Annotated in this window: 50 protein-coding genes and 1 pseudogene (2 of these 51 cut by a window edge); 34 read left to right on the forward strand and 17 right to left on the reverse strand. The window is 29.3% G+C overall.

The genetic code is table 11. The annotated features are described in order from the left end of the window. From K8354_RS03340 to K8354_RS03355, 4 genes are all read left to right on the forward strand, one after another. Positions 1-894, forward strand: partial view of an alpha/beta hydrolase-fold protein gene (locus K8354_RS03340; protein WP_223445363.1) — the 3' portion only. The gene continues 348 nt to the left of window position 1, outside the view; the window shows 894 of its 1,242 coding nt (coding positions 349-1,242); its start codon lies beyond the left edge, outside the window; its stop codon occupies positions 892-894. 68 nt (positions 895-962) lie between these two features. Next, a complete protein-coding gene (locus K8354_RS03345; protein ID WP_223445364.1) occupies positions 963-1,322 on the forward strand; it encodes a cupin domain-containing protein in 360 nt (119 codons plus the stop codon). Positions 1,323-1,471: 149 nt separating this feature from the next. Further along, complete coding sequence (locus K8354_RS03350) at positions 1,472-2,512, forward strand: helix-turn-helix domain-containing protein (protein WP_223445366.1); 1,041 nt, start codon at positions 1,472-1,474, stop codon at positions 2,510-2,512. A 118-nt stretch (positions 2,513-2,630) separates the two neighbouring features. Beyond that, positions 2,631-3,743 carry a nuclear transport factor 2 family protein gene (locus K8354_RS03355; protein ID WP_223445368.1) on the forward strand — a complete coding sequence of 371 codons (1,113 nt, stop codon included), beginning with the start codon at positions 2,631-2,633 and terminating at the stop codon, positions 3,741-3,743. Between the two features lie 133 nt (positions 3,744-3,876). Here the strand turns inward: K8354_RS03355 and K8354_RS03360 are convergent, their stop codons facing one another. Next, positions 3,877-5,145, reverse strand: a complete 1,269-nt coding sequence (locus K8354_RS03360) for a nuclear transport factor 2 family protein (protein WP_223445370.1) — start codon at positions 5,143-5,145, stop codon at positions 3,877-3,879. A gap of 1 nt (position 5,146) precedes the next feature. Then, positions 5,147-6,139: a DUF6624 domain-containing protein gene (locus K8354_RS03365; RefSeq protein ID WP_223445372.1), complete on the reverse strand. Its 993-nt coding sequence runs from the start codon at positions 6,137-6,139 to the stop codon at positions 5,147-5,149. 503 nt (positions 6,140-6,642) lie between these two features. Between K8354_RS03365 and K8354_RS03370 the strand changes: the two genes are divergently transcribed. The 6 genes from K8354_RS03370 to K8354_RS03395 all read left to right on the forward strand — a co-directional run bounded on the left by K8354_RS03370 (position 6,643) and on the right by K8354_RS03395 (position 13,020). Beyond that, positions 6,643-7,449 carry a sensor histidine kinase gene (locus tag K8354_RS03370; protein WP_223445374.1) on the forward strand — a complete coding sequence of 269 codons (807 nt, stop codon included), beginning with the start codon at positions 6,643-6,645 and terminating at the stop codon, positions 7,447-7,449. Continuing rightward, positions 7,436-8,131, forward strand: coding sequence for a LytR/AlgR family response regulator transcription factor (locus K8354_RS03375; RefSeq protein ID WP_223445376.1), 696 nt, complete (start codon positions 7,436-7,438; stop codon positions 8,129-8,131). Before K8354_RS03370 ends, K8354_RS03375 begins: the two co-directional genes overlap by 14 nt. 113 nt (positions 8,132-8,244) lie before the next feature. Further along, positions 8,245-9,327 (forward strand): sensor histidine kinase, encoded by a 1,083-nt coding sequence (locus K8354_RS03380; RefSeq protein WP_223445378.1) that lies wholly within the window; start codon positions 8,245-8,247, stop codon positions 9,325-9,327. Continuing rightward, the gene (locus K8354_RS03385) at positions 9,314-10,036 is read left to right on the forward strand and encodes a LytR/AlgR family response regulator transcription factor (RefSeq protein WP_223445380.1); all 723 of its coding nucleotides are present in this window, start codon (positions 9,314-9,316) and stop codon (positions 10,034-10,036) included. The genes K8354_RS03380 and K8354_RS03385 overlap by 14 nt, the downstream gene beginning before the upstream one ends. A 113-nt stretch (positions 10,037-10,149) precedes the next feature. After that, complete coding sequence (locus tag K8354_RS03390) at positions 10,150-10,773, forward strand: hypothetical protein (protein WP_223445381.1); 624 nt, start codon at positions 10,150-10,152, stop codon at positions 10,771-10,773. Positions 10,774-10,803: 30 nt separating this feature from the next. Next, positions 10,804-13,020: a CocE/NonD family hydrolase gene (locus K8354_RS03395; RefSeq protein WP_223445383.1), complete on the forward strand. Its 2,217-nt coding sequence runs from the start codon at positions 10,804-10,806 to the stop codon at positions 13,018-13,020. 50 nt (positions 13,021-13,070) lie between these two features. On the opposite strand, the gene K8354_RS03400 is transcribed toward K8354_RS03395, so the two are convergent. Next, positions 13,071-13,811, reverse strand: coding sequence for a LytR/AlgR family response regulator transcription factor (locus K8354_RS03400; protein ID WP_223445384.1), 741 nt, complete (start codon positions 13,809-13,811; stop codon positions 13,071-13,073). Between the two features lie 8 nt (positions 13,812-13,819). Further along, positions 13,820-14,851, reverse strand: coding sequence for a sensor histidine kinase (locus K8354_RS03405; protein ID WP_223445385.1), 1,032 nt, complete (start codon positions 14,849-14,851; stop codon positions 13,820-13,822). 223 nt (positions 14,852-15,074) lie between these two features. Between K8354_RS03405 and K8354_RS03410 the strand changes: the two genes are divergently transcribed. The 4 genes from K8354_RS03410 (at position 15,075) to K8354_RS03425 (ending at position 19,407) form a co-directional block, all read left to right on the forward strand. After that, positions 15,075-16,883: a serine hydrolase gene (locus K8354_RS03410; RefSeq protein ID WP_223445386.1), complete on the forward strand. Its 1,809-nt coding sequence runs from the start codon at positions 15,075-15,077 to the stop codon at positions 16,881-16,883. A 14-nt stretch (positions 16,884-16,897) separates the two neighbouring features. Next, positions 16,898-17,455 (forward strand): hypothetical protein, encoded by a 558-nt coding sequence (locus tag K8354_RS03415; protein WP_223445387.1) that lies wholly within the window; start codon positions 16,898-16,900, stop codon positions 17,453-17,455. 78 nt (positions 17,456-17,533) lie between these two features. Continuing rightward, entirely contained in the window at positions 17,534-18,382 is an 849-nt protein-coding gene (locus K8354_RS03420) for a leucine-rich repeat domain-containing protein (RefSeq protein ID WP_223445388.1), read from the forward strand. Between the two features lie 140 nt (positions 18,383-18,522). Next, entirely contained in the window at positions 18,523-19,407 is an 885-nt protein-coding gene (locus K8354_RS03425) for a hypothetical protein (protein WP_223445389.1), read from the forward strand. A 22-nt stretch (positions 19,408-19,429) separates the two neighbouring features. Here the strand turns inward: K8354_RS03425 and K8354_RS03430 are convergent, their stop codons facing one another. Then, positions 19,430-20,125: a LytR/AlgR family response regulator transcription factor gene (locus K8354_RS03430; RefSeq protein WP_223445390.1), complete on the reverse strand. Its 696-nt coding sequence runs from the start codon at positions 20,123-20,125 to the stop codon at positions 19,430-19,432. Next, positions 20,118-20,984: a sensor histidine kinase gene (locus K8354_RS03435; protein ID WP_223445391.1), complete on the reverse strand. Its 867-nt coding sequence runs from the start codon at positions 20,982-20,984 to the stop codon at positions 20,118-20,120. The genes K8354_RS03430 and K8354_RS03435 overlap by 8 nt, the downstream gene beginning before the upstream one ends. Positions 20,985-21,448: 464 nt before the next feature. Here K8354_RS03435 and K8354_RS03440 point away from each other — a divergent pair, with 464 nt between their 5' ends. The 5 genes from K8354_RS03440 (at position 21,449) to K8354_RS03460 (ending at position 29,651) form a co-directional block, all read left to right on the forward strand. Then, positions 21,449-23,125 (forward strand): serine hydrolase domain-containing protein, encoded by a 1,677-nt coding sequence (locus K8354_RS03440; protein WP_223445392.1) that lies wholly within the window; start codon positions 21,449-21,451, stop codon positions 23,123-23,125. 287 nt (positions 23,126-23,412) lie between these two features. Then, positions 23,413-24,300 (forward strand): ABC transporter ATP-binding protein, encoded by an 888-nt coding sequence (locus tag K8354_RS03445; protein ID WP_223445394.1) that lies wholly within the window; start codon positions 23,413-23,415, stop codon positions 24,298-24,300. A 3-nt stretch (positions 24,301-24,303) separates the two neighbouring features. Further along, positions 24,304-27,861, forward strand: coding sequence for an ABC transporter permease/M1 family aminopeptidase (locus tag K8354_RS03450; protein WP_223445396.1), 3,558 nt, complete (start codon positions 24,304-24,306; stop codon positions 27,859-27,861). Positions 27,862-28,140: 279 nt separating this feature from the next. Beyond that, a complete protein-coding gene (locus K8354_RS03455) occupies positions 28,141-28,698 on the forward strand; it encodes a hypothetical protein (RefSeq protein ID WP_223445398.1) in 558 nt (185 codons plus the stop codon). Between the two features lie 269 nt (positions 28,699-28,967). Then, entirely contained in the window at positions 28,968-29,651 is a 684-nt protein-coding gene (locus tag K8354_RS03460) for a GOLPH3/VPS74 family protein (RefSeq protein ID WP_223445400.1), read from the forward strand. 366 nt (positions 29,652-30,017) lie between these two features. Here K8354_RS03460 and K8354_RS03465 read toward each other — a convergent pair whose 3' ends face one another. The 4 genes from K8354_RS03465 to K8354_RS03480 are packed head-to-tail and all read right to left on the reverse strand — an operon-like array spanning position 30,018 to position 35,757. Continuing rightward, positions 30,018-31,469 (reverse strand): TolC family protein, encoded by a 1,452-nt coding sequence (locus K8354_RS03465; protein WP_223445402.1) that lies wholly within the window; start codon positions 31,467-31,469, stop codon positions 30,018-30,020. Beyond that, positions 31,462-33,801 (reverse strand): ABC transporter permease, encoded by a 2,340-nt coding sequence (locus tag K8354_RS03470; protein WP_223445404.1) that lies wholly within the window; start codon positions 33,799-33,801, stop codon positions 31,462-31,464. Before K8354_RS03470 ends, K8354_RS03465 begins: the two co-directional genes overlap by 8 nt. A gap of 10 nt (positions 33,802-33,811) precedes the next feature. After that, entirely contained in the window at positions 33,812-34,495 is a 684-nt protein-coding gene (locus K8354_RS03475; RefSeq protein WP_223445406.1) for an ABC transporter ATP-binding protein, read from the reverse strand. A gap of 5 nt (positions 34,496-34,500) precedes the next feature. Further along, entirely contained in the window at positions 34,501-35,757 is a 1,257-nt protein-coding gene (locus K8354_RS03480) for an efflux RND transporter periplasmic adaptor subunit (protein ID WP_223445408.1), read from the reverse strand. 202 nt (positions 35,758-35,959) lie between these two features. Between K8354_RS03480 and K8354_RS03485 the strand changes: the two genes are divergently transcribed. Further along, a complete protein-coding gene (locus tag K8354_RS03485; protein ID WP_223445410.1) occupies positions 35,960-37,306 on the forward strand; it encodes a sigma-54-dependent transcriptional regulator in 1,347 nt (448 codons plus the stop codon). Continuing rightward, positions 37,296-38,666, forward strand: coding sequence for a sensor histidine kinase (locus K8354_RS03490; RefSeq protein ID WP_223445412.1), 1,371 nt, complete (start codon positions 37,296-37,298; stop codon positions 38,664-38,666). The genes K8354_RS03485 and K8354_RS03490 overlap by 11 nt, the downstream gene beginning before the upstream one ends. A 316-nt stretch (positions 38,667-38,982) precedes the next feature. Here the strand turns inward: K8354_RS03490 and K8354_RS03495 are convergent, their stop codons facing one another. After that, positions 38,983-40,341 carry a transposase gene (locus K8354_RS03495; RefSeq protein ID WP_223445414.1) on the reverse strand — a complete coding sequence of 453 codons (1,359 nt, stop codon included), beginning with the start codon at positions 40,339-40,341 and terminating at the stop codon, positions 38,983-38,985. Positions 40,342-40,671: 330 nt separating this feature from the next. Between K8354_RS03495 and K8354_RS03500 the strand changes: the two genes are divergently transcribed. Next, complete coding sequence (locus tag K8354_RS03500) at positions 40,672-40,800, forward strand: GPP34 family phosphoprotein (RefSeq protein ID WP_223445416.1); 129 nt, start codon at positions 40,672-40,674, stop codon at positions 40,798-40,800. Positions 40,801-40,885: 85 nt separating this feature from the next. On the opposite strand, the gene K8354_RS03505 is transcribed toward K8354_RS03500, so the two are convergent. Beyond that, positions 40,886-41,515, reverse strand: a complete 630-nt coding sequence (locus K8354_RS03505; RefSeq protein ID WP_223445418.1) for a TetR/AcrR family transcriptional regulator — start codon at positions 41,513-41,515, stop codon at positions 40,886-40,888. 69 nt (positions 41,516-41,584) lie between these two features. On the opposite strand from K8354_RS03505, the gene K8354_RS03510 reads away from it, so the two are divergent. Next, a complete protein-coding gene (locus K8354_RS03510; RefSeq protein WP_223445420.1) occupies positions 41,585-42,298 on the forward strand; it encodes a CPBP family intramembrane glutamic endopeptidase in 714 nt (237 codons plus the stop codon). Between the two features lie 146 nt (positions 42,299-42,444). Here the strand turns inward: K8354_RS03510 and K8354_RS18890 are convergent. Beyond that, a pseudogene (locus K8354_RS18890) lies at positions 42,445-43,261 on the reverse strand (IS110 family transposase); the annotation flags it as partial. Positions 43,262-43,268: 7 nt separating this feature from the next. Between K8354_RS18890 and K8354_RS03520 the strand changes: the two are divergent. Then, on the forward strand, positions 43,269-43,454 hold the full coding sequence (locus tag K8354_RS03520) for a hypothetical protein (RefSeq protein ID WP_223445422.1): 186 nt from the start codon (positions 43,269-43,271) through the stop codon (positions 43,452-43,454). A gap of 30 nt (positions 43,455-43,484) precedes the next feature. On the opposite strand, the gene K8354_RS18790 is transcribed toward K8354_RS03520, so the two are convergent. Further along, positions 43,485-43,994 (reverse strand): LytR/AlgR family response regulator transcription factor, encoded by a 510-nt coding sequence (locus tag K8354_RS18790; protein WP_367890427.1) that lies wholly within the window; start codon positions 43,992-43,994, stop codon positions 43,485-43,487. Between the two features lie 171 nt (positions 43,995-44,165). Between K8354_RS18790 and K8354_RS03530 the strand changes: the two genes are divergently transcribed. The 4 genes from K8354_RS03530 to K8354_RS03545 all read left to right on the forward strand — a co-directional run bounded on the left by K8354_RS03530 (position 44,166) and on the right by K8354_RS03545 (position 46,851). Further along, the gene (locus K8354_RS03530) at positions 44,166-45,545 is read left to right on the forward strand and encodes a serine hydrolase (protein WP_223445425.1); all 1,380 of its coding nucleotides are present in this window, start codon (positions 44,166-44,168) and stop codon (positions 45,543-45,545) included. A gap of 1 nt (position 45,546) precedes the next feature. Beyond that, a complete protein-coding gene (locus tag K8354_RS03535; protein ID WP_223445427.1) occupies positions 45,547-46,008 on the forward strand; it encodes a hypothetical protein in 462 nt (153 codons plus the stop codon). 1 nt (position 46,009) lies between these two features. Continuing rightward, positions 46,010-46,585 (forward strand): helix-turn-helix domain-containing protein, encoded by a 576-nt coding sequence (locus tag K8354_RS03540; RefSeq protein WP_223445428.1) that lies wholly within the window; start codon positions 46,010-46,012, stop codon positions 46,583-46,585. A 65-nt stretch (positions 46,586-46,650) separates the two neighbouring features. Next, on the forward strand, positions 46,651-46,851 hold the full coding sequence (locus tag K8354_RS03545) for a zinc ribbon domain-containing protein (RefSeq protein ID WP_223445429.1): 201 nt from the start codon (positions 46,651-46,653) through the stop codon (positions 46,849-46,851). 44 nt (positions 46,852-46,895) lie between these two features. Here the strand turns inward: K8354_RS03545 and K8354_RS03550 are convergent, their stop codons facing one another. Then, positions 46,896-47,597, reverse strand: a complete 702-nt coding sequence (locus K8354_RS03550; RefSeq protein ID WP_223445430.1) for a LytR/AlgR family response regulator transcription factor — start codon at positions 47,595-47,597, stop codon at positions 46,896-46,898. After that, positions 47,594-48,379 carry a sensor histidine kinase gene (locus K8354_RS03555; RefSeq protein WP_223445431.1) on the reverse strand — a complete coding sequence of 262 codons (786 nt, stop codon included), beginning with the start codon at positions 48,377-48,379 and terminating at the stop codon, positions 47,594-47,596. Before K8354_RS03555 ends, K8354_RS03550 begins: the two co-directional genes overlap by 4 nt. Before the next feature lie 217 nt (positions 48,380-48,596). Between K8354_RS03555 and K8354_RS03560 the strand changes: the two genes are divergently transcribed. From K8354_RS03560 to K8354_RS03570, 3 genes are all read left to right on the forward strand, one after another. Next, a complete protein-coding gene (locus tag K8354_RS03560; RefSeq protein ID WP_223445432.1) occupies positions 48,597-49,484 on the forward strand; it encodes an ABC transporter ATP-binding protein in 888 nt (295 codons plus the stop codon). A gap of 2 nt (positions 49,485-49,486) precedes the next feature. Next, positions 49,487-52,783, forward strand: coding sequence for an ABC transporter permease/M1 family aminopeptidase (locus K8354_RS03565; RefSeq protein ID WP_223445433.1), 3,297 nt, complete (start codon positions 49,487-49,489; stop codon positions 52,781-52,783). A 222-nt stretch (positions 52,784-53,005) separates the two neighbouring features. After that, a complete protein-coding gene (locus K8354_RS03570) occupies positions 53,006-53,524 on the forward strand; it encodes a hypothetical protein (RefSeq protein WP_223445434.1) in 519 nt (172 codons plus the stop codon). A gap of 17 nt (positions 53,525-53,541) precedes the next feature. Here the strand turns inward: K8354_RS03570 and K8354_RS03575 are convergent, their stop codons facing one another. Continuing rightward, entirely contained in the window at positions 53,542-55,665 is a 2,124-nt protein-coding gene (locus K8354_RS03575; RefSeq protein ID WP_223445435.1) for a helix-turn-helix domain-containing protein, read from the reverse strand. A 235-nt stretch (positions 55,666-55,900) separates the two neighbouring features. Here K8354_RS03575 and K8354_RS03580 point away from each other — a divergent pair, with 235 nt between their 5' ends. The 3 genes in view from K8354_RS03580 to K8354_RS03590 are tightly spaced (at most 20 nt apart) and all read left to right on the forward strand, a layout consistent with a single transcriptional unit that may run on beyond the window. Further along, positions 55,901-56,494, forward strand: a complete 594-nt coding sequence (locus K8354_RS03580) for an ankyrin repeat domain-containing protein (protein ID WP_223445436.1) — start codon at positions 55,901-55,903, stop codon at positions 56,492-56,494. A gap of 12 nt (positions 56,495-56,506) precedes the next feature. Next, complete coding sequence (locus K8354_RS03585) at positions 56,507-57,613, forward strand: acyltransferase family protein (protein ID WP_053975135.1); 1,107 nt, start codon at positions 56,507-56,509, stop codon at positions 57,611-57,613. A gap of 20 nt (positions 57,614-57,633) precedes the next feature. After that, a protein-coding gene (locus tag K8354_RS03590; protein WP_053975134.1) for a DUF6090 family protein crosses the window boundary here: on the forward strand, positions 57,634-57,671 show its start. Its footprint extends 670 nt past the window's final position; 38 of the gene's 708 nt are visible here — the first part of the coding sequence; it begins with the start codon at positions 57,634-57,636; its stop codon lies beyond the right edge, outside the window.

The raw sequence follows: 57,671 nt of genomic DNA on the forward strand, positions 1-57,671 counted from the left end.
ATGCCTTTTGAGCAAGAAAACGGTGAGGGAGACAATTTCAGAAAGTTCATTGAGAAAGAACTAATACCTTTTGTAGAAAATAAATATCCGGTTACTAATTACAGAACGCTAATTGGTCATTCTTACGGAGGTTTATTTACTATTTCCACACTACTTAATCAACCCGATTTATTTGCTAATTATTTAGCCATAGACCCAAGCCTGGATTGGGACAACCAAAGACTTATAAAAGAAGCTGAAGAAGTATTTAAAAATCAGAATTATCAGAATACATCTTTATTCATGTCATTAAGTGGTCAATTGCACATGCAGAACTCAGCAATAACGATAGATAATGTAATGCAGGATAGTACAGACTATACCTTATTCGCACGTTCTAATATTACCTTTTCAAATATAGCTAAGCAAAATACTAATAACGGATTGTCTTTTGATTGGAAATTTTATCCAAAAGACATACATGGTACAGTTCCTTTTCCGTCTATTATGGACGGCTTAGTTTCACTTTTTGAGTGGTATCAAATGGAAAATACAGATAAAATAAATTCATTTGAAACTACCAAGGATGAACTTTTTAGTATCATAAAATATAGAGAGCATAAACTCAAGGAACATTTTGGTTATAATGAGCCACCTTACCCAGAAGAACTCTTGAATGTGTCAGGGTATATGAATATGGATATGCAACAGACAGAAAAGGCGAAAATGTACTTTGAACTTGCCATTGAGTTTTATCCAAAAAGTGCAAACGTTTATGCTTCTATGGCAGATTATTATGAAAGAAATAATGATTATAAAAATGCGTTACTTTTTGTTACAAAAGCTTTTGAAATAAGTGGTGAAGAAAATTATAAACAAAGAATTAAGGACCTAAAAAGAAAAAGCAAAGGTTAAAACCAGAAAGTTTTAAAGCAACAAAATAGTGATGATCAAAAATGTAATCTAGCTACAAAATTTTAATTATGAATATAAACGATCAACTTAGTACCATAAAAGACTATTATTCTCCTAAAATAATAGGTGAAGTAAATGATGTTTTTATAAAACTAGTTAAAATTCAAGGAAATAAAGTGCCTTGGCATCATCATAAAAATGAAGATGAATTATTTCTTATCATCAAAGGAGAACTTCTTTTTGAAATAGAAAACCAAGCGCCGTTTGCAATGAAAGAGGGAGATTTGTTTATTGTAAAAAAGGGAATTAATCATAAGGTGAGTTCTAAAAAAGAATGTCACCTTATGCTTATTGAAAATAAATCTGCACTTCATACAGGAAATGTAATTAATGAGATTACAAAACCAATTAAAAATCAAATGGAATGAAATTCTAAGGTATCAATTCGTCTAAAAATAATTTATCTACTTTACAATAATTTTTCATTCAGGTTATATTTGCTAAATTTAGCGATAAATACATTTAATAAACTTAGTATATCAATATAAGTCTAAGTGAAGAATAAAAAACACTGGAATTGAATTTAGATAACCAATTAATATTTTTCTTTAGCGCTCTGGGTGCTTTTAACAGTGTCGTTTTAAGTGTCTATTTTTTATTTTTTGATCAACATAAAAATAAATCTAACTATTATTTAGGAGGATTATTGGCGGTTTTAAGTATACGTGTTTGGAAATCGTTATTCTTTTATTTTAACCCTAACTTATCTAAAATTTATTTACAAATTGGGTTGTCTGCCTGTTTTTTTATTGGTCCTTTTCTATATTTTTATATCAAATCAAAAACTCAAGATATTGAGCAATTAAAGAAGTTCTTTTATATCCAAATTTTAGCATATCTATTGATGGTTTTAGGTATTGGTTTTTTATATCCGTATGAAAAAAACACAGAGCTTTGGGGAACCTATTTTTACAAGATCATTAATTATCAATGGTTATTGTATATCTTAATTTCTGCATTTTTACTGCGAAAATCTTTGCAAAAAATGATAAACAGAAAAGAAAAACTAGGGTATGATGAAGTTTGGTCTTTAAGTGTGTTTTTTGGCGTAAGTATTATTTGGATGGCATATTTTACAGCAGCTTATACCTCTTATATTTCTGGAGCTCTTTCGTTCTCTTTTGTCTTTTACTTATCGATATTACTACTGTTTTATAAGAGAAAAAAGGACTTTGTTGTTGCTGTTAAAAAGGAAAAGTACGCTAATAATCAAATAGAAGAAAATGAGGTGAAACAATTGTTAGAAAAAATTACAGCGACTTTACATGAAGAAAAATTATATAAAAACGCGAATCTAACACTCCCTATTTTCGCTAAAAAACTGAATATTCGTCCACAGTTATTATCACAATTATTAAATCATAATTTAAAGAAAAGTTTTACTCAATACATTAATGAATATAGAATTGAAGAAGCAAAATACCTTTTAGAAACACATCCAAATCTAAAAATTGAGATTATTGCTGAAAAATGTGGATTTAATTCGAATAGTACATTTTACACTGCTTTTAAAAAGATAACGAACACAACACCAGCGAAATATGTTAGAGATAAATAGTGTTGTTAAATTTCCTATTGTATACATCAGGAGTTTTAATGTATAATTTTGTAGCTATTTCAATACACTTTCATAGTACTATTGCTGTTCATTTTAAATAACAACAATACAAATACTTATGAAACATTTACTTTTATTCATCGGATTTCTAATCTTAAACGCTTCAGTTTTTGCTCAATCAGAAGTTTCTAAAATAGAAACTACGCTTTTAAATTATATAAACGGAACTTCTTACAACCAATCTAAACTTATCGAAAAAGCATTTTATGCAAATGCCAATCTTTATTTAGAAAAAAATGACAAATCACTTTGGACGGTTCCTGCCAAAGAATACGCAAGTTGGTATAACAATAAAAATGAAGGACAGTTTACAGGAAGAATAGGAAACATTTTATCGATTGACAACTTTGAAGGTGTTGCTACTGCAAAAGCAGAAATCATTATTCCTAGCAATGGTTCTAGATACATTGATTTATTTCTTTTGAAAAAAATTGAAAACGAATGGAAAATTATTAGCAAAACTGCTAGTAATGAAAAAAGCAATCAAAATGGGAATAAAATATTATTTATAGTATCTAACACCTCTTTTCATGGAACATCTAAACTTGCAACAGGCAATAGTTTCTCTGAAATTGTGAATGCTTATGACACCTTCAAAAAAGCGGGATTTACTGTAGATTTCGTAAGTCCAAAAGGAGGTAGTATTCCATTAGCATATATTAATACATCAGACACACTTCAAAAGAAATTACTTTACAATGAAGATTTTATGTATGCTTTAAAACACACCAAAGAACCTAAAAACATCATTGCAAAAAATTATAAAGCGGTTCATTATATTGGAGGTGGAAGTGCCATGTATGATGTGCCTAAGAACAAAGAAATTCAAAAAATATCAATGACCATTTATGAAGCGTATAATGGTATTATTTCTTCAGTATGTCATGGAACAGCTGGTATTGTACATTTAAAAACAAAAGATGGTAAATATCTGGTAGAAGGAAATATCGTTAGTGGATATCCTGAAGCTTATGAAAAAGAAGGCGCTGAATATTTTAAGCAATTCCCTTTTTTAATTCAAAAGACCATAGAAGAAAGAGGTGGAATATTTAAATATTCTCCTAGAAACTCTGAACATGTGGAAGTAAGTGGGAATTTGATTACAGGTCAGAATTACGTATCTTCTAGAGGAGTTGCTTTAAAAATAATTGAGAAATTAAATCGTAAATAACCTTAAAGTAATTAATAATTTCAGATCTCAAGAATCTAACAAATAACTTAAAAAGAACCTGCAACAATGAAAATACATTGTTACAGGTTTTTTATCTATACAGGCTATCATTTTTTCTATTTTATTAGAAAAATTAAAATGGATACCTATTTACGTTTTTATGTTGCCATAAAAGATTGATAATACTCCATTTACCATCTAATTTTATGAGATGTAAATATTCAACCCAATTATCTGAATATAGTTTTACAGTTGCTATTCTATGATATATATCTAGTATTTTAATTTCATTTTTAGGATTTGGAGGAAATTTAGTATTTGATTTATTCCAGTTTTCTGCATTTTCTATCATACGTTTTTTAGAAATAGCGTTTGTAACTTCTTTTTTTAAAGTCCTACTATATCCAACAGAAACCTTGTTTAAGCTATCATTCATTACTTCTTTCATCAACTTTGGTTTCAAATCTTGTAAAGCAATTAAGTAGCCTAAAGAAATTCTTTTGATTTCTACACTGTCTTTTTGAGATGCTTTTTTGCTTAAAGCAACATTTTGATTATTTGAAATATTTCTGCCTCTAATGAACTTCATGTCTTGATCATAATGCGCCTGTTTAATATAATTTCCTATTGCATCGTATTCTTTAGTTCCTATAGCTAGTCCAATTTGATTCAGAACCAATTTATTGTCTTTATCATGATACGTATATTTTATATGATTTCCATAAGTGTCATAAGTATCTTGATAAGAGGCAACTCCTGCAGTATTATTAATAATTTTATAATCTTTACTTAAATTATAATTTGCAATTGGTGTTCCATCTTTTCTAAAGGTCATACCAGTTATTCCAAATTCAAAATATGTAGAAAGATTTTTTGGCTCATTTTTTAGATTAAATCGCTTTTCTACAATCATTTTTTTATGCTTAAACCAAACATATTTTGATATTTCCCAATTAGACTCCATTGGTTTATCAACAATATCAAAAAACTCTAATTTAGTATAATTTAAATTTCTGCCTTTTGTAAAAACTTCTTTGTAAACCTTTCTATCATTAGTAATTCGTTTCCCATTTTTATTAAAGAAAATTCGTGTTTCTATATCTTTTGTGTGCGTGATAACTGTTTTGTAAGCTCCGATTGATGTCAAAGGATGGCTTCTTTCAGTAAAATAATGATTATTGGTAATTTCAACCAAATCATTACGATCATTGTATGTAAAAATATAATGAGATGTTTCTTTTGCAGTATTAACATCTAAAGGATATGTCCCAGTTAATTTAATGTATGGTGATACATGATTGTATCTTAAATGTCTAAAGTATTTTCGAGTTGAATTTTGAGCCAGAGTAATACTTGTAATCAATAAAACGATGATCGAGATTGTAAAATTTTTAAAATTCATTTTAGTTTTTTTTATTTAATGCTCTTTCTGTAGCTTCAAGTTTTGGCAACATTTTTAAATATGCTTCTACATCCCAAGTTAAATCCCATCTATTTAAATTTTCTTGCATAGTGTTTAGCCCCATTTCAGCTCTTCTTTTATCTACCTTTCTAGCATCATTTAAAGGTAAAACATATGGTTTTTTACGCTCCTTACTCATTGCCAATTGTGTACCATATACTTGTCTTTTTCCTTGCCCTAAAAGTAATCTGTCATAAAACATAGCATACTGTCTTTTAGGTAGCCAGTTGTTTTTTAGAGCCTCATTTATCATTGGTAAATATTTTAGTTTTACGTCTTGATTTCCATGTTGAATCACAAGAAAAATTGTTGATGCGCCTCTTGTACCAATTTTTTCTTTACTTGGCCAACCTTGAGTGTCTAATATTTTACTAACTTTAATTAAGTTGATAGAATCCTTTTTAAGAATACTTCCCCAAAAAGCACGCATTTCTTTAGAATCTCTTCCATATTTTTCTTCTTTACTTCTAATTTGACTTCGTGTACTTTGATCATCAAAATAGATTTTATCTAAAACTGCAACTAACTCTTTATCGTAATGTTTTTCAATCTCTTGCTTGTTTTTTTGCATCACAGAAATCAATTCATTCCATCTTTTGTCTTTTCGTAGGTTTGTTAAATCTGTATCATTTTTTAAATGATTGATGTCATACCACTTCAATTCATTGGCTGCAACAAAAAGGTGTTTGTAGGCTGCATTAAGATTATTATCTAAAGAGTTTATACAGGCAGCATTATATCTGTCATTTAAAGGAACATTCGTATTTATTTTAAAAGCTTGGTCATAAAGTTTTGCAGATTCTTTAAATTTTTTTTCTAAGCATAGTTTCCAACCAGCCCTAATTAATTCTGAGTAACTTTTTTGATTTGATTGTCCATTTGCACTGAAATTTATAATCATTACAAAAAATAAGATTAAATAGCGTTTCATCATTTTTTTTTATTTTAAATTAAAAATCATTGCAATAAAATAAAATCTTGATTTGTATTTTTATTTAGTAGATAGATTCCGATAAATTGCAAACGGAAAGTAGATTTTAGTATTAATTCTGTTTTGTTTGCAAAAAATCTTTGTTAAGCATCTTTAATCAGGAGTTCATCTACATATATGTAATACTATCCATTTTATGAATACATTTGAGTTTAATAGGCTTCATAATAAAAACATCTAAATTGTATATTTTAGCAATGATGAAAAATTTATTTTCAAAACATATAGTTCGTAATTTTCTTTTTTGGATGATTATGTTTCTGTATTTAATAAGTTCGTATTGGAACATAGATCATGATAAGGGCTATGTATTTCTATATATTGGCTTTAAATTTTTTTTACAATTTATTTTAAGTCTTATCATTATAAAATTATTAATACCTCAGTTATTACATAGAAAAAAAGTTATACTATTTATTATTTGCTCTTTAATTTCTATTTATTTAATGCAAACCTTCTACAGTGTTGCTAGGGTATATTATTTCGAAATTCATTATCCAGAAATATATAAAATGCAACCTCCTTATATTTTGTTTGATAGAATGACTTCTTTTGTTCGGTTTTTAAGCAATATCACTTGGTTAGTTTTTCCTACGATAATATTTATAGCAATAAAATATTATAGTGATCAAAAAGATATTATTGAGTTAAAAGAACAAAAAAAATCTACAGAGCTCTCTTTATTAAAAAATCAACTAAATCCGCATTTTTTATTCAATACGTTGAATAACTTATACGCTTTATCACTAAAAAAATCTGATAAAACTCCAGAAGTAATAGCAAAACTTTCAGAAATTTTAGACTATATTTTATACCAATGCAAAGACAACTATGTTTCAATTAATAAGGAAATTGAATTATTAGAAAATTATATAGCTTTAGAAAAACTTAGGTATGGTAAAAGGGTGAACGTCACATTTGAAAAAGATATTCAAAATAATGTAAATATTGCTCCTTTAGTTTTATTAACTTTTGTAGAAAATGCTTTTAAACATGGTGTTAGTCAAGAGTTAACCACTAGTTTTATAGATATAAAAATATCAGCTACAGAAAATGAAATAATATTCAAATTAAAAAATAGTAAACCTAGAGTAGACACTGAACTTATTAAAAGCACTAAAAAATCTATAGGAATGCAAAATACCAAAAAGCAATTAGATTTATTGTACCCAAATAAGTATCAATTAGAGATTGAAAATACAGCTTCTCACTACTCTTTAGAGCTAAAACTTACGTTAAATGGAAAAGTATAAATGTTTAATCGTTGATGATGAGGAATTAGCAAGAGAGTTAATTGCCACGCATCTTAATCAATTACCATATTTTGAAATTATTGCTACCTGTGCTTCAGCAATCGAAGCAAATTCTGTCTTGAAAAATAATACGATTGACTTATTATTTCTAGATATAGAAATGCCAGTTTTAAAAGGAACAGACTTTTTAAAAAATTTAAGGAATCAACCAAAAGTTATATTTACTACAGCTCATAGAGAATATGCAATAGAAAGTTATGAGTTAAATGTGGTAGATTATTTATTAAAGCCTATTATTTTTAATCGTTTTTTTAAAGCGATAGAAAAGTTCTTAGAGACCCAAGTTGTTGTGAAACCTGCAACTAGTAAACCTGAATTGACTCATATTTTTATAAGAAGTAATCAGAAAAATATAAAACTGTATTATGATGATATTTTATATATAGAAAGCCTTAAAGACTATATTAAAATACATAAAAAAGAAGAAAAACTGTTAATAAAGCATGGTATTTCTGCTTTTAAAGAGAAGCTAGATAATCGTTTTATAAGAGTGCATAGATCTTACATAGTTAACAAGCAAAAAGTTACTGCTTACACAAAACAAGATATTGAAATTGGCGAAATTGAAATACCAATTGGAGATTTATACAGAAAAAACACTTTGGAAATACTGAAAGTGTAAATCCTTATATTTTTTATAAAAACATCAATTATTTAACGTTAACTCTTAAATAAATACGCTCATGTATTTATTTTTCCTATTTTAAGGCAAATTACGTTGCTTTGTAGTCTATTATGAGTTTACATCTAAATAAAAAATTATCAAAAATACACTTATACTGGAAATGCCAATTAGTAGGTTGGAGTCTAGTATCTATTTATTGGGCATACACGGTTTATACAAGAGATAATTATGGTTTCTTTTACACGCTATTAAATTATGTATCAGATATTGCTATTGGAATATTCTTAACGCATATGTATAGAGTCTATGCTTTAAAAGCTGAATGGAGTAAATTGCCAATAAAACAATTAATAGTAAGAGTAATTCCTAGTATACTTTTACTAGCAATTTTATATGTATTCCTAAACAATTTAAAATGGATTTTTTTCAGAACCTTTTTTGTGATAAAGAATGTTGATTTTTTAGAGTCAATGATGTATTGGGATCCGATTTTACTCACAGGACTTCGTTTAATGTCAATTTGGGTATTAGCCTATCATTTATATCATTATTATCAAAAAGAAGTAGTTACAGCTAAAGAAAATGCGCAATTATCTTTAATCGCTAAACAAGCACAATTAGATAACTTAGCAGCGCAATTGAATCCTCATTTTTTGTTTAATTCATTAAACTCAATAAAATCTTTAGTCATTGAAAACCCAGATACAGCTAGAAGATCCATTGATTTGTTGTCAGATTTATTACGTTCATCCCTATATGAAAAAGACGAAGGTTTAATTACCATTAAAGAGGAGTTGTCTTTAGTGAAAGATTATATTGAATTGGAAAAAATGCGTTTTGAAGAACGATTGCATTTAGAAATTTCTGTAGATAAAATAGTACACAATTTTAAAATACCTACTTTAAGTATTCAGTTATTGGTTGAAAATGCAATTAAACATGGTATTGATTTAATTGTTAAAGGAGGAACTATAGGCCTTGTTATACAAAAGAAACACGATTTCATTGAAATCATAGTTAAAAACCCTGGAAGTATTGATGATACAAAAAGGGCAGGTTTGGGCTTAAAAAATTTGCAAAAGAGATTAACACTTCAATATAAAAACCAAGCTACTTTTAACTTAACTCAAACAAATACAGAAGAAGTTGAAGCAAAAATAACAATACCTTTTATAGCTGATGAAAATATTTAAAACCATAATTATTGATGATGAACGTTTAGCGAGAGAAGAAGTAAAACGTGCACTACAAAAACATAAAGAGTTTAAAATTATTGGGGAAGCAAGTCATGCAGATGAAGCCATAGAATTAATTGAAGACTTACAACCAGATATTTTGTTTTTAGACATTCATATGCCTGGAAAATCTGGGTTTGATTTGTTAGAAGAATTAACAAATGTACCAGATGTTGTTTTTACAACGGCTTATGATCAATATGCTGTAAAAGCTTTTGAGATGAATGCGTTAGATTATTTAGTGAAACCTTTAAGAGACGAACGTTTTTCTAAAACTATAGAAAAAGTAAAAGTAGAATTGTCTAAAAGAGTACAATTAGAGTCTACAATTTTACCCATGCATCAAAAAATCTTTATCAAAGATGGCGAAAAATGTTATTTTATTCCGCTAACAGAGATACATTTTATTGAGTCTTTAGAAAATTATGCACGTTTGTATTTTGGTTCAGATAAAGCTATGATTAAACGCTCATTAAATTTATTAGCAGAGAAATTAGATCCTAAAGTCTTTTTTAGGGTGAATAGAAGTCAAATAATCAACATACATTACATTAAAGAGATTCATCCCTACTTTAATAATAAACTCCAAATTATATTAACTACTGGAGAAAAAGTAGAAGTGTCTAGCAGGCAATCTGTTAAGTTTAAAAACTGGAATAGTTTATAAAAAATATCACTTATTTTAACGTTCATTTACATTTATTTACGCTCCTGTACTTTCTCTTTAATATTGGTTACAAACATCTTTAATTTGTATTGTAATTAATTAAAACACACATCATGAATTATCTTAGAAAAAAACAAATCATACTTAAATTTTTATACTTAATCGTATTTATTGGATTGTATTCTTGCAATAAAGAGACAGCAACGGAAGCAAAACAACCAACCCTAAAAGACTATACAGTTGGAGAAAAATGGGTTTGGAAATATAAAGGAGTAACAGACAAAGGTGAAGTACGTTCAGATGGTGAAGATGTAAGAAAAACAGTTAAAATGCCTTATGGTTTAGGTATGACAATTGGAAAAGATACAGTTCCAGTTTCAGATATCGTAAAGCCTGATGAAAGTGAAACTCCAAGATACAAATGGCCTTTAAAAGTTGGCAAAAAGTGGAAATACGAGAAGAACTGGACAAGTCAAGATGGAACAACAGGAAAACAAAGTCAAGATGTAGAAGTTTTATCTTACAAAGAAGAAAAAGTAGGAGCAGGAACATTCATGGCATATACAATTGAATACAAAGGAACAATTTCCAATTCCAGAGGATATAGTGCAAGAACAGATGAAGTATGGTTATATGCACCAAAAGTGAAAAACTTTATAAAGCTAACACAAACTCAAGATGACTTTGTGTATAATGAAGAGTTAATTGAATATACAAACTCGAATAAGAAACAATAAGATTTGTTCTCATTTTTTAAAATAAAACTAATGAAAAAATCAGTTCTAATATTAATTCTAACCTTAAATAGTATTTGTTTTTTTGGGCAAGAAATATTATTTCAGAAAGTTACTTTAACAGATTCAGTTGCTATTGCAAAACAAATGAAAAAAATAGCAGAATTTTGTGATACAGAAAACATGTCTGAATTAGATGTGTTTAAGTTTCAATTAATAAGAGGTAATTATAAAGAGGCATTAATTACCATCAAAAACAGAATTCAAGAAACACCAGCAAATCAAAGACAGTATTTAGATGTTTACCTGCATTATGTGGAAGCAAAGTTGTCTAAAAACTTTAAAGATGCGTTTAAAAAATCATATAGAAAATATGTAAAGAACTCTGATGATATTCAAGTGATTAATTTAGATAAAGCCTTAATCATTAGAGATCCTACTGATTATTATGTGAGCAATTTTAAAAATACGTATAACAATATTAAATCAGAAAAGATATCACAAGAAATAGCTATAGATTTAGTAAAAAAATATTTTTTAAGTACGGTATTTTCATCAACGAGAGCTATTTATTTTGAAGCAATAAAACAAGATCATAAACGTAGGTATGCCATAAATGATAGTATTGTAATCCCTATGAAAGATGGTGCAGAGGTATCAATGGTGGTTGTAAAACGAAAAGGAAAATCGTCAAGTAAAAAATCGGCAATATTCGTTTCATCCATATATGCAGGAACCAATGAGGTTAGTGCTATGTTATCAGCATCTAAAGGTTATGTTGGAGTGATTGCAAATACAAGAGGAAAAAGATTAAGCAAAAGCGAAATAAAACCACTAGAATATGAACATACAGATGTGTATGAAGTAATTGATTGGATTAGTAAACAATCGTGGTCTAATCAAAAAGTAGCCATGTTTGGTGGGAGTTACAATGGCTTTACACAATGGGCTTCCATGAAACACAAAGTGCATCCTGCTTTAAAAACAATGGTACCTATGGTTGCTATTGCTCCAGGAATTGATTACCCAATGGAAAATAATGTATTACACAATTATTCGTATTCTTGGAATTTCTATGTCACCAACAACAAGTTTTTAGATTTTAAAGCATCTAATGATTTTAATCGCTGGAATTCATTAAAAAACACCTGGTACAAAACAGGAGTGGCATTTAACAAATTGGATAGTTTGGATGGTCAAGTAAACAAATTATGGAATACGTATATGCAACACCCAAGCTATGATGATTTTTGGAAAAAAATGATCCCATACAAACAAGAATTTGCAAAAATTGACATTCCTATTTTAACCATTACTGGGTATTATGATGACTCACAAAGAGGAGCAATGTATTATTTTAACGAGCATCATAAATATACTAAAAATGCAAATCATTATTTGTTAGTTGGTCCTTATGATCACTGGACTGCGCAAACCAAGCCAGAAGAAAGTCTAAGAAATCACAAACTAGACAAAGTTGCTTTACTGAATATTGAAGAAGATCTTCTTTATCAATGGTTTGATTATATTTTAAAAGGAAAAGAAAAACCTAATGTTTTAAAAGATAAAGTCAACTTTCAAGTAATGGGCACCAATACCTGGATGCATAAACCGAGTTTAAATGCTATGACAAATGACACTTTGCAGTTTCATTTAAGTGATCATATAACTAACGATTTTTACGCTTTAAAACCAAAATCAAATAATTCAGAGATTTCCATGTCTGTAGATTTTAAAGACAGAAAAACTATGAATAACACAGACTATTATCCATGGCCTCTAGAACGTAATCAAATCAATGTAAATGATGGGTTGATTTTTAAATCTGAAACCTTAAAAGAAGATGTTATCATCAATGGTTCATTTTCAGGGAATCTTGAGTTTTCAATCAATAAAAAAGATGTTGATTATTCTGTTATTCTTTATCAATTAACTCCAGAAGGCAACTACTTTCATTTAAGCTATTATATTGGTAGAGCTAGTTATGCTAAAGATCGAGAACAAAGAAATTTATTGATACCAAATCAAAAAACGCAAGTTTCTTTCAATAATTCGAAACTAATCAGTAAAAAATTAGAGAAAGGAAGTCGCATTGTAGTTGTGGTTAATGTTAATAAAAACAATAATGCTCAAATCAATTATGGTACTGGAAAGGATGTGAATATTGAAAGTATGAAAGATGCTGAAATTCCTTTGAACATCACTTTTACAGGAAATAGTTCTATTTCTTTACCTGTGTTTAAAATTTAGTATTAACTAGAAAAAAGCTTAAGTCTAAAATCGTTACATAAAAAAAAGTCTTAAGCTTTATTACCTTTATTGTTGCTCATATTTTCGATCACATTCAAAAATTCCTCTCTATAATTACTACTTATTGGAATTTCTTTTCCATCAATAATTACAGCATGTTTTTTTACAGTTTCTATATGTTTTAAAGCTATGATATAAGATCGATGAATTCTCATAAAATATTTTTTTGGAAGCAATTCTAGTACTTCAGATATTTTATAACGAGCCAAAATAGATCTATTTGTAGTTTTAAACGTCACATAATTACCATCGCTTTCAATATATTTAATATTATCAATAGACAATTGATGAAAATCTGACCCACTTTTTATAAAAACAGATTGGTTAGAAATAGTTTTAGAAATATTGGTAGTATCTATAATTTTGTTTTCAGAGCTGTTAATCAGCATCTCTTTTACTTTCATTACTGCTTGAATTAATCGATCAAATTCTATAGGTTTCAGTAAGTAATCAATAGCATTTAATTCGTAGCTTTTTAAAGCATATTCAGAGTAAGCAGTTGTAAAAATAATTAGAGGCGGTTTTTTTAGAAACTTTGGAAAACTAATGCCTGATAATTTGGGCATATTAATATCTAATAAAATAAAATCAATCGGATTTTTTTGCAAATAATCGAGGGCTTCTAATGGGTCTCTAAAAGAATTCTTCACGTCAACAAAAGGGATGTTACTTAAATGAAATTTAAGAACATCAATAGCTGCGGGCTCATCATCTATTATTACACAATTCATATAATTTGCTAATCGAGTTGTAGATTGAGTAAAGATATAAAATATCCTTTTTCTTCTTTGGTTTCTAGAGTATACGCCTTAGGATAAAGAATAGAAAGCCTTTTTTTTAGATTATCTAGTCCAAATCCAGATGATTCATCATTCAAACCATAAGTCCCTTGTCTGATAGTATTACCTACCTTAAACGTTAACCTATTATGCGTAACTTTTAATGAGATATCTATGATTGATTTTGATTTGGGATCAATTCCATGTTTTATTGCATTTTCAACAAACGGAATGAGTAACATTGGACTTATTTTAGGTGTACTAACTTCCCCTTGAATATCAAAATTTATATACACTTCATCTTCTTCTGCTATTCGTAATTGATACACCTGAATGAAGTTTTTAAGGTGGTGAATTTCTTTTTCGAGAGATACTTTATCCGAATTGGTTTCATAGACCATATAACGCATTAATTCTGCTAATTTAGCAATGCCATCAGCTAATTCCGGAACATTATGCTTTAAAGATTTGGCATAGAAACTATTTAAAACATTAAATAAAAAATGAGGATTAATTTTTGATTTTAAAAAAGCCATTTCTGTAGAAAGCTTTTCTTCTAATAATACCCTTTTCAGTTTCTCATTATGAATCCAATATTTAATTAATGAATAGGATAAAGCAACTAAAAGTATAAAAAAACTAATTACGGCGTTGTATATTAAATGTACAGTAAAAGACTCATTTTCAGAGGAAAAAAAAGAGGCTAAATAGCTAAAATCAATGCTGCTTTCTAAAAAGTTAATGAAAATAAATCCACCTAATACGGAAAGAACTAATAACTTTATTTTTTTTAAACGTAAAAACTTTGGAACTAAATAAAAGGCAGTCCCATAAAATATAATTTGATTGATTATGGTACCAAAACCAATAGCAACCCAATATGGGCCTTGGTCTTTTCTAAAATCACCAATAGTAGATGTGTAATTTAAAATTAAAAAGTAACCAATTGCCCAAAGGAATATATGAATTATTGGTTCTATAAATTTTTTCATTTCATATGTTTAAGATTCAAAAATAACGTTTTATTCTTTTTCTAAATTTAAAAGTGATGAATTGATTATATGATGTGACCAAAATTGATGTTACTGTTAAGTATCAGCTGTTTCACATGTTTTAAAGGTTTTGAAACATTTAAAAGGCGGCTCATCACATTCATTTTTGTATACAATTTTTACGATTTATTATTGCCTAATATTAATCGTAAGATATTTAAAAATGAAAAAATCAATCGTAGTTTTAGTTACATTAATCCTTAGTTTTAGTGGATTTAGTCAAGAGAATTCTAACTTTAAATTAGAAGATAAAATCAACGAAGTGTTTCAAAGTTATGCGCACTATAATCGTTTTATAGGAAATGTACTCATAAGTAAAGAGAACAAAATTATTTACAATAAAAGTTTTGGGTTTGCTGATGTAGAAAAGAACAAAAAGAATTCTAAAAAATCGATTTTTAGTATTGCTTCTGTAACCAAACCATTAACAGCAGTAGGGATTATGAAGTTGGTTGAAGAAGGTAAGCTTTCATTGGAAACGCCTATTAGTACTTTTTATCCAAATTTTATTCCAGAGTATTCAAAAAAAATCACAATTCGTCATTTACTAAATCATAGTTCAGGAATGCAGGCAAATATTGGGAGGATAGATGATCAAGGTAATGGTTTAATGCCTGGAGAAAATGCAATTACTATAGATGAACTTTTGGAAAAATTTAAAGATTCAAAATTAAAATTTGAACCAGGAAAAGGATATGAGTACAATAACTTTGGTTATACACTTTTAGCTAATATAATTGAAAAAGTAACTGGTAAATCTTATGCTGATTATATGGAAGAAACCATATTTGAGCCAGCCAGTATGAAAAACACTGCTGTAAATACGTATAAAAAACTAAGATATAAAGCGTATTCACATATAGGTTTGGGTATGCAATCATTTAAAAAATTAGATTATCCTATTCATACCTCCTGGATTAAAGGTGCAGGAAATATTAATGCTACCGCTAAAGATTTATACAATTTTATGACAGCTTTGGAAAATGGAACTTTATTAAAACCTTTATATACAGATAAAATATATAGCAATACACAGCCTACTGGATATAATGACACGAGATACGGATTTGGGTGGAGAATTGAAAACAAAGGAGGAGAAAAATGGATTAATCATACAGGTTTACTTCCTGGAACAGCTTCTATTATTGGATTTTTGCCAGAGAAAAATATTAAAATAATTATTTTATCAAATGCAACTACAACAGACCTTATTTCTGAAAGTACTTTTCAAGGAAAAAATCAATTTGTTGATGGAGCTATAATCGATAATCTAATTAAAATAATACAAAACAAAGCCCCAGAATTACTACCTATAGCTGTTAAATCTAAAAACAAAAAAGTAAAAAACTCTAAAAAGACCTACAGCCTTGATAATGAGCACTCATTAATGATTACGAAAGAAGATGATAGCTATTTATTAAAAACAATAGGAGAAGAACCTTGGTCAATTTTTACGTATCAATTTTCAAGAAATGCAGCAAAAAATAATAAAGCAAGTGAAGCCGCTTTATTTTTTGCAAATGCAATGAGCACTCAAAATTTTGAAGGTCTTGCCAAGTATGGAAATGATGAGATGAAAGGGTTTTTAGGTTCTGATCAAGGCGTAAATCAGTTAAAAGGAATGTGGGATTACTTTATCAAACAAGCAGGTACTTTTAAATCGTATAATATTTATAAAATTATAGGAGAAAAGAATAAAAATGTACATGTAAGATTTCATTTTGAAAAAGAAGATGTTGGTTTTGTTTTAGGTCTTAACGCTTCAAATAAAATACAAGGAATGTTTATGGATGATGCTATCAAAACAAGCACCATTGCATCGGTAAAACTAATTCCTATACATGAAAATGAATTTTTTATCAATGGACATCAAAATGAGGGTATGCAAGATTTGAGAATAAAGGTATCTGAAAAAGGAATGATCCTAATAGATGGAAACATAGAGTTCAATGCTCAGATTTTAAAATACTAAAAGAAAATACGACAATGAAAAATTATAACAATATTATCTCCCAGCTTTTATCATTTTTTTTACTTCTATCACTTTTAAGTTGTAATTCATATGATGATACTTTTGATGGAGGAAACATTCCTTTATTTACAGAATCAGATATGTCTAAGATTCATGGAAACTCTGAAAAATCATGGCAAATTACAAAAATTATTAATGATTATTACGACCCTATTTATCATTTAGAAATTGAACTTTCTTGTTTAGTTGACGATGTGTATACTTTTTCAAGCACTACAAACGAATTTTCTGTGAATTTAGGTGACGATAAATGTTTTGGCACCAACGAAGATGGAATTTTTACTGCTGATGTTGAAATTTTTGATGGTGAATTGGTATTTATGGATGCTTCAAATGGAGAAACAATTTACTTGCGTTACTCAAGAGGATACATGAATGCTGATGGCACTGCACAAGGAATTTCTATTCGATATTATAAATTGGCAGAATTATCAGAAACTAGAATGGTATTCTATAGAGAAAAAATAAAATTTGGGGAGTATACACAGGCAATTATATTTGACGCAATTTAAAAGTAAATTATAAATATGAAAAAATCAAACCAAATTTCACTAATATACTTCTGCATACTAGTACTAATAAGTATAATTGTGTCATGTTCTAACGAAGTTAATAATACAGATTTAAATCGAGATTATTTAAGTATACCTGATACAAGTTTTGAATCGATACTTATACATACAGGTATAGATTCTGATGGTATTGTAAATCAGCAAATGTTAAAAAGTGATGCTGAGGGAATAACTATCCTTGACTTAAGTAATCTAGAATATGGAGCTATTAGTGATTTAACAGGAATAGAAGCATTTACTAGCTTAAGAAAATTAAATGCCACTCAGCATGATATTGAACAAATTGACTTAAATTATAATATAAATTTAGATACGTTAAATCTCGCAGGAAATAGGTTATCTAATATTAATCTTAGTAATAACAAAAATCTAGTTTTTGTTGATTTAAAAGCTAATGAAATGAATTCAATAACTGGATTGTTAGAATTAAGCGAATTAAAAAACTTGGATTTGTCTTGGAATTATTTTGAAACCTTAAATATTTCTAGTGAATCGTTAGAAGTTTTGCATATGAGTAATAATGATTTGTATTCACTAGATATAAGTGCAGTTCCAAATCTTAAAAACTTACTAGTAACATCGAATAAACTTCAAAGTTTAGAGGTGTGTTCAAATAGATTGTTAGAAACTTTACTGGTTTCTGATAACGTGTTGCAAACTATTAATCTTACAGAGAACCATAGTTTAACACACCTTTACATTACAAGTAATTCTCTCATTAATTTAGATGTAAGTTCTAATCAAAATCTTATTGATTTAAAAGTAGATAGAAATCAAAATTTGTATTGTATTAAAATCCTTGATGGACAAAATATACTAATAGTTTCAAAGTCAGATAATCAAGAACTAAATGCTGATTGCAATTAAAAATCTTACAAAACTGTGAGATACGGTTTGGGTTTGAATTTGAAAAAGAGTATAATATTGTAAAGGAGATGGTTTTTAATATTTCTATTACATTTTGAGTTTAATGTTAAGGTTTTAAATTATTTAAAGAAAATACAACAATGAAAAAATATACAATTCTGTTTTCAGTACTATCATGTGTAGTCTTTATAAATGCTTGTAACAAGAGAGTAAAAAAAAGCGATACGATTTCAAAAAAAGAAGAGTTATACCAAGGTTTAAAACCACCAGGTTTAATTCCAGAACGCTTTGCACCTGGTATAGTTTCAACAGATAATTTAGAATTTATGGCTGCAATTTCGCCTAATTTAGATGAGTTTTATTTTTCAAGACAGAAAAAAGGGGAAGCTTCTAAAAATTTGGGCATCCGATTTGAAAATGGGAATTGGAAAAAATTTATGGAAGAACCAAACACAGGGGAAATGTTTATTTCTACAGATAATACAACCCTATTCTTGGGCAATACCTACAAAGAAAGAACAGCAACTGGTTGGTCAAAAGAAAAGAGTCTGGGTTTACCTTTTGAGCGAATTTCTATTATGCGATTGACATCTTCTGATTTAGGTTCATATGTTTTTGATGAAAGAGATTCTATTGGAACACTAAGAATGTCTGTTGTACATAACGGTATTCGTCAACAGCCCATAGAAATGGGAAATGTATTTCAATCAGGTACATATATCTCACATCCTTTTATTGCTCCCGATGAAAGTTATATTATTTGGGATTGTGAAAAAGAAGAAGGTTATGGAAGTTCTGACTTGTACATTAGTTTTCGTAAAAAAGATGGATCATGGAGTTCAGCCATAAATATGGGGGAAAATATCAATTCAGATAAGGAAGATGGTTATGCAAGTGTTACCTCAGATGGTAAATATCTAATTTTTCATCGTGTAAAATTAGGAAGCACTTTCGAAGAAAGTTATGCTAATATCTTTTGGGTTGATGCCCAAGTTATTGAAAACCTTAGACCTGAAAATAACTAGTATTCATTTAAGATAATTAAACCTATAATAGTTCACTAACATTTCTTTTATAGGTTTGCCCTATAGGGATTTTATGATCTTCTATTATAATTCGATTTCCTTCAATAAGTTTAATTTTATCAATACTAACGATAAACGATTTGTGAACCCGTAAAAATTGAGAAACTTCTAAAATTTCTTCATAATAAGATATTTTTTCATGACTGATAATCATTTCTTCTTTTAAGAACAACTTCGTATAGTTTCCATAAGCTTCAATAAACAAAAGATCGGTTAAAGTAATTTGATGGTATTTTTTATCACCTTTTACAAAAAAACGACTCTTATCATTTGTGTTAGCAACTTCTTTAATGATAGTTTTAGAACTGTCCATCTCTGAAACTTTATTGATGGCTTTTACCAAACGATCAAAACTAAAAGGCTTTAAAAGATAATCTACAACATTCAATTCAAAACCTTCTAAGGCATATTCTTTATAAGCAGTAGTAACAATAGTTTTTGGTGGATTGGACATCGTTTTTAAAAAATCTAGTCCTTTTAATTTTGGCATATTGATATCTAAAAACATAAAATCAACAGTGTTTTTATTAAGATATTCCATGGCTTCCATGGCATTGTAACAATGATGTTTTAACGCAATATGAGGAATCATACTACAAAATTCTTCTATAATCTCATGCGCTAAAGGCTCGTCATCAATAATAATAAAATTAAGCATGTTTTAAAATTTTTAAAGTTGTTTTATACGTATTTATAGTTTTATCAATGACAAGAGTATGTTTTTTGGGATACAATAAGGATAATCTCTTTTTTAAATTTTGTAATCCTATCCCAGCAGAATTTGACACTTCTTTGGGATCAAAATTATTTTCAATTTCAAAATAAATAGATGCTTCCTCTTCTTTTAAACTCATATGAATATATGCATTTTCTGTCAAGGTTTCTATGCCGTGTTTAAAAGTATTTTCTAATAAAATGATAAATAAAAGTGGAGCTATTTGTAAACTAGTATCTATATCTTTTTCAAATTGAATATCGACTGATTTTTTGTACCTTATCTTATGTAATTCGATATAGTTTTCTAAATATTGAATTTCATCTTTAAGTGTTACCCATTCTTTTTCTCCTTCATAAATGGTATAGCGCATCATATCCGATAGCTTTAAGATAACTTCTGGCGCTTTTTCAGATTGCTTTATGGTTAAAGCATATAAATTATTCAACGTATTAAAGAAAAAATGAGGGTTAATTTGTGACCTCAGTAAAGACAATTCAGCCTGAGATTTTTCTGATTTTAAATTTTGAATCCATCTCCATTGTTCAAAAACCCAGACGATAATTAAAATAGGAATGGGTATAAAGAATATAATAATTGGAAAGTCTTCCTTAATGATTAAATAGGATTCTACACCTCCTGAAAATAATCTTAAATAAATGAAATATACAAATAGTGGTATGTAAAAAAAGGCAATAAGCTTCCAATACTTTTTTATAAACTCTGGGAGTAATAAATATGCAAACCCACACCAAAAAGTCATTAAAAGCATTATGGTAATTGGATTATCTGGTATACTCATTTTAGAATCAATGAATAAGATGACAAAAAACATTATGAATAAGCATAAAACTTTAATTGTCGCTTTTCTTTTTTTATTGAAAAAATATATTGATAAAGAAATGATAAACCCCCAAAAAAGAGCGAAAAAAAGGGTTTCATTCGTTTTTTGTGCTGAAAGAATAATGAACCCCAGATAATCTAATAGATAGAATATTGGCACCACAATGCTAAACCCAATTAGAAATGCTTTGTATTTTTTTAAAAACTGATTCATAGTCCAAAATTACCATTGTTCAATCGTTTTTGCAACATTATTGATAGACACTATTATTTTAATGATGAACAAGACTTTTTTATTGATAAACACAATTGAGCTTGTTTTTTTATAGATATAACTTTATAAAAATAGCGTATATCATATAAATTTTATGGTTTTTTTCTTCCGTTTTATGTTTGCCTTATGTTAATCATAAATCAATAAAAATGAAAAAAATAATAGCAACACTACTAATTACATTAAGCATTTTCTCAATGAATGCTCAAGAGTCAATTCCGCAACAAACAAAAATTGATAAGATCTTCTCAAGATGGAATGCTCCAAATTCTCCAGGTGGAACTGTAGGAATCATAAAAGATGGAAAATTGATTTTTACCAAAGGCTACGGAATGGCCAACTTAGATTATAATATCCCAAATGATCCTAAAACTGTTTTTAGTATCGCTTCAACTTCAAAACAATTTACAGCGGCATCTATCATTTTTTTATCAGAACAAGGTAAGTTATCATTGGAAGATACATTGATGAAATTTTTTCCAAATTTTCCAGATTATGCCAACGAAGTTACCGTTCAACACTTATTAAACCATACGAGCGGAATAAGAGATTATATTATCTTGGCAAGACTTTCTGGTTTAACAGTGGATGATTATTATACGAATGAAATCGTAGAGAAATTATTAACAAATCAACAAGAATTAAACTTTACTCCTGGCGATGAATATTTGTATAGTAATTCTGGATATTGGCTACTTGGCCAAATTGTTGAAAAAGTAAGCGGGTTTACATTGGCGGAATTTGCAAAGAAAAATATTTTTGATCCTTTAGAAATGAAGGATACTCATTTTCATGATAATCAGAATCAAATTGTTAAAAACAGAGCAACTGGATATAGACCTGATAGAAAAGGTGGATATTACATATACAATACAAAACTAAATATGATTGGTGATGGAGGTGTAATTACCAATGTAAATGATCTTGCCAAATGGGATGCTACATTCTATCATTCGAATTTATTCAATAAAGGTTTTTGGGATAAAATGACAGAAAATGGAATCTTGAATGATGGCAGTAAGATTAATTACGCAAAAGGCTTAAATATAAATACTTACAAAGGACTTAAAACGATTACTCATAGTGGTGGGTATGTTGGGTACAGAACTGAATTTATACGATTTCCTGAAGCACAATTTTCAGTAATAATTTTAGCAAATAGAACAGACACTAACCCTACAAGAATGGTCTATATGATTGCTGATCTTTTTCTTGAAGATGAATACAAGAAAGAAAATAGCACTCAAACAAAAAAATCTTCTCCCGAAATAAAAGATTTTAAATCCATTACATTAACAAAAAAAGAACTGAATGCCTTTGAAGGATTTTATTGGGATGGTAAGAGTAAAATGAGTCGTGAGCTTAAAGTCCGAAACGATACTCTAAATTATGTAAGAAATGATGGAAGTGCTACTATGATGGTACCAATTTCCAAAAACAAGTTTAAATTGATTGGACCTCGCGTTCCCGTTATTTGTGAAATGAGTTCCAATGGAAACACCAAAGAATTTACACTAAACCTACCCAATGCAGCACCAATAACTTATGTTGCCTATAAACCAATAACTGCATTTAGCGAAACCGACTTAGAAAGTTATTCTGGCGATTACTATAGCAAAGAATTAGATGCTGTGTACACCCTTAAAACTAAAAAAGATCGTATGCTTCTTATTGTGAAAGGCAATCCAATTGGTGAAGTGAAACCAATAATGAAAGATGTAATTAATATTAGATCTAGACAAACATTCGAATTTAATAAAGAGAGAACAGCATTTAGGTTATCAATGTTAGGCAGAGTTAAGAATATAAAGTTTGTGAAAAGATAATCGCGATTATCATTTAAAATTTATTTAATCAATGCATTCAAAAGTTCCTATAACAGGAACTTTTGTTTTTTTATAAATCTTAGTTTAATTAATAGTTTTTGAGGTAGATCATCAGAAACATAGTTGAACAACATCCTTTTTAATACAAACACTTCTCTTTTTTAGTTCAATACAAGTAGAGTGAAATAATAGGTTTTCTAAGTTGAAAAAGGCCAAGTTTATCATCTTTAATTTAAAGAAAATTTAAAAGCCTTCATATTTGTAGTGTACTTTAAAACCCAACACAAATGAATACATTAAAAATAAATAATTTAACAAAAACATATCCAAACGGTGTTAAGGCATTAAACGGAATTAACTTAGAAATCACAAATGGCATGTTTGGTTTGTTAGGTGCAAATGGCGCAGGAAAATCTTCTTTAATGAGAACCATTGCATCTTTACAAGAACCTACTTCTGGGAGTATAGAATTTAATAGTGTTGACATTGTAAAACAACCCAATGAAGTTAGAAAAAGTTTAGGTTATTTACCACAAGAATTTGGAGTATACCCAAAAATATCTGCTGAGAAATTGTTAGACCATTTAGCTATTTTAAAAGGGGTTTTAAATACAAAAGATCGCAAAGAACAAGTTTCTGCATTATTACAGCAAGTAAATTTATATCAGCATAGAAAAAAATCTGTCTATACTTTTTCTGGCGGAATGCGTCAACGTTTTGGAATTGCACAAGCATTGTTAGGAAATCCACAAATAATAATTGTAGATGAACCCACTGCAGGTTTAGATCCAGAAGAAAGTAATCGTTTTTTGAACCTACTAAGTGAAATAGGGGAAAACGTCATCGTTATCTTATCTACTCACATCGTGGAAGATGTAAGAAACTTGTGCACAAAAATGGCGATTCTGTCAAGTGGTAAAATAATTTCTCACGGTAATCCAAAGGATTTAGTTGCCTCGATTAATGGGAAGGTTTGGACTAAAATTATTCCGAAAAGTGAAATTGAAATTTTCAAGAAAGCTTTTGATGTCATTTCTACCAAGTTAGTAGCAGGAGAGACGCAAATTAGAGTATTGTCAAACAATAAACCTGAAGTTGGATTTGAAAAGATCACTCCAAATTTAGAGGATTTTTATTTTGCTACTTTATTTTATCAAACTAATAATAAAGCCTAAGTTATGTTTAAGAAATTATTACAATTCGAAATTTTTTATCAAGTAAAGCAACGTGCGTTTCCTTTATTTGCCTTATTGTTTTTAGCTTTGGGAATAACCATTGGAGGACAAGGGTTTGCACCTAAAGGAGTCAATTTTAACTCAGCATATCAAATATATTTTTATACAAATATATTTACTATAGGGAGTGTTTTTATCATCATGTTTTTCGCCATTAGCGCAATGCTGAGAGATAAACAACACAATATGGAAGGGTTAATTTACAGCTCTTCTATTAAAAAAGCACAATACTTCTGGAGTCGATTTTTAGGTACATTTATATTTAGTGTATTGGCTTTTTCACCATTTCTATTCGGGAATATATTGGGAAATTATTTTTCTGGTTTAAATCCTGAGCGTATTGCTGACTTTCAAGTAATGACCTACTTACAGCCTTGGCTATACATTGTATTACCAAATATTTTTATATGTACTACAATCGTATTTTCTGTAAGTACGCTAACCAAAAATAATACAGCGACTTATGTAAGTGCTGTATTTGTGTATATGCTATACCTTGTAAGTTCTATCTTTTTAAACTCCCCTTTAATGGCGCAAGCGGTTCCTGCATCACCAGAAAGCATGGCCATTGCAGCGCTCGCAGATCCTTTTGGAATTGCAGCATTTTTTGAACAAACACAATTTTGGACGCCTTTTCAAAAAAACACACAACTATTGTCTTTTTCTGGATTGTTTTTATGGAATAGACTTGTTTGGATATTTGTGTCATTAGGAATTTTATTAACCACATATAGTCTCTTTTCATTTAGAAAAGTTTCAAACAAAGTAAAAAAGGAGCTTAAAGAGAAAAAGGTAAATACTCAATTCATAGCTTATAAACCTATGCAAACACTACATAATTTTAAAGCGCAGTGTTTAGCATTTTTCTCATTATTAAAAATAGAGTTAACGGGTGTTTTTAAAAGTCTTCCGTTTATAGCTGTTATGATCATGTGGTTGTTTTTTGTGTTTTCTAGTGTTTATGCTACAGCAGTGAGTGGTCAAGAATATGGTGTAAGCGTGTATCCATTTACAAATCAACTTATAGAGTTAATTGTAAATCCATTAAAATTATTTAGTTTACTCTTAATTGTTTTTTATAGTTCAGAAATCGTATGGAGAGAACGTAGTGCCAATTTCAATACTATTTTAGATGCAACTCCAGCGAAAAATTGGGTCTTTTTTACGTCTAAATTAACGGCATTAATAATACTACCACTGCTGTTGATTACATCTGCTATAATAATCTGTATTCTGTTTCAATTAAGTTTAAATTTTAAAAACTTTCAGTTAGACTTGTACGCTTCCGTATATTATCATTATGGATTGCAATTGGTTATATTTTGTGTGATTGCCTTATTCGTCAATACTTTGGTGAAAAGCAAATATTTAGGAATGGGGATTTTTGGGGTAATCGTTCTTTTAACGTTAAATTCTGGTATTCTTGGGCTTGAGCATCCGTTAACAAGCCTTGATTATTTACCTAGTCCACAATACAGCAATATGAATGGGTTTGGTGGAGTTTCAAATCTATTTGATCACTTGGCTTTATACTGGTTTGCTTTCGGTTTACTATTAGCTATATTATCTTTTAAAATATGGAATAGGGGATTAGTCCCTAGTTTTTCTGTCAAACTAAAGCAATTCGCTTTGTATTGGACAAAAGCTCAAAAATTCGCTACTGCTACAGTATTTGTTTTGTTTTTAAGTGCAGGTAGTTTGGTGTATTACAATATGGTTTCAGATTATGAAACTATGAATGAGAAATTAGAATTTAGAAAAAACTATGAACTGAAATTCAAAAAATATAGCAGCATTGATAGATTAATTCCGACTTCAAAAAAGACTATGGTCGATATCTATCCAAATGAAAGAAGGTATGCTGTTGAAGCTGATTATATGCTGAAAAATAAAAGTGAGCAACCAGTATCTGAATTTTTCATTACAGAGAGAATACCATTAGAATATATCTCAATAGAAAATGCACAGTTAGTTGCTCATGATTCTATTTATGGAACATATGTATTCAAGTATAATCAGCCTTTACAGCCAAACGATTCTGTAAGGTTTACTTATAAATTAAAGAAAGAAGTAAATGGCTATGAACAAGATAATTCACTCGTTAATAACGGTACTTATTTGAATAAATTTGTCAATTTCGAACCTTTTGTAGGGTATACATCAACATTAGAAATTTCTAATGGAGCTGAACGTAAAAAAAGAAATTTACCAGAGCGCATTGAACAGAATAATTCAGACGCACATATTGTTTTAGGAGATAGTAAATATGAGAAAGTAAAATTCGAAACTATTATCTCTACTTCTATAGATCAAACGGCAATTAGTTCTGGTCGTTTAATAAGTAATTGGTCGGAAAACAATAGGAATTACTTTCATTATAAATCTGCCGAAAAAATAATACCTGAAATCGGTTATTTTTCTGCAAATTATGAGTCTAAAAAAACGGACTATAAAGGCATTTTAATAGAGCAATATTATGATGTAACTCATGATTTTAATATTGAAAACATTGAAAACAGTGTGAAAGAAACACTAGACTATTGTCAAGAAAATTTTGGAGCCTATGCTTTTGATCATGTAAGAATAGCTGAAGTACCATCTTATTGGCCTTTTGGTGGCTTTGCACATCCAGGAGTTATTAGTATGGTTGAAGACCGATTGTATTTAGCAGATGTTAGAAACGATGAGACCTTCAATTTAGTTGGAAAAAGAACCATTCACGAAGTTTCACATCAGTATTGGGGACATACACTAACTGCAAAACCAGTGGCTGGAGCATCCTTATTTGTGGAAGGTTTTGCAAAATATACAGAAGCTGTTGTACTGCAGAAAATGTATGGAAAAAGCATATTGTTTACCTTGACTGAAAATGCAAGAAGTCGATATTTTTCAGGAAGAACTTTTGAAGGAGGCATTGAACCACCCGTTTATAAAGTTGCAGGACAAGGCTACATTTCTTATGGAAAAGCACTAACAGTTATGCTAGGTTTACGAGATTTAATAGGTGAAAAACAAGTCAATAAAGTATTAAAAATAATTACAGATAGACATCGATCAATAAACAAATTTGAAGCGACCACGATCGAATTATTAGATGAAATTTATAAAGTAACTAGTCCAGAACAAAGAGACTTGGTAGATGATTGGTTTAAAAAAGTAATTACGTACGATTTGAAAGTTGATGAGGCTTCCTATAAAAAATTAGCAGATGGCACTTTTGAAGTTTCAGCCACCATAAATGCGAATCGTTTTGAAACACTGGATAGTGGTGAAATTAAGGAAATTGAAATGAATGAGCCCATTAAAATAGGTGTATTTACCAAACATCCATCAAAAGTTGCTAAAGATGAGCAGTCAATATTATATTACAAATCACATGAGATTTCTAACGAATTGACAAAAATTAAAATCATAGTAACTAAGAAGCCTGTTTTTATTTCTGTAGATCCTTATGGTACAAGATTAGATGAGAATTTAGTGGATAATATAATGAGTTTGTAATTTGTTTTTTGGATATGTGAAATAACAACCTAGAGAAACTAATTCAATACTAATATTTACTACTATCCTTGATATAAATTAAATTCTAAAACATACCCAATAATTTAAACTACACAGCAATTTCAATTTTAATCACATAATATATACAACTCATCACTTTTTAATTTAGAAGTCTTTTTAAAAGCTATTTTTGAGGCTTCAACAATATAATAATCTAGAGTAACAAATTACTCTTTAATAGATTTTTAAATGAATTTAATTAAAAATAAAACTAAAAAAATGAAAAATTACAACAGTATTATCCCCCAACTTTTATCACTTTTTTTACTCATTTCGCTTTTAAGCTGTAATTCAGATGATGATTCTTTTGATGGAGGAAACATTCCATTATTTACAGAATCAGATATGCCTATGATTCACGGAAACTCAGAAAAAACATGGCGAATTACAGAACTTATTAATGATTATTATAACCCTTCTGATCCTTTAGAAATTGAGTTTTCTTGTTTGGCTGATGATGAATATACATTTTCAAGTGTAACGAATCAATTTTCAGTGAATCTAGGTGATGACAAATGTTTTGGAAAAAATGATGATGGAATATTTACTGCTGATGTTGAAATTTTTGATGGTGAATTGGTGTTTATGGATGCTTCTGATGGAGAAACAATATATCTACGCTATTCCAGAGGATATATGAATGCTGATGGCACTGCGCAAGGAATTTCTATTCGATATTATACGTTGGCAGAATTATCAGAGAGTAGAATGGTATTTTATAGAGGGAACATAAAGTTTGGTGAATATAAAGAAGCGATTGTATTTGAGGCTATTTAAGGATTAATTCTAAGAATTCAAACAAGATTATAAAAGCTAGAGTAGTTGGACTTCTATTTCTTTCAGCATATTTATTGTATGGTTTTGTTTTTGCTTTCTGGCTAATTTTAAAGCAAGATAGTAATAGAGTAGTGGCTTAGCCCATTTAGAAATCCAAGATTTAATGAAAAAGATTTCTTTCATTGATCACAAAGTCCAAAATTTAAATATGCAGTTTAATTGTAACAATTTTAACTTTATAACTACTAATATAGAAAGCAACTTACGTTATGACTGATTTAAATTTGATAGATAAATACCTATTACTAGCATTAGATGATGAAAAAGGAAGCTTTAATTCTGGTCCTTTTGCATTGACCTACGGATTTGCTGGAGCAATATTTTTAGAACTTTCCTTAAGAGAGTGTGTCTCTATAGTTGACAAAAAAGTCGTTGTAAATAACTTCAAAAGAATTGATGATACTTTTCTTAAGAAGTATGTAGATCTAATCAAAAACTCAAACAGAGAACGTTCTCTAAAATATTGGATTCAAAAGTTTGGAAACAAAGAACGTGATATTAAAAAGGAAACGCTGGATAAATTAATATCAAAAGGAATTCTAGTTAAAAGAGAACAGAAGTTTTTATGGGTATTTAACAATGATAAATTTCCAACCGTAAATACAAAACCAGAAAATACCTTAAGAAAAAGATTATATGAAATCGTAGAACTTCATAAAAAACCTACGCTAGAGGAACTGATGTTGGTAAGTCTTATAAATACTTGCAAAATGGATAGAATTGTTTACGGAAAAGAACGTTACAAGAAGTGCAAAAAGAATATTAAAGCTATTGTTTCTGATACTGAAAACAATATGTTAAGTACTACTATGAAAGAAATTCATACACAAATAACAGCGATGATTGTGGTAATGATTTCAGCATCAATAGCAGCAACCACAGCGGCTAGTTAGAATTTAATTTATAATTAGTAAAAAACCAGTACTCAAGTCTCGGTTTTTTGCTAAAATAAAATCACCTTTTTTAAGGTTTTGCAATTATAGTTTTCTGATTTAAGACCTTAATAAGGTTTGCTTTATATAATTTGCCAATAGTTATGCACAATAGGAATTATTTCTCTTATATATAATTATGAATAAAATAATATCTGTTGTTTTTACTTTTGTAACTCCCTTGTATTATCAAGCAAATTATTGTCTGATCTTGTGCCATAAAGATCTATTGAAACATAACTAGGTTTTTTGTTTACAATAATCATATTTTAACATGACTTTTAGAAATAAAAGTTTTGAATTAACTTTGATAGTCAAAATCTATTTTTAAATACCTCTATAGTAATCTAATATTTTTACTCTGAATAAATACTCATATTTGGTGATGCTGAGATTCAATTTAGAGGAGTCCAAATTATTTTTGCTATTGATATATTCTACAACATTAGAAACACCGTTATTAAATCGCACTTCGTTAACACGAAAAGACTCTTCATATGCTTCTACTTGCTTTTTTAAAACTTGAAATCTTTTAAAGGAAGCTACCATATTATTATGAGCTTCTTGAATAGATTGTTTAAAGATAAACTTGGTTTGTTTTAAATTAATTTGTGATTCTTCATGTTGAATTTCTTCAATCTTCACTTTATTTCTAGCCATAAATCCATTAAATAAAGGAACTCTAATCGCTACTCCAACCGCAGAGTTCAGGTTGTTTTCAAATTGGTTTTTATAATTGATTTTTGAACTTTCAAATTGCTCTTGCCTACTAAAAACAGCATAATCTTGCCCGCTTATCGAAACAAAGTCTCTGGTTTCAATTGTAGAGGTTCCTGTTTGGGTAAATAGTTCTGCTGCACTTGAATAGTTAGTGTTTAATTGACCAAAAAAGGATACTTCTGGTAAGTAATTAGATTTAGCAACTTTCATCCCGGTTTTTGCAGCTTCAATTCGTAATTGCTTAGATTTAAAAGTTGCTAAATTTTCTAGAGCATCATTATAAATATCACTGGCTGAAAAATGATACTTCTCTGTATTGATCAGTTCAAAATTATTTTCAAAATTATTTTCAGAATCAACATCTAATCCCAACAGCATTGCTAAATTTAAAATTGTTGATTTAAAATTATTATTAGCGGTAATTATTTCTGATTGTTCTCTTGTATATTGTCCTTGCATATCTGTAAAATCTGCAGGATTCCCTAATCCATTATCATACTGTGATTGCAACCTTTTAAGTTGTTTTTCAGTAGTTTTAAGTCTTGCTTTTGAAATTTTTAGCAGATCTCTGTTGTTCAATATTTGAATATATAAGAGTGTAACTTCAAGAATCAAATTTTGTTTGGCTTCTTCAATTTCCATTTCAGATGCCTGCAAATTAAACTTACTTTGTTTAATTTCATTTTTAATTTTAAATCCGTTAAAAATAACGACATCTAAACTTAATCCTGCATTAGAAAAGGTAACCTCTTGATTGATATAGCTGTTGGTAAACGGATCAATACTGCGTCCATTATTAATTCCAAGATTATAATTCATATTTAAGCTTGGTAGCACTTTATTTTTATTCTCTTTAAAATTTACATCTGAAGTTTTGGCTCTCAATTTTTTAACGTTCAAATCAAGATTATTTTTAATAGCAATGTTGATGCATGCTTCTAATGTGTGCATGGGTCTTAGCTGGTTTTGGGAAAATCCAAAACCAGCTAAACCTATCCAAAAACTTATGAATAATAATATCTTTTTGTTTATCAGTATTAATTTATACGAATTACTCATTTCTTAAGCTTTTTACAGGATTGGCCAATGCAGCTTTAATAGATTCATAACTTATTGTTAGTAATGAGATGCTAATTATGAGAACTCCAGTTGCTATAAATATCCACCAAGGCATATCTATTCTGTATTCATAATCCGTTAACCATGTATTCATAAAATACCACGCTATCGGAACGCCAATTACAATACCTACTAAAATTAATTTTATAAAATCTTTAGTTATAAGTGAAGTAATTTCAAATACAGAGGCTCCTACAACTTTCCTCATCCCTATCTCTTTCGTTCTTTGTTCTGCAGTAAAAATGACCAAACCAAATAATCCTAAACACGAAATTAAAATTGCAAGAATTGAAAAGAATGTTGATAATGTATAAAACATAGATTCACTTTTATAGAGCTTATCATACTCACTATCCATAAACTTATATTCAAATGGAAATGCAGGATTTAAACGCGAGTGCAGCGACTCAAGAGAGGCCAACGTTTGCTCAACATTATCGGTAGTATATTTAATAAAGGCTGTATTAAATTCAGCATATCCTTCACTTCTAATGATTAAGGGAAAAATAGATTCTTTCATAGAGCTAAAATGAAAATCTTTAACGACGCCAACAATGGTCCCAGAATTTCCCCAAAAAGATAAAGATTGTCCTATCGGATCTTCCATATTCATTTGCTTCATGGCACTTTCATTAATCAAATATTCAATGTTGTCAGGGTTATTATGAATAAGGTCTCTGCCCATAAGCAGCCTTGCCCCATAGGTTTTTATAAAGTCTGTACTTCCAGCCATTCCTGTAAATAAAGAACCGTCATCGTCAGATTTTCCATTCCATATTACTTCTGGAGAGGTGCCATACTCACCTAATAAAACATGTGAAGTTTTCGTAACTGAATTCACTCCTGAAATTTGTAAAGCATCCGTTTTAAAAGCGTCGAAGTTTTTCTGTAGATCTTTTGAAAGCGTTATTGCCAATAAATTTTCTCGTTCAAAACCAATATCCTTAGTCTGAACATAATCTAATTGTTTTGAAATGATGAGCATCGAACTTATAAAAATTACAGAGATGGTAAATTGAAAAACAACTAAGGCTTTTCTGATCCATTTAGTCCTAGAACTGGTTTCTATTTTCTTTTTAAAAATATCCGTCACCTTAAAAGAGGAAAGTAAAAATGCTGGGTAACTTCCAGATAATAACCCCGTAAGGAATGTGATAAGTATTAGCATGATCCAAGTAGTTGCGGGTAAACTTTCTAGGCCGATATTTTTATCTGTAATTTGATTAAAAACAGGGAGAACAAGTGCAATAAAAAGTAACGCAAAAAATAAACTTGAAAAAGATAAGAGTATCGCTTCTCCTAAAAACTGACCTATTAAACTGCTTTTTTCAGCACCAAGTACCTTTCTTACTCCAATTTCTTTTGCACGTTTTACAGAGCCGGCAGAAGCCAAATTCATAAAATTAATACTTGCAATCAACATGATTAAAAAAGCAATAATTCCAAATAAACGGACATACTCAATTTTTCCACTACCATTTTCAAGATCAGCATATAAATAAGTATCTGCATATGGCTGAAGTTGTATGGCCAATTCTCCTAATTGATATTCTTGCAAAAAAGGTTTTAACTTTTGCTCTACTTGTTTCGCATCTGTACCTTTTGTTAGTTGAACAAAGGTATTGGTTCCTAAGTTTTTCCAATCAGACATCCAAGGACTTTCAGCAAAAAGCGAATCAAAGGATAGATAAAAATCACTATTCTCTGTAGTATTTATATTAGCGACTTCAAATACTAAAGTAACTTCTAATATTTTAGTGTTTTCATAATTTAAGGTTTTTCCAATGGCACTTTTTGCATCTTCAAAAAATAATTCTGCCATGTTTTTTGAAATTGCAATAGTATTTGGAGTTCCTAATGGATTCGATACATTTCCTTCTATAATCTTGAAAGAAAACATATTAAAATAATCATTACTCACAAACTTTCCCTTCTGTTTTAGAATCTTTTGTCCATTAGAAAACGTGTAATTCCTATTGTTGTTTGACATCGCTGTTGCACCCTGAATTTCGGGAACTTTTTCTTTTAATTCTTTATAAAGAAGGGACGGTGTGCCGTATCCATAATTTGCTCCTTCAGAAGTCGTTAAGTAAACTGCATAAAGATCGTCATTGTTATCGTGATATTTGTTAATACTATTTTCGCTAGATATCCATAAATAAATTAGTAAAAAACAGAATAAACCAGACGTTAACCCTAAAATATTGAGAAATGACAAGGCTTTATTTGCCTTTATATTTCTCCATGTTAATTTGAAATAACTTTCTATCATGATTTGTTTTTTAAAAATTAGATAAAATATTTTCTGTTACTTTTTCACCGTCAAGCATACGGATAATGCGATTACCGTATTTTGCATCGTGTTCACTATGGGTAACCATAATAATTGTAGCACCTTGATTATTAAGTTCGGTAAGTAATTCCATAACTTCGTTACCTGTTTTACTATCTAAGTTTCCTGTTGGCTCATCTGCCAGAATAAGTTTTGGGTCGTTTACTAAAGCTCTTGCAACAGCCACACGTTGTTGCTGACCTCCAGAAAGTTGTGTTGGAAAATGGCCTCGTCTATGCATAATTTGCATTCTTTCAAGAACATTTTCTACCATTTTTTTACGCTCACTTTTCTTAATCCCAGTGTAGATTAAGGTTAATTCAACATTTTCAAAAACAGTAAGTTCATCAATTAAATTAAAGCTTTGAAACACAAAGCCTATATTATGCTTTCTAATATCTGCCCGCTTACGCTCATTATAGTTAATGACCTCTTCATCATTAAAAAGGAAACTCCCTCCATCCGCATCATCTAAAAGACCTAAAATATGAAGTAATGTTGATTTGCCGCTGCCAGAAGGCCCCATAATAGAGACAAACTCTCCTTTATTTACCTCAAACGAAATTTTATTTAAGGCTATTGTTTTGTATTCTTCAGTGGTGAAATATTTTTCTAAGTTGTTAATTTTTATCATGAGTTCTATTTTTTGTTTAATTTTAATTCGTTTTTGTCTCCGTAGTCTTGGTAACTCGAAGTAATAATTTTATCTCCTGGTTGAAGTCCTGTTAGTACTTCGTAATATTCTGTATTTTGACTTCCTAGTTGAATATCGACTTTATAGGCTATTTTTTCATCATCACTAAGTTTAAATATCCAATTCCCTCCAGTTTTTTGAAAGAAACTACCTTTAGGAATTAGGATTGCTTGTTTCTCATCACTTAATGCCAATCTAATTTTTAAAGATTGACCTCGACGAATTCCTTCTGGAACTTCAGACTCTAAATGCATGTCCACTTGAAACCGTCCATTGGTAACTTGTGTGTATACTTTTTTGATGACTAATTTATAAGTATTTCCATTAAAAGAGAACACCCCATTTTGTCCAGGATAAATTCTAGAGATGTAGTGTTCATCAATATCAGCTCTTACTTTAAAGCCACTGAGTACATCCACTTGACCTAGACGTTCGCCTTTGTTTTTAGATTGTCCTATTTCTGCATCTAACGATGTTAATTGTCCATCAACAGGTGCTCTAACAATAAGATCTCCAACTTTTTTGCGCATCAGCGCTAAAGCACTTTGAGTTCTGGTATAAGAACTTTTGGATTGCGATGCTTCTAATGAAGATGAAAGTGAGTCTTGTTTTAATACTTGCAAAGCCAACTCCATACGTTGCTTTTGGTAGTTATAATTATTTTCTGCTTCTTTAAACTCTTGGCTTCCTATGGCCTTTTCATCGTAAAGTATTTTATTTAAATCATATATTCTCTTGGCTTCAATAAGAGCATTTTCTACATCCGTTTTTCTATTTAATTTATTGATCGTGTTTTCACGAGCTGCATTCTGAGAAATTTGCATTTGAGTTAACAAATTGTACACAGAAGTTTCTTGATTCACTAAATTTAATTCTAAATCGGAATTAGAAAGACGTAAAATGGGTGCGCCTTTTTGCATAATAGCGCCATCTTCAACAAATATTTCTTCAACTCTTCCTCCTTCAAGCGCATCCAAATAGATGGTTGTGATTGGTAATACGGTTCCATTCACAGGAATGTTTTCTTGAAATGAACCGTCTTTAACTGTGCTAACTATGATACGCTCTGTATCTATGTTTAACCTTGAATTTCCTCCAAACGAAGTTGATGCGTATATTATAAACGAAAGTAAGAGAATTGCCCCAACAGCAAAGATAATTTTTGACGTATTAAACTTTTTCTTGGTAATTGGTATATCCATTATTCTATTATTTGACTATCCTTATGGTATTATCGTGCCAAAAACATAAATTACTGAAAGTCATAAATTTAACGTCTCTTGTGAAATAAAAAGTGTTCGGTTTTGATACACTTACTGTGCGGTTGCGTAACACTTTTTGAAGTTTAAAATTTTGTATCTAAATATCTCACTTGTAGATTAATATATTTATACTTTTGTAAATATGTTATTAAGAAATACTTCTATTCTAGTGATTGATGATGACACTGACGTATTGATAGCAATGAAAATGTTATTGAAGTCTCAGGTTAAAGAGGTCGTTGTTGAAAAAAATCCAAATAACCTTATATCAGTACTCAAGAAAAATAAATTTGACCTGGTAATTCTAGATATGAATTACAATAGTGTTGTAAATACTGGGAATGAAGGTATTTACTGGCTCACTAAAATTAAAGAGATTGATAAAAATATTGCTGTAATTTTAATTACAGCTTATGGTGATTTAGACTTAGCGATACGTGCTCTTAAAAAAGGTGCTTCAGATTTTATTGTAAAACCTTGGAAAAACACAAAGTTATTAGAATCTATCAGTGAGGTATTGTCTACTCTAAAATCCAATAAAGCAAAAAAATGGAGTCCAAAAGTAAACGGAATTAAGCTTTTAGGAGAAAGTAACGCGATGAAAGAGGTTTTCTTTAGGATAAAAAAAATTGCACCAACAGATGCCAATATTTTAATTCTTGGAGAAAACGGAACTGGAAAAGATCTTATTGCTAAAGCGATTCATGATTCTTCATTAAGATCTGACAAACCCTTTGTAAAAGTAGACGTAGGTGCCTTAACATCATCGTTATTTGAAAGCGAATTATTCGGTTATGTCAAAGGTGCCTTTACAGATGCCAGAGAAGATAGAAAAGGTCGTTTTGAAGCTGCAGAAGGGGGGACATTGTTTTTAGATGAGATCGGTAATATTAGTTTACAACAACAGGCAAGGTTATTAACAGTACTTCAGAATAGACATATAACCCCTTTAGGTTCAAATGTAGAGATTCCAGTTGATATTAGATTGATTTGTGCCACAAACTCAGGACTTGAAATATTGGCAAATGAAGATGTTTTTAGGAAGGATTTAATTTATCGAATCAATACGGTTGAAATTATGATTCCTCCCTTAAGGGAAAGAGACAAGGATATTGTTTTATTGGCGAAACATTTTATAGAGTTATACACAGAAAAGTATCTTAAATCAAATATAACCTTTGATGAAAGTTTTATAAAGAAACTGAATACTTACCATTTTCCTGGTAATGTTCGTGAGCTTCAATATACCATTGAAAGAGCAGTAATCATGTTAGATACAGAGGTTTTAAAAGCTAACGATTTAATGTTTTCACCGATTGAAAGTCATGCAAAAACAACAAAGCCAAAAGATTTAAAATTAGAAACAGTAGAAAAAGATACGATATTAAAAGTGATTGAAAAAAATAATGGTAATATCTCTAAATCTGCTAAAGAACTGGGAATTACAAGAACAGCGCTTTATCGAAGATTGAATAAATATGACTTATAAAAAGTATAAATTATCGTTACTTCTTAGAATCGCTTTGATTTTCTGTTTGCTAATTATTTTGGCATTTTCTTTACTTACTTTAAATTTTAAGACAAAAGTATTAACCTCCACGATTACTATAGTACCAATTATCCTGATTATAATTTTTGTTCTTAATAATCTGCTTAATTTCACCATAAAAAGACAGAAATCAATACATGATTTTTTTGAATCTGTTAAATATAGAGATTTCTCTCAATGGTTTAATGAAGATTCTGGGCCAGAAGATATCAGAGAACTGCATAAAGGTTTTAATGTCGTCAATCAGACGATTAAAGATATCAATAAAGATAAAGAAGCGCAGTATTTATATCTTCAAAAAATATTGGAACTGGTGGATACAGGAATTATCGTTTATAATACTAAATCCGGAGACGTTCTTTGGGTGAACGATTCTTTTAAGCAAATTTTAAATATTCCTACCATTAAAAACATTCAGTTTGTTAAAAAAAGGAATCTAAAAATGTATACCGATGTTTTTACAACATCTCACAAACAAGGAAATGCCATAAGTATTGATATTGAAAACAATAAAACCAAAATATTAATATCGAATTCTTCTTTTAAAGTGAAAGATAAAGCGTTCAAATTAATTGTACTTCAAAATATTGAAAACACCTTAAATCAAAATCAGTCAGAGGCTTGGAATAAATTGCTAAGAGTAATGACTCATGAAATTATGAATTCTATCGCTCCTATTTCATCTTTAGCTGAAACTTTACAAACTAAAATTCAATTATCTATCGAAGACCCTCTTGAAAATAAGATGGATATTAATGACCTTTATTTAGGTATTGAAAGCATTAGAAATAGAAGTGATGGGTTAATGAAGTTTGCGAATACATATCGAGGTTTAAATAAGATTTCTAATTTAAATTTAAGGAAAGCTTCAATTCATGCATTATTTGAAAGTATATATAATTTATTACAACCTTCTCTAAATAATAAGAATGTTGCGTTGCAACTTACACCAGACAATAATGAGCTTCAAATTGAAATGGACACTTCTTTAATAGAACAGGTATTAATTAATTTAATTCTAAATGCAGCAGAAGCTTGCAAAAATGTAGAAAATGCTCAGATCCAATTATCAGCTAAAAAAAATATTGATGGCCTTACAATTATAAAAATTTCTGATAACGGCATGGGAATACCAAAAGAAATATTAGATAAAGTATTTATTCCGTTTTTCAGTACTAAAAAAAATGGTAGCGGAATTGGTTTAAGTCTTTGTCAACAAATCATGTTTCTTCATAAAGGGAGGATTCTAATTAACTCTATTGAAAATAGTGGAACAATTATTCAATTGGTATTTTGTTAACAATCGTGTTTTATCAGGTGGAAAAGATTAAGAAATGGCAGGAGAGTTTTTTGAATATCATTTAAATTTTAAAGGTACTGTAAAACCTTTTTTTGCTAAACTTTGAGATGTGAAAAATGAAAAAATCATACAAACAATTTAAAATCATTCTGATGAGGCACTTTCAGAAGTAGCTGACTTTAAAAAAACAATTTTAAAAAAGCCATTTAAAATTTGTAATTTTTAAATGGTTTTTTAGTTTTTCACTATTCATTTTAGTTTTTCAGTAAAATCAAGGCGTATTTATCCTACGCATTTATTTTCTTAAAATTAATGTTTAGGCTACTTTTTCTAAAATTTTCTTTTGCATTCTTCTACCAACTTCAAGGCAATTAGCTGTATGGATTCCAAAGAATATCCAGAGAATTTCAGTTTTCTTTGTTTTGGCTTTTATCTTTTTTAAATGATAGTGTTCTTTTTCTTTTCCAAAACTGCCTTCTAAACGTGTGGCTCTTTCTTTGGTTATCATTTTGGCTAATTGCAGTTGCTGTTTTCTATGTTTTGAAGGTTTTCCTTTTGGCTTAAAATCAGTTTGTATGTTGTTTGAAGTAGCAAAAACTCTATTCTTGTTGGTGGCATAGATGGCATCTGCTCCTACAATTCTCACTTTTGTCTTTGTAAGTCCTTGCGCTTTGTAAATGGTGTTTTTAAACTGAGTGCCTTCGTTAAAATTATCAAAACTAATTCGCTGAATAAAGTTGATTCCGTCAATTTGAAGCTTGTTTACTTTAGCTCCAAATTCTACTTTTTTTATCTCTTTACCCCTTACAATTGGTCTTAGGTAGTCTTTGTCAATACTTACAATTCTGTTCTTGGGCTTTTCTCCTTTAGTAAAAAGAAGTTCTTGTTGAACACTTATCTTTTTTATAGTAGCTCTTCGTTTATAATAATTACAAGGCAATTCTAAATCATATTGCTTTTCTAAGTTGTCTAATATCTTATTTATTTTTTTTAATAAGTGGAGTAAGGATCTTGTTAAAGGGACACGTTTCTTATTGGTTTTTCTTCGCATCTTGCTGTAACTGATATACCGTTTTTTCCATTTTAAATATTTAGTGCGTGGTAATTTTAAGGATGCTATTTTGCAAATTATTTTCATTTGATGATGACTCCAATGAACAGATTCCCAAAGTAACTTTTGATTTGTTGGATAGCGAACCTCACTCTCATAACAAGTAGCATCTGTAAAAACAGCCGATTGCTCTTTTATAAAACTAGACCAATGATTGAATAAAGTTTTTTCTACTTTTTCTATCGCTAAATTTTGAGCCAACTCACAACGTATTTGACTCACAATTTTGTAATTCGTTAAACGATGATGTCCTAAATGCAGGTCACAGAAAAACTGATAATCAATATTTGCATTGAGTTGTTCAATTAATTTTTTATCTGAACAACAGGCATAATGTTTTAAAAATATCAATGCTATTTTACCTTTGGGACTAAAATAATTTTTTGTCCCTTTAACGGATTCTTTAATCTTAAAAACAGATACCAGATCATCCCAAGGAATTGCTAAATAAATTTTCCCTAAATCACCTAACAAAAATTGATTAAAATAAAGTTGAAAATTTTCACTAGCACTTAAAAATGGAAATTCGTGCTGAAATTCGGAGATTCTTCGTATTTTAGACATAGACAGTAAATTAAAAACCCCGATTTTTGAGTGTACAGCTCGTTTTCGGGGTTTATTTTTATCTAAAATACAACTTATTTAACTGATAAACAAGTGTTTATTTACTTATGAAAGCGCCTGATGACATGGGTTTAGGGATGGACATTCGTTCTGACGGAGGACTAATAGCGACACCCAACAAAGATAAAACAATTAAAATTTGGAAGGTTTCTAAATGAAATTTAATAAAATAATAAATTTTAGACCATCTAATTATTAAATTAAAATACCAATAATTTGTATGTAACATTTTTTAATTTCTGATGACTAATATAGTAAACAACTTACGTTATGACCGATTTAAATTTGATAGATAAATTTCTACTATTAGCATTAGATGATGAAAAAGGAAAATTTAATTCTGGCCCTTTTGCATTAACCTATGGACTTTCTGGAGCAATATTTTTAGAACTTGCCTAAAGAGATAGTATCTCTATAATTGACAAAAAAGTAGTTGACTGTAAGTTAAAAACCGCATAAAGATAATAATTGAAAAAAAACAGATTTATCTTTTATTAGAATCTATAATTTCATAAAATTCTTTCTTTCCTTTTACAGTAAGATAAGGATAAAGTATACTTAATAAAGTATTTGCTTTTTTTTCTATTATACTCTCATTAATTCTCCCTCCATATAATACGGTAGAATACAACCAAGTATTACTATAAACAATCATTTGTTCGGCAAGATTTTGGCATTCCCAATCCAGTATAGATACTTTCATTAATTTATTCTTTTTTAATTGAGTAAATAAAAAGATATAACTCTCAAATCGTGCATCATATATTTTATGAAAATGTGTTTTTATATTATCATTTAAATTTATGATATTAAATAAGTCTGTCCAGAAAAATTGATAATCAATCATTCGCTTCATCGTTAACTTAATTTCAATTTTTATTTGATTTATAGAAACTTCCATCTTAGGGAAATTTAAGAGTCTATAGTCAAACTCTCTTGTCATTTCAAAATATAAAGCCTCCAAAATTTCTTCACGTTTTCTAAAATGATAATTTAAATTCCCTGAACTCATCTTTAATGATTTTGCAATCATTCTAATAGTTACTGAACTATAAGATTGCTCATTAAATAAGTGCCTTGAATTATCCAATATTTTTTCTTTTGTCGATTTCATTAGTAAACTTGTCCTAATTTAAATTATTATTAGTAAATTTGTCCTAAAATTACAAAAAAAAACAATTAGATGAATAATATAGAACAACAAAAGAAATCTTTTATTAAAATTCTTTTAGAAATAGCAATTGTATTCCTTACTATATTGAGCATAAAACACCTTGCAGATTATTTCAACGTGATTGGTGCTGGTTCAATAGCAATTTGGTGCGGAATTATAGTTAGTACAGTTTTCATGAAACAAAAAAAAATAAGATGGAAAAAATTTGGATTTAAGTTTCCAATAGGCATAAAAAATTGGTTGATTAATATATTAATAGCAATTGGAATTGTAATACTAGTATTTTCAATTATGGGATTCATAGTGAAACCAACATTGGAAAGTTTCGGTCTCACGAATCCAGCAGATGTAGCAGATAGATTTGCCTTTTTTATGGGAAAACCTCTTGTGTTTATAGTCTACCTAATTACAGTTGTTTGGTTTGGTGCAGCGTTAGGTGAAGAATTGTTATTTCGCGGATATTTACTAAATAGATTGATCGATTTTACTGGAAATAATAAATTGGGAATAATTATAGCATTAATTATTCATACTATAATATTTGGAATGCTACATATTTACCAAGGACTAGCAGGTGTTATTGCTACTGGTTGTATTGCCCTTATATTTGGTTCAGTCTATTTTATAATTAAGCGAAAACTTTTTCCTATAATAATTGCACATGGAATTATTAACTCTCTTAGTCTTATTGGATTATATCTAAATGATGGCGTTATAAGTTAGAGATAAAGAATTGAATAAAACCTACAGCCAACAAAGAACTGAGTTAAGAAACAACTATTTTACTTCGTTAAATTTCTTCAATATTATATTAGGCTCAAAATGCTATTACTTGGTATTTTGAGCTTTATTTTTCTGTTTAATTCTATTTATTTAGGCAGTACTGAAACATGGGTTTCATCATATACTAATCCTGATTTTACGATAGCAAAACTCTGTTTTAACAACTTATAAGATACAGCTATTAATGCCAATTTCTTGCTCTTGGCTTTGTTTACAATACGTAGATAAAGTTCTCTGCAGCCTTTTTTATGCTTACATGCTGTAAATGAACATAGAAATAATAGGTTTCTTAACTTTCTATTGCCAACTTTACTAATTCTTGCTCTTCTCCTTACACTACTTCCAGATTCTCCTATAGTTGGTGTGATTCCTACATAAATACAAAGTTGTGAGGCTGTCTCAAACTTTTAAAAACCAACTTTAACTACAATTAAAAATAACGCCGTGTTTACACCTATACCTGAGATACTTGCTAAAAGTGTTAATTGAGCTTGTTGTACTTGCTTTACCAAAGTAAGTAACTTCTCTTCTATCCCCTTTATCTAAGAACCTTTTTGTCCTTTTCAGAAAACGGTAAACATATTTTGATGGAATACCTAAGACATCCTCACCGTGAATTTTATTCTTGGTAGCTGTTCGCTTTTTTATCAAACTATCTAACCATCTAAAGAGTTGTAGACATCCACTTTGAACTTCTGTAAGCGCATTGTATAAGGGAACTTCGTTGATCATCCCATAGTTAGAAATTGCTTTTGCATCACTTTGATCCGTTTTTACTTTAGCTAATTTCATTTGTATAAAACGCTTTATTGATAATGGATTGGCAGCAGAAACTAAAATACTTTGTTTATGTAAGAACTGAACTAATCTGTAATGATAGTAACCTGTTGCTTCCTTAATTACTTGTAATATGGATAGAATTGTTTTTGGAAAAGAACGTTACAAGAAGTGCAAAAAGAATATTAAAGCTATTATTTCTGATACTGAAAGCAATATGTTAAGTACTACTATTAAAGAAATTCATACACAAATTACAGCCATGATTGTTGTTATGATTTCTGCATCAATTGCAGCAACCACAGCAGCTAGCAGTTAATGTTTAAATGATCTGTAAACGAATAGAATTTTAATTCAAAATTTTAAGAAGATTGGCTTTGTATAATTTACCAATTGGGATTATATGATCTTGAATATGTATTCGATTTCCATCAATTTTATTGATATATTGTGTAGCAACAGCAAATGATTTGTGTACTTTTATAAAATCATTTGTTGGTAATGATTCTAAAATATCAGATATTTTATCCCTAATCGTAATGGTTTCAGTTTTAGTGATGATTTTTGTATAATTTCCAGAAGCTTCTACAAACAAAATTGCATCGATTTCTAATTGAATATGAGATTTATTCTGACGAATAAAAATACGTTTTGGTAAAGTTTCACTTGCTTCAAGTATTGGTTTCTTTACCTTTTTATTTGAATCAACAACTTTATTAACGGCTTTTAAAAAGCGCTCAAAACGAAATGGTTCTAATAAATAATCGACAATATTTAATTCATAACCATCAATGACAAACTCACTATAAGCAGTAGTTACAATAACTTTTACAGGAAACAGTAGTATTTCTTTACCTATATGGAACTCTCTTTAAAAACTATAAAAACTCTACTTACTCATTAAAATAAAGTCCACATGTACTATTATTTCAGGTAATTACCACAGATGTCATAAAGATGTCATAAGTTTGGCGCTAGTGTCTATGGGTATTGTATTTAATTTTGTAAACGAAATATTTAATACAAACACATGAACAATTATTTTACAAGTATCCTTTTCTTTTTTATTACATATATTGGGTTTAGCCAAAGCTATCAATCTAAAATTGATGCTGTAGTTTCATCAACTTACAGTTCTAAAGAACCAGGAATTTCAGTTTTAGTAGCCAAAGATAGAAAAGCCATTTATAGTAAAGCTTTTGGAAAATCTAATTTAGAATTAAACACTCCTTTAGAAACTAATAGTGTCTTTCAAATTGGCTCTATAACAAAACAATTTACTGCGATTTCTATTTTAATGCTAGAAGAACAAGGTAAGTTAAGTGTTGAGGATAAAATTGGAAAATACATTCCTGAATATGCTGAAATTGGAAAAGACATTACCATTCATCATCTATTAAACCATACTTCGGGAATAAAAAACAGAACACCTGTTGGTGACAAGGGTTTTATTTCTAAAACTAATATGTCACCTACAGAACTTATTGCATATTTTAAAGATGAACCTTTAGAATTCAAACCAGGAGAGCGTTTTAAATACAGTAATGCAGGCTATATTTTACTAGGGCGAATTATTGAAATCGTTTCTGGACAACCTTACAGTGATTTTATAGAACAAAATATTTTTGATAAAATAGGAATGAAGAATTCATCCTGTGGAGATATGAAACAAGTTATTCCCAACCTTACTAAGGGTTATATCATTGAACAAAATGATTTTGTAAAATCAGATTATATAAATTTGTCTTTAGCGTATTCCGCAGGAGCTATTTTATCTACCACAGAGGACCTTTTAAAATGGCAAAATGCATTACTTTCAAACACACTTTTAAAAGCTTCTAGTATAAAACAAGCTATGACACCAACCTTATTAAACAGTGGAAAAAGAGTACCTTATGGATATGGTTTTCGATTTTCAAAACTGGGAAATTCTCCTGTAATTGCCCACACAGGAAGCACGAAGGGGTTTACCAGTATTGCGCTGTTTTTACCTAAAGAGAAACTGTATATAACTGCATTAACCAACTGTAATTGTAAGAATGTAAATAACGTGGCGAAACAAGTTGCTGAATTATTTGTAAATCTACCCGATAATAAAATAACAGAGGTTGAGAATAATCAACCTGAGAGAAAATCAATTGATGTACCTTCAGAAATATTAAGTGACTATACAGGTACTTATGAGGTTAAACCAAATGTAAACCTTACTATAGGATTGGATAACACAAATCAATTATACTTATTAGCTCCAGGTCAAACCAAGAAGGTCGAATTATTTGCCGAAACTCAAAATCATTTTTTTGTAAAAATTGTAGATGCAGAAATCACTTTTAATACAAATGAAAAGGGGAAGGTTATTAGTTTAACTATGAATCAATCTGGTCGTAAAATCACTGCTAAAAAGAATTAATATGGAAAATAACGAAAAAACTACTTTGCAACAGGCGATACATTTTGCAAAAGTACCTGTAATAATATCATTATTTCTATCACCAACAAGATATACTTTAGAATTGATAGGATTACCAGAGAATGCCATTTTTATAATTGGTTTACTTTGGCTTACCTTAGGATTTGCCATATATTTAGGTATTAAAACGTTTAACGAGAAAAAACCTTATCAAATCATTTTATTAAGTTTGATTATTTTTTCTCCAATTTCTAGAATTCCAGTAGCTATACTTTGGTGGATAGATACAAAGTGGGAAATTGGCACCCATTATGGACTGTATTATGATAGTTTTGGTGATGCCTTATTGAATCATGTAATTTATGGTTCATTAGTTCAGTTGATTCCTGCATTTTTGTTAGGCACAATAACGATAGCAATAATGAGATACAGAAAAACAATCACTCAAAATAAATCTTTATAAAATGGATAAAAATTATTTAGCTTTAAGAGTAAAAGAATTAAGAAACCAAAGAGGAATGTCTCAAGAATTTCTGGCTGAAGAATCTGGATTGAGTTTAAGAACGATACAAAGAATAGAAAAGGGGGAATCTAACCCAACAGGTGAGTCGTTAAAACGTTTAGCAAATGCCTTAAATGTGATTCCAGATGAATTGATAGATTGGTCAGTAAAAGAAGATAAAAAATATTTAATATATCTCAATTTATCTGCGTTAACATTTCTGTTTTTTCCATTATTAGGAATTTTAATTCCATTTATACTTTGGACATCAAAAAAAGGTAAGATAAAAAACAGTAATAAGCTGGGTAAAGATTTAATCAATTTCGAAATCACGTGGACCATACTGTTATTTTTTATCCCTCTAGTATTTTTCATCATATCAAAAATTGGACTCACAGACCAAATAACGTTAAGTACATTTTTTATAGTTATTGGCTTTTTGTATGTCGCCAATTTAATTTTAATATTGATCAACACACTTAGAATAAACAATGAAAAAGAGGTGATATATAGACCTCGATTTAAGTTTTTAAAATAAAAGGCAATGAATAATAGCGTTAATATTTTACAGCCATATAGTATCAACTCAAAAAATATAAAACTATGAAATACAAATGTCCGAAGTGTGATAATGCCACTTATGAAATTGGAGAAATGAGAGCCACAGGTGGTACGTTGTCGAAAATATTTGATGTACAAAATAAAAAATTTACGTCAGTGACTTGTAAAAAATGTACTTATACTGAATTCTTTAAAGCAAAAACAGGTGCTTTGAGTAATATTTTCGATTTTTTCACGAATTAAAATAGTTTTACTGAAGCACAAATTTTTTAAATGAATCTTAAAGATTATTTAAAAAGTTGATTAATATTTGTTTTATATAGCTTACCAATAGGTACAATGTGATCGCCAATAAAAATTCTATTACCTTCTACCCTAGCGATGTGCTTTTTTGCAACGGCAAATGACTTATGAACTTGAAGAAAATCATTATCAGAAAGCAATTGGATGGTATCCGATATTTTTTCACGAATACTAATTGTATTATTTTTAGTAACAAATTTGGTATAATTGCCTGAAGCTTCAATAAATAGAATATCGTCTACATCTACCTGAATATGACTACTATTTTGTTTTAAAAAGATATGTTGTCCTTTAGGCTTTACAACCTCTTTACTTTCTTTTCTTATTTTATTAGTGTCAGAAGATGTTACTTTATTAACAGCACTCAAAAATCGCTCAAAACGAAATGGTTTTAATAAATAATCTACAATGTTTAACTCATAACCATCAATGGCAAACTCACTATAAGCAGTAGTTACAATAACTTTTGGAGGATTTGTCAATGTCTTTAAAAAATCAAAACCTTTTAGTTTAGGCATATTTAAATCTAAAAAGATCAAATCAACTTGATGCGTGTTCAAATATTCCAAAGCTTCTAAAGCACTATAACAGTTTTTCTGCAATTGCATATGAGGAAGCATTTCACAATATTCCATAATAATTTTATGGGCAATATGTTCATCATCAATAATTAAATATTTCATCATTTCAAGGTTAAAGATAGTGTAACTTTATAAATAGTATTGTTAATGTCAAAAGAAAGTGAATGCCTTTTTGGGTAAACTAATTCTAATCTTCGTTTTAGATTTTTTAAACCAATGCCTTCTTGATTCTTTGTTTGTTGCAAATCAAAATTATTTTCAATGACTAATTGAACTTCATTATTGCTCTCTGTAAAATCAATATAAATGAATGCATCTTTTTCCAAATTTTCCAAACCGTGTTTAAATGCGTTTTCTAGTAGAATGATAAAAAGTAATGGCATCACTTTAGCATCAGGATTTTCGATAGTATGATTGAATTGTACATCCGATTTTTTGTGATAACGAATTTCTTGAAGCTCTATATAATTTTGTAAATAATCCAATTCGTTTTTAAGGGTTACCCAATCTTTTTCGCCTTCATAAATACTATAACGCATCATATCAGAAAGTTTAAGAACCATTTCTCTTTCTTTGGAATTCTTCTCCATCATTCCATATAAATTATTGAGCGTATTGAAGAAAAAGTGAGGATTTACCTGACTTTTTAAATGTAGTAGTTCTGTTTTTTCTTTTTCGTTCCTTAACTTAAATATGGATTTTATTTGTTTAAAAATCCAATAGGCAATCGTTATAAATACGATAATAAAGTAGAATGCAATAAATTCTGCAAATCCTTCTAATTTACCAAAGGTGTCATTAAATACAATAATAATGATACCTATAATTACAAGCGTTAATTTAAATAATCGCTTCATAATTTTCTTTCTATTTTCTGATATTTTCATCTTCATCCGTCAATATTACTTAAATAAAATTCCTCCAACAAATTAGTTGATAAACAATAGTTAAGTAGTGATAAATAGTTATTTAATAGTGATCAAGTTCGTTTATGTCCTTTAAAAGTGTTTGTGTCACGGCTAGTTTGGAGTGTATCCCAGATTCTTTTTCTTGCTAATAATAGTGGATAGGTTTGCATATCTAATCAATTAAAAAATGAATTATATGGAACTTGTTATTGACAATCTATCAAAAACGTATGCTAATGGAGTTAAAGCACTTCAAAATATTTCTTTAGATATCCCTACTGGAATGTTTGGCTTATTAGGCCCAAATGGAGCAGGAAAATCTACATTAATGAGAACCATTGCAACTTTACAAGAAGCAGATCAAGGTTCCATAAAATTAGGTGATATAGATGTTCTACAACAAAAAAATGAGTTAAGACAAGTTTTAGGGTATTTGCCTCAACAATTTGGTTTGTATCCAAAAATATCTGCGGAAGTATTACTAAATCATTTTGCAGTATTAAAAGGTGTCATCAATAAAAAGGAACGTCAAGAATTGGTAAAAGCACTTTTGCATAAAACCAATTTATATGATGTCAGAAAACAAAATTTAAAAGGATTTTCTGGTGGTATGAAACAACGTTTTGGAATTGCTCAAGCTCTAGTAAACAACCCAAAACTATTAATTGTTGATGAGCCAACTGCAGGGTTAGATCCTGTAGAACGAAACCGCTTTTACAATTTATTAAGTGAGTTAGGGGAAAAAACAGTGGTTATTTTATCTACGCACATCGTAGATGATGTTAAGGAGTTGTGTACAAATATGGCAATTATTAATAAAGGCCAAGTTTGTTTAAAAGGAAAGCCCCTAGAGATTTTAGAAAGTTTAAAGGGAAAAGTATATCAAAAAACAATCGAAAAATCAGAATTAAACCTATACAAAGAAAACTTTCAGGTGATCAGTGAACGATTATTTCTAGGGAAACCTACCATTCATATTGTAAGTGAAACGAATCCTGGAGAGGGTTTTACAGCCATTAATGCAGAATTAGAGGATGTATATTTCTCAGAAATTTTCAATGTTACGAACGCTAAATCTATATAATTATGTGGTATGAAATTTTTAAGTTCGAATTACAATATCGAATTAAACGACCAGACACGTATGTATTCTTCTTATTTATATTTCTGTTTTCAATTATTGGTGTAGATTTTGTTTTTCAAGGTTCTGAAATGGGACTTTTGAAAAGAAATTCACCCATAGTAATAGCTAAAACCATGGGAGCTATCACCGGTTTATGTATGATTTTGGCTTCGATGATTATGGGTGTTTCTGTGTTGCGCGATTTTGAGTACGAGATAGAATCATTACTATTTTCAGCACCTATCAAAAAAAGAGATTATTTAATTGGTCGATTTTTAGGAGCATTTACTGTTTTACTGTTTGTATTTACAGGAATTATTTTGGGTATGATGTTGGGTGAATTTATGCCCTGGATTAGTCCAGATGAGCAATTGGCTTTTAATGCATTTGTTTACATAAAGACCTTTCTAATAGTAACGTTACCAACGTTGTTTTTTGGTGCAGCATTGTTTTTTGTAACAGGAGCTTTAACTAGAAATTTAATAGTTGTATATACTCAGGGTGTTATTTTGTTTGTAGTGTTTTTGTTAACCAAAGCAATTACTAATGATTTCTGGCAAGCTATTTTTGATCCATTTTCATTAACAACAACAAGCTATATAACAAAATCTTGGTCAGCCTTAGAAAAGAGCACTCATGAACTTCCTTTTATTGGTGCATTGTTATATAATAAATTATTTTGGGTTGTTTTAGGAGTAATCGCATTAATTTATGGGTATAAAAAATTTAACCTTAATATAGTTAAAGAGAAGAAATCTAAAAGAAAGCAAGTTCAAAAGTTGGTAGCTAAAAGTACTAATTTAGTTGGTGATGTGGTGATTCCTAAAGCTAAAAAACAATATGGTTTACAATATAAATGGACACAATTAAAAGAGTTTTCATGGTTTTATTTTATTAGTATTTGTAAGCAGCCATCATTTTGGGGAATTGTTATTTGCGGAATGATTATTATTTTAGTCAATTCTGTAAATCTTGGAACTGTATATGGCGTTGATAGTTATCCTACAACCTACTTCATAGTTGAGGAACTTCAGGAAACGTCTTATTTTTTCTTTATCATCATCCTTGTTTTTTATTCAGGAGAATTGGTATGGAAAGAAAGAGGTGCAAAGCTGAATTTAATTTATGATGCTACAGCCATGTCTAGTGTTGTAAGGTTAGCTGGAAAGTTTATTGGTTTAAACTTAATTTATATAGTATTAATTGTTGCTCTAATTAGTTCTGGGATAGTATTCCAAACGATAAGTGGTTATTATAAGTATGAATTCCAAGTCTATTTTAATGGATTCTTTTTAGAAATTCTACCCGTATTATCCATTTTTACCTGCTTAGCATTTTTCATACAATCTTTAGTAAATAATAAGTTTGTAGGTATCATTTTGGTGATTGTATTTAGTATTGTCAATGTGGCCATTGCTGTATTAGGATTTGATCATGATTTACACTTTTTTGGAGGAAGTTCCTTAGGCGCTTATTCAGATATGAATGGTTATGGGCATTTTTTACAACCCTATTTAATCATCAAATTGTATTGGTTTCTTTTCGGAATTCTATTGTTAATTATAGGGTCTTTGATTTCTGTTAGAGGAAATGAAACAAATTTAATAAAACGAATAAAAATTGCTAAGTATAAGTTTAGCAAACCGCTTTTAAAATTTACTGACATCATTCTTTTTACTTTTATTATTATTGGAGGATTTATATTTTACAATACGAATATTTTAAATGAATATTGGAGCAATTCTGAAGCTACTGAATTCAGAGTAGCCTATGAAAAAGAATTGAAGCAATTTGAATATATAACGCAACCAAAAATAGTAGATGTAAACTTACAATTAGAGCTGTATCCTTCTAAACGAGATTACAAAGTAGAAGGCTACTATATGTTAAAAAACACATCAATTGAAAACATAAAATCCATCCATATTCAAAAACTTTTGGAAGAAAATGTTAGGATAGACAGTATCGCTTTTGAAGGTGGTTTTACAACTAATAATCAATACAAAAAGTTTGATTATTCAATTTTTAACCTGAAGAAAGCTTTACAACCTGGTGATTCTGTAAAAATGTACTTTAAGCAAAGTTTTACAACCAAGGGCTTTGAGCAAGGAAATTCTAATAGTAACATTGTTTACAATGGTACATTTTTCAACAATGAACAGTTTCCAACATTAGGTTACAATAAAAAGTATGAACTTCAAGATGAAGATGAACGAAGAGACCATAACTTATCAAAGAGGTCTAAAAAGGCGAATATAGATGATTCTAGAGAATTAGTGAATGCGAGATCTGGTGGTGATTCTGATGGGATTCAATTTGAAATGATTATTGGTACATCCAAAGAGCAAACAGCTTTGGTTCCTGGAGATTTATTGAGAAAATGGACAGCTAATAATCGTAATTATTTTCATTATAAAACAAATGCACCAATTATTAATTTTTACGCCATAGTTTCTGCTGACTATGAAATTAAAAAAGACAAATGGATGACAAGCAATAAGGGGAATCCTGATCCTGTTGAACTTGAAATTTATTTTCAAAAAGGACATGAATATAACATCGATAGAATGATGAGGTCTATGAAAGCTTCATTAGATTATTATAGTAACAACTTCAGTCGGTATCAATACCAACAACTGCGTATTATGGAGTTTCCACGTTATGCAACATTTGCACAATCTTTTCCTGGAACGATTCCATTTTCAGAATCCATTGGATTTGTTTTAGATATTGATGACGAAAAAGATGTAGATATGGCTTTTTATGTGACTGCACATGAAGTAGCGCACCAATGGTTTGCCATGCAAGTGGAAGCTGCGAATGTGCAAGGACAATTGATGGTATTAGAAACCTTATCACAATATGCAGCAATGATGGTTTTACAGCAACAGTATTCCGAGGAAAAAGTGCAACAGTTTTTAGCGCTTCAAATGGATAAATATAAAGAAGGTGTACAAAAAGAAAGTAAAGAAGAACCCTCTCTTGCTCTAGTAGAAAATCAAGATTATGTCTATTATGCAAAAGGAGCAATCAATATGTACGAACTTCAAAAAAGGATAGGAGAGGAGAATGTCAATAAAGCACTTAAACGCTTTCTAGAAGATTGGAATACAACAAATGGAAAACTAAAATTGCAGACTGATCGATATGCAACAACTCAAGACTTACTTGGGTACTTCAGAGAGGTTACACCAGTTTCTCAGCAGCATATAGTTACTGATTTATTTGAAAAAGTTACACCTATAGAACTGGATTTGTAAATATCATTTCAACGGTTGTGGTTGTTCTCAAAACAGAATAACCTCAACTATTTCATTCAAAATTAAAAACAATTCAATATGAAATGCTCAGTCTGCTCAAATCAAATAAGTGAAAAATATTGCTCAAATTGTGGTCAATATTTTAAAGATAGTAGAGTTACCAGTATCACAATTTTATGGGGTTTATTTGAAAGTTTTTTTTCTTTAGAAAAGTCTATTTTTATGAATATAAAAATTGCACTTTTTGCGCCAAGAACAATAGTTTCCAACTATTGGAACGGATTTAGAAAATATTATTTTACACCTTTTCAATTCTTTACAATAGCCTCTTTATCGCTATTAATAAATTACTTTTTTTTTAATAATTTTTTGGGGCTGTCATTAACAGTTAATATTTCTTCACATCTTGCTATTTTAGCTTTGAATATTGTATTGCTAACACTTTTTAGTGCTTTAGTTTACATAAAGTTCAAGAAAAATATTTTTGAGCATTTAATTTTAAATATTTACAATGTAAGTTTATGGACAATTCTATTTGTTCCCATTTCAATTGTTTTGAGTTTAGTATTTGAGAATACTGATATGGCAAGATTTTTCTTTATTCCATTTCATTTATTGATTTTAATCTGGAATTCTAGATCTTTTGAATTGAGTAAATTAAAGCGTTTTCTTTTTGTAGTTTTAAATTTGAGTTTGTTTTATGGAACTTTACTTTTTTTAATATACTATAGCAACCTATAATTTTTGAATCATATAAGCTATATCAATTCTTTTTCTTTTAAAGATTTTTTTAAACGGTTATGATTTTCCCAAAATCTATCTTCTATCTTTTGAAAAACTTCATCATATTTAGGGTGATTAGAAAGAGATTTAACTAATGGATCTTCTTCAAGAAACAATAATATCCAATATTGGAAACCATCTTGCAAACTAAATTTATTGTAAGCTTCTATAGCTTTATCTGGTTTATTTTCATAAATATATAGCATAGCTAAACTTGCCTCTTTATAGATTGACTCATCTTTATCCAAGTAGTCTTTATATTTATTAATATATACTTCCTCTTTATCAGAAAATCCCATTTTTTTATAGGTATAAGCAATTTTTATGTTTTCTGCAGGATACAGGTCAATTTTATTAGTTGAAAGTATATGAATATATTTCTCGTAAAAAACCAATGCATTATCGTAATCCTCTTGAAAATAATACGTTTTGGCTAATTCTTGAGTGATATCAGCGCGAGTAGTATCTTTTCGCCACTCCAAAAGCATTTTTTTTCTCAAGGAATTTAAATCTTTGTTGTTAGCATAATCTATAAAATTTTTTAAGTAAGTAGAATATTGATTTTCAGGATTATATTTTAAAGATTCTTCAATGTATTTTGAAGCTTCTTTAGCAAACCCATTTTGCACTAATGCATTACTCAAGTTTAGATAGATAAAGCTTTTAGAAATACTATCGTTAGCTTCTACATTCAATTTTATTCCTTTTAATGCATACGTAAGATACTTATTTGTATCTGGAACAACTCTAGCATATAAATCAGATAAAATTAGTACTACAGAGGAAGCATTTGGGTTGTAATCTAGTGCTTTTTCAAGGTAAGGTATTGCTAACCTAAATTCGTTTGCGTTTATATAATATAGCGCTTTTGCAATCAGAGACAATTCAGAGGTAGAGTCATACAACAAGGAATTGTCTGCAAATTCATTTAATTTGTCTAAATATTTCTTTTCAATTTTATTAACATCTAAATAATAGTAACAAATTGCAATTTGAGCATGTGCATTAGCGTATTTTGAATCTTTTTCTATCGCTTTTTCAAAATTCAGTATGGCCTTATTTAAACCTGCTTCACTTTGCTCATTTTGATTTTCTAATCCTTTTAAATAATAATCATAAGCCAATATGTTTTCTGTTGGTTTTTTATTTATTTGTTGCAACTCTGCTGGTGTTACTTTTGCTTTTATGGCTTCTGCAATTTTTTTTGCAACCGTATTTTGCAATGAGAATACATCTACAACCTTATTGTTATATTGTTGTGCCCAAATTGGCATATCATTAGAAGCATCAATTAATTGAATGTTTAGTAAAACTTGATTTCCAATACGTTGTCCACTTCCTTCTAATAAATAGGCAACATTCAATTCTTCAGCAATTTCTATTACAGTTTTATTCGTGTTTCTATATTTTTCAACAGATGTTCTACTAATAACTCTTAAATCTTCTATTTTTTGTAAGTTGTTAAGTGTAGATTCCATAAGTCCATTTACAAAATACAAGTTTGTAGAATCACTACTCATATTTTTAAAAGGCAAAATTGCTATAGACTTTTTAGAATCGTTAAAACTTACTTCTGATTTTTGACTATTGTTTTGAATAAACAGGTAGGAAACAATAGCAATTATTAAAATAGTAGTCAAAACAACTGGGTTGCGATATTTTTTAAAAAAGCTTGTGTTATCTTCTTCAACAAAAATTTCAGCTTCAATTTTTTCAGCTTCAATTTCTGGTTCAATTTCTATTTCAACTTCTGGTTCTTCAGTAGTTTCTTTTCTAGATTCTCCAGGAGAAAATCCGTAATGCTCTCTAAAGCATTTTATAAAGTAAGAATTGTTGCTAAACCCAACTTGATAGGAAATTTCAGAAACAGTAAGTTCTGTTTCCTTTAGCAATTCCATTCCTTTTTGAAGACGAACTTGCCGTATAAATTGACTTGCACTGAGTTCTGTTTGCTTTTTTATTTTTCTAAGCAAATTTGAACGACTCATATGCATCATGTCAGCCAACTCAGAAACCCCAAATTGTTCATCAGATAGGTTCTCTAAAATAAGCGCTTCAGCTTCTTTAATAAATTTTCCTTTGTATGAGATCGTAGACATGTTGTTTTTGATTACCCCAAAAGTATCAATTTTTATTTTAAAATAAAACGGATTAATTTTAAAAATCCCCGTTTAAAAAAGCGGTTTGCGTCATAATTTATATCGCTGCATCATAATTTTCAATTGATCATCAAACTTTATATATAAGGCTACATAAGGGTTGTAAGCAAACTTAGTTCTTGTTGCATCTTTGTATCAACAAAAATAAAGTTATTAATCATTACAAATTTAAATTATGAAAACACTTAAAATCACCTCAATTAAAATGACAGTTCAGATGTTGTTACTTACACTTTTATTAACAAGTTCATGTGCACAATCTGATAAAAAAACAAACTCAGCTAAAACTACTGAAACAACAAAAAGTGTAACCAAGCCAAGTATGGATATCCATGCAGCTGTACTCACTGGAAATTTAGAAGCAGTAAAACAACATATTGAAGCTGGATCTGATATCAATCAAAAAGAGGCAATGTCTGGTTCTACACCATTAATGTCTGCAGCCACATTCAATAAAACCGAAATCGCAAAAGCATTAATCAATGCTGACGCAGATTTAACTATTAAAAATAATGATGGAGGTACAGCTTTGCATACTGCAGCATTTTTTGGACGAATAGAAATTGTACAATTATTAATTGATGCCAAAGCAGATAAAACGGTTCGTAATAATTTTGGAGCTACACCTAGGGAAATAGTAATATCCGACTTCGCTCAAATGAAACCTATATATGAAATGTTAACTCAACAATTACAACCAATGGGCTTTACATTAGATTTTGATGAATTGCAAAAAGCAAGACCTGTTGTTGCTATGATGTTACAATAAAAACAAAATACAATGACAACAGAAAGAAGATACGATATAGATTGGCTAAGAGTAATAGCCATTGGTTTGCTATTGATTTATCATATAGCCATTATTTTTCAACCTTGGGCAATGTTTATAGGCTTTATTCGAAGTGAAGAAGCGTTAGAAGGATTGTGGAAACCAATGACGATGTTGAATGTTTGGAGAATTCCTTTATTGTTTTTTGTATCAGGAATGGGTTTATATTTTGCAATGAAAAAAAGAAATTGGAGGCAATTATTACTAGAAAGAGGTAAAAGAATTCTATTGCCTTTTGTTTTCGGTTATTTTGCAATTACACCATTACACATGTATATTTTTCAAGAGCATTATAATATGTCATTGAGCTATTTTTCGCATATGGGGCATTTATGGTTTTTAGGAAATATTTTTGTCTATGTATTATTGTTGTCTCCGCTGTTTTTTTATTTAAAGAAAAACGACGATGGTAAATTTAAAAAAATAGTTTCTCAAGTTATGAGTTATGCTATGGGGCCAATCTCTATATCGCTTTTTTTTATGTTAGAAGTGTTTTTTGTAAAACCACAATTATTTGAAATGTATGCAGAAAACTGGCACGGATTTTTTATAGGATTTCTAGCATTCTTTTTTGGATACCTCTTTGTCTATAGTGGAGCTTCCTTTTGGCAAACAGTTTCAAAATGGAAATGGTTATATATTGGTTTGGCAACGATTCTCTTTGTTATTCGTTTTACAGGATTTGAGTCAATATCAAATATGTACTTTACTTCTATAGAATCAATCTCTTGGATATTAGGTGTCTTTGGACTTGGTTATTGCTACCTAAATAAACCAAGTAAATTACTTAGCTACTTGAGTGCTGCTGTTTATCCTGTGTATATCATTCACATGTTTGTGTTGTATGTAGGAGCCTTATTAATTTTGCCTATAGAGCTGCATCCTATGTTACAATTTATTGGAATTACAATCTTCACATTCATTTTTTGTTTCTTAATTTATGAATTCATCTTAAAAAGGGTTGCATTCTTGAGACCTTTATTTGGTTTGAAATGGAATTTTAAAACTGTGGAATCAAAAACGTTGAAAACATCTAATATCAAATCTGAAGCTTTATAATCAAATTTAATTCTTAAACCATGATAAAATTATTTAGAAAAAATAGACTAAAAATGCT

It is taken from the genome of Polaribacter litorisediminis (assembly GCF_019968605.1).
GTDB classification, from domain to species: domain Bacteria; phylum Bacteroidota; class Bacteroidia; order Flavobacteriales; family Flavobacteriaceae; genus Polaribacter; species Polaribacter litorisediminis.

Excerpts from the sequence above, each read along its gene's own strand:
- K8354_RS03345 (WP_223445364.1), top strand. The coding sequence starts at position 963 with ATGAATATAAACGATCAACTTAGTACCATAAAAGACTATTATTCTCCT.
- K8354_RS03355 (WP_223445368.1), top strand. The coding sequence starts at position 2,631 with ATGAAACATTTACTTTTATTCATCGGATTTCTAATCTTAAACGCTTCA.
- K8354_RS03360 (WP_223445370.1), bottom strand. The coding sequence starts at position 5,145 with ATGAATTTTAAAAATTTTACAATCTCGATCATCGTTTTATTGATTACA.
- K8354_RS03365 (WP_223445372.1), bottom strand. The coding sequence starts at position 6,139 with ATGATGAAACGCTATTTAATCTTATTTTTTGTAATGATTATAAATTTC.
- K8354_RS03370 (WP_223445374.1), top strand. The coding sequence starts at position 6,643 with ATGCAAACCTTCTACAGTGTTGCTAGGGTATATTATTTCGAAATTCAT.
- K8354_RS03375 (WP_223445376.1), top strand. The coding sequence starts at position 7,436 with ATGGAAAAGTATAAATGTTTAATCGTTGATGATGAGGAATTAGCAAGA.
- K8354_RS03380 (WP_223445378.1), top strand. The coding sequence starts at position 8,245 with ATGAGTTTACATCTAAATAAAAAATTATCAAAAATACACTTATACTGG.
- K8354_RS03385 (WP_223445380.1), top strand. The coding sequence starts at position 9,314 with ATGAAAATATTTAAAACCATAATTATTGATGATGAACGTTTAGCGAGA.
- K8354_RS03390 (WP_223445381.1), top strand. The coding sequence starts at position 10,150 with ATGAATTATCTTAGAAAAAAACAAATCATACTTAAATTTTTATACTTA.
- K8354_RS03395 (WP_223445383.1), top strand. The coding sequence starts at position 10,804 with ATGAAAAAATCAGTTCTAATATTAATTCTAACCTTAAATAGTATTTGT.
- K8354_RS03400 (WP_223445384.1), bottom strand. The coding sequence starts at position 13,811 with ATGAATTGTGTAATAATAGATGATGAGCCCGCAGCTATTGATGTTCTT.
- K8354_RS03405 (WP_223445385.1), bottom strand. The coding sequence starts at position 14,851 with ATGAAAAAATTTATAGAACCAATAATTCATATATTCCTTTGGGCAATT.
- K8354_RS03410 (WP_223445386.1), top strand. The coding sequence starts at position 15,075 with ATGAAAAAATCAATCGTAGTTTTAGTTACATTAATCCTTAGTTTTAGT.
- K8354_RS03415 (WP_223445387.1), top strand. The coding sequence starts at position 16,898 with ATGAAAAATTATAACAATATTATCTCCCAGCTTTTATCATTTTTTTTA.
- K8354_RS03425 (WP_223445389.1), top strand. The coding sequence starts at position 18,523 with ATGAAAAAATATACAATTCTGTTTTCAGTACTATCATGTGTAGTCTTT.
- K8354_RS03430 (WP_223445390.1), bottom strand. The coding sequence starts at position 20,125 with ATGCTTAATTTTATTATTATTGATGACGAGCCTTTAGCGCATGAGATT.
- K8354_RS03435 (WP_223445391.1), bottom strand. The coding sequence starts at position 20,984 with ATGAGTATACCAGATAATCCAATTACCATAATGCTTTTAATGACTTTT.
- K8354_RS03440 (WP_223445392.1), top strand. The coding sequence starts at position 21,449 with ATGAAAAAAATAATAGCAACACTACTAATTACATTAAGCATTTTCTCA.
- K8354_RS03445 (WP_223445394.1), top strand. The coding sequence starts at position 23,413 with ATGAATACATTAAAAATAAATAATTTAACAAAAACATATCCAAACGGT.
- K8354_RS03450 (WP_223445396.1), top strand. The coding sequence starts at position 24,304 with ATGTTTAAGAAATTATTACAATTCGAAATTTTTTATCAAGTAAAGCAA.
- K8354_RS03455 (WP_223445398.1), top strand. The coding sequence starts at position 28,141 with ATGAAAAATTACAACAGTATTATCCCCCAACTTTTATCACTTTTTTTA.
- K8354_RS03460 (WP_223445400.1), top strand. The coding sequence starts at position 28,968 with ATGACTGATTTAAATTTGATAGATAAATACCTATTACTAGCATTAGAT.
- K8354_RS03465 (WP_223445402.1), bottom strand. The coding sequence starts at position 31,469 with ATGAGTAATTCGTATAAATTAATACTGATAAACAAAAAGATATTATTA.
- K8354_RS03470 (WP_223445404.1), bottom strand. The coding sequence starts at position 33,801 with ATGATAGAAAGTTATTTCAAATTAACATGGAGAAATATAAAGGCAAAT.
- K8354_RS03475 (WP_223445406.1), bottom strand. The coding sequence starts at position 34,495 with ATGATAAAAATTAACAACTTAGAAAAATATTTCACCACTGAAGAATAC.
- K8354_RS03480 (WP_223445408.1), bottom strand. The coding sequence starts at position 35,757 with ATGGATATACCAATTACCAAGAAAAAGTTTAATACGTCAAAAATTATC.
- K8354_RS03485 (WP_223445410.1), top strand. The coding sequence starts at position 35,960 with ATGTTATTAAGAAATACTTCTATTCTAGTGATTGATGATGACACTGAC.
- K8354_RS03490 (WP_223445412.1), top strand. The coding sequence starts at position 37,296 with ATGACTTATAAAAAGTATAAATTATCGTTACTTCTTAGAATCGCTTTG.
- K8354_RS03495 (WP_223445414.1), bottom strand. The coding sequence starts at position 40,341 with ATGTCTAAAATACGAAGAATCTCCGAATTTCAGCACGAATTTCCATTT.
- K8354_RS03500 (WP_223445416.1), top strand. The coding sequence starts at position 40,672 with ATGACCGATTTAAATTTGATAGATAAATTTCTACTATTAGCATTAGAT.
- K8354_RS03505 (WP_223445418.1), bottom strand. The coding sequence starts at position 41,515 with ATGAAATCGACAAAAGAAAAAATATTGGATAATTCAAGGCACTTATTT.
- K8354_RS03510 (WP_223445420.1), top strand. The coding sequence starts at position 41,585 with ATGAATAATATAGAACAACAAAAGAAATCTTTTATTAAAATTCTTTTA.
- K8354_RS03520 (WP_223445422.1), top strand. The coding sequence starts at position 43,269 with ATGGATAGAATTGTTTTTGGAAAAGAACGTTACAAGAAGTGCAAAAAG.
- K8354_RS03530 (WP_223445425.1), top strand. The coding sequence starts at position 44,166 with ATGAACAATTATTTTACAAGTATCCTTTTCTTTTTTATTACATATATT.
- K8354_RS03535 (WP_223445427.1), top strand. The coding sequence starts at position 45,547 with ATGGAAAATAACGAAAAAACTACTTTGCAACAGGCGATACATTTTGCA.
- K8354_RS03540 (WP_223445428.1), top strand. The coding sequence starts at position 46,010 with ATGGATAAAAATTATTTAGCTTTAAGAGTAAAAGAATTAAGAAACCAA.
- K8354_RS03545 (WP_223445429.1), top strand. The coding sequence starts at position 46,651 with ATGAAATACAAATGTCCGAAGTGTGATAATGCCACTTATGAAATTGGA.
- K8354_RS03550 (WP_223445430.1), bottom strand. The coding sequence starts at position 47,597 with ATGATGAAATATTTAATTATTGATGATGAACATATTGCCCATAAAATT.
- K8354_RS03555 (WP_223445431.1), bottom strand. The coding sequence starts at position 48,379 with ATGAAAATATCAGAAAATAGAAAGAAAATTATGAAGCGATTATTTAAA.
- K8354_RS03560 (WP_223445432.1), top strand. The coding sequence starts at position 48,597 with ATGGAACTTGTTATTGACAATCTATCAAAAACGTATGCTAATGGAGTT.
- K8354_RS03565 (WP_223445433.1), top strand. The coding sequence starts at position 49,487 with ATGTGGTATGAAATTTTTAAGTTCGAATTACAATATCGAATTAAACGA.
- K8354_RS03570 (WP_223445434.1), top strand. The coding sequence starts at position 53,006 with ATGAATATAAAAATTGCACTTTTTGCGCCAAGAACAATAGTTTCCAAC.
- K8354_RS03575 (WP_223445435.1), bottom strand. The coding sequence starts at position 55,665 with ATGTCTACGATCTCATACAAAGGAAAATTTATTAAAGAAGCTGAAGCG.
- K8354_RS03580 (WP_223445436.1), top strand. The coding sequence starts at position 55,901 with ATGAAAACACTTAAAATCACCTCAATTAAAATGACAGTTCAGATGTTG.
- K8354_RS03585 (WP_053975135.1), top strand. The coding sequence starts at position 56,507 with ATGACAACAGAAAGAAGATACGATATAGATTGGCTAAGAGTAATAGCC.